Here is a 57,671-nt window from a genome sequence, read left to right as displayed (position 1 = left end):
AATAATATAAATAGACATCTATTCTAAATATTTAACATATTTTTTACCATCTACCTCTGTAAATTTATCAAATAAGTAAATTTAATTATGACAAATTGTATTAATGAGGTTTATAAATATGTTGTAAAAACAATACATTACGCGCTCTTCTTTGCGCCTCTGCGTCTCTGCGAGAAAAAATACTCTTATTCAACTCAAAGCACCAACTTTACATCCCCTCACGGTAAGGTAATAAAAGCGATATTCCAGCAAAACAAACAACCTCACGAATTATGCAAAAATGGTTATCAATTATCGGTATCGGTGAAGATGGTTTAGCAGGGTTAAGTCCCATTGCTGTTTCCTGCTTAGACAAAGCTCAGATTATCTTTGGTGGTGAACGTCATCTTTCTATGTTACCACCTGACGACAACCGGGAAAAAATTCCCTGGAAATCACCTTTTACAACTTCCATAACCGAAATTATCAGTCGTCGTGGTCAAGCAGTTTGTATTTTAGCTAGTGGCGACCCTTTATGTTATGGTGTGGGTGCAACTATTCTGAAAGATATTCCTATTTCGGAAATTACAATTATTCCTGCACCTTCCGCTTTTAGTCTGGCTTGTTCTCGATTAGGATGGTCATTAACAGAAGTCGAAACTTTAAGTTTATGTGGTCGTCCGGTTTCTTTACTGCAATCTTATATTTATCCCGGTGCAAAATTATTAATTTTAAGTGAGGGAAAAAATACTCCCGCTCATGTCGCAGAAATTTTAATAAATCGCGGTTATGGTAATAGTCAAATTACCGTTTTAGAAAAAATGGGTAATATTAATGAGAACATTATCACAGATATCGCTACTAATTGGCAAGAAAAAAATGTCGCGGCTTTAAATACTATTGCGGTGGAATGTATTGCTGATAGGGGAATTGTTGGTTTATCCAGATTTCCTGGTTTACCTGATAGTGCTTTTCATCATGATGGACAATTAACAAAACGGGAAGTCCGGGCGGTGACATTATCAAGTTTAGCACCTTTACCGGGGGAATTGCTTTGGGATGTGGGGGCTGGTTGTGGTTCTATTTCTATAGAATGGTTGCGAAGTGATAGAAGATGTCGAGCGATCGCTATTGAACAAAATTCCACTAGACTAAATTATATTGCTGATAATGCGGCTGCTTTGGGAACACCAAATTTACAAATTATGGCAGGTAAAGCCTTAGAAGTCATCCCAAATTTACCAGCACCAAACGCAATTTTTATTGGTGGTGGTGTGACAGCATCAGAAATATTAGAAAATTGTTGGAATGTCTTGCTTCCTGGAGGTAGAATGGTGGTTAATGTTGTCACTTTGGCAGGTGAACAAAGATTATATCAATGGTATGAAAAAGTGGGAGGAAACTTTACCCGGATTGCTATTCAACGAGCCGAACCTATTGGTAAATTTCTAGGTTGGAAATCCATGTCTCCTGTGACTCAATGGGTAGGAGTGAAAAATTGATAATTAGAGATTTAGACAAAAGTACAAACAAAACTAGTACCGCAGGGCGGAATTAAAAATTAACAATTAAAAATTAAAAAAGCAGATTGTATAAGCTTTTTAGGGATTTTTAATGGTTATCTTACTTACGCCGCAGTGTACTAGTAGTTTGTCAAGATAAAAATGATGGACTGTAGTGTGAGCGTCTCGCTCACGCGGGTAAGATGCTTGCACTACCAAAAACCCGTCAAAATAAATTTAACAGACTACTAGATAGAAGTAATAACGCATTTCCCCAATCAGTCTTTGTTGGTAAGTGTCTATATTCAGCTAGATAAAGATGTTGTTTGTATTTTACTCCACTTTAACCAACTTTTGTGATTTTTTCGTGCAATTATTCTTCAAGTCAGATATCATGAATTTTCTACCGCTACGTGCAAAAAGTGGATTATAAAGAATTATCTGATGTTCTCAACAACAGTGCTAGGCTTGACTGTATTCGGGACAATGGCACGATAAAATTCTATAACGATAAATTGCGATAAAGGTCTAAATGGCAGAAACACTATTTTTCAACGCCCTGCGGGAAGCTATTGACGAAGAAATGTCCCGCGATTCTAGCGTATTCATTCTGGGTGAAGACGTAGGACACTACGGCGGTTCTTATAAAGTTACTAAAGACTTACACCAAAAATATGGTGATTTGCGAGTTTTAGATACCCCCATTGCGGAAAATAGCTTTACTGGGATAGCTGTAGGGGCGGCTATGACTGGATTAAGACCGATTATTGAAGGCATGAATATGGGCTTTCTGCTCCTGGCCTTCAACCAAATTTCTAATAATGCGGGGATGTTACGTTACACTTCCGGTGGTAACTTTAAAATCCCGATGGTGATTCGTGGACCTGGGGGTGTGGGTAGACAGCTTGGTGCGGAACATTCCCAACGTCTTGAAGCTTATTTCCAAGCTGTTCCTGGTTTAAAAATTGTGGCTTGTTCCACACCTTATAACGCTAAAGGATTACTGAAAGCAGCTATCCGCGATGATAACCCTGTGTTATTTTTTGAACACGTTTTACTTTATAACTTAAAAGAAGACCTGCCAGAAACAGAATATGTGCTACCGCTAGATAAAGCTGAAGTTGTTCGTCAAGGTAAGGATGTGACAATTCTCACTTATTCGCGGATGCGGTATCATGTGCTGCAAGCTGTGAAAGTTTTGGAAAAACAAGGTTATGATCCAGAAGTTATTGACTTAATTTCCTTGAAACCTCTTGATTTTGAAACTATTGGCGCATCAATTCGCAAGACTCACCGGGTGATTGTTGTGGAAGAGTGCATGAGAACTGGGGGTATTGGTGCAGAATTAGTTGCTTCTATTAATGACCGCTTATTTGATGAATTAGATGCACCTGTGTTGCGGCTTTCTTCTCAAGATATCCCCACACCTTACAATGGTAATCTTGAGCGTCTAACTATTATCCAACCAGAGCAAATCGTCGAAGCAGTCCAGAAAATGGTGGCTTTGCGAATTTAGGAAGTTGTCAGTTGTCAGTGGTCAGTTGTTCTTTGTCCGTTGCTATGAACCACTGACTACTGACTACTGACCACATCAAACTTCTACTCACAACTGGCAAAAAGAACGTTATTTTGACACTCCCCGGTCTAAAGACACGGGGATTCTTGGTTCAACGAGACCACTTAAACTAGACTCCTTGGGTTATCTAGCTCAGAGGTGGGACTCTCCCCAAGCGTTAGCTTTCGGTCTGCCCGACCGTAGTTGCATTGCTGCAAGTCCTGTTTAACTTGAAACGAGAAAGTTTCAAAATTCTGAGTCGTCTAGTTCCTATAAATCTTTTACCTACTGCTAGGAGGAAACTAGAACAATGCAGTAAAACCGCATAGATTTAATTGTCAAGGACCAGAAAAGCCGTTAGGCAGTTAGGTTTTTAGACAGGTTGATTACCTTTCCTGTTACAAGTAGTATAACATAAATCGCTGGGGGATAAATCCCCCACACGGCTTTCAGTCCCGGCTTAAAAGACATTGACACCTAAAAACTTTTTGGATTTTTAGGTGTCAATTCCGAGGTTTTTAGCCTATTTTCTTATAATCTTTGTCAGTTGTGAGTGATGGTATGCAAAAACAGCGATCGCTATTAGCGTTAATTATAGTTTTGGTCATCACCGCTATTACGGTGATTGTGACAATTCCTGTCCCCTTGGGACTAGACTTACGAGGTGGGTCACAGCTTACAATTCAGGTGAAACCAACGGCGGAAATTCCCCAAATCACCGAAAGAGAATTGGAAGCTGTAAAAAAAGTAGTGGAAGGGCGGATTAATGGTCTTGGTGTTTCTGAGCCATTAATTCAAACTATCGGTACAGATAAGATTTCCGTACAACTACCTGGTGTCAATGATCCAGAACAAGCAGAACGGGTATTAGGCGGTACAGCGCAGTTAGAGTTCCGTGTCCAAAAACCGAATACAGAAACTCAACTTTTTGCTCTTCAGGTAACAAAAAATGACCTGAAAACCAAGCGCGAAGACTTGAAAAAGAGTAAAGATCAAGCAGCAATTGATCAAAATAAGCAAGAGTTTGATCAAAGTAATCAAGCAGTTGCGGAATTGTTTGAAAGTACCAATCCACCCCTAACAGGTAAATATCTCCAGGATGCCTACGGTCAGCCCACTCAAGGCAATAACTGGGATGTGGCTATCCGTTTTGATCAAAAGGGTGGTGAACTCTTTGCTGGACTCACAAAAGACCTCGCTGGCACTGGTCGTGGTATCGGTATTTTCCTTGATAATGAACTGATCAGTTCACCTAGTGTAGGTGTAGAATTTGCTGCTACTGGGATTACTGGCGGTTCTGCGGTAATTACAGGTCGTTTTCAAGCCCAAGAAGCCAATGATTTAGGCGTACAATTACGCGGTGGTGCATTACCTGTTCCTGTGGAAATTGCGGAGAGAAGAACGGTAGGAGCTACTTTAGGAAAAGATAGTATTCAAAGAAGTATCTACGCTGGTATTGGTGGTCTGACTTTAGTATTAATATTTATGGTGTGGTACTATAGATTACCAGGAATGATAGCGAATATATCACTATTGATTTACTCCCTACTGACTTGGGCTACCTTTTGTTTATTGAGTGTCACCCTCACTTTACCAGGAATTGCGGGTTTTATTCTCAGTATCGGTATGGCAGTTGATGCTAACGTTTTGATTTTTGAACGCACCAGGGAAGAACTACAAGCAGGTAAATCTTTGTATCGTTCTGTAGAATCCGGTTTTTACCGCGCCTTTTCTAGTATTTTGGATAGTAACGTTACTACCTGGATTGCTTGTGCTGCATTGTTTTGGTTAGGTTCAGGACTAGTCAAAGGCTTTGCTCTTACCTTAGCTTTAGGCGTAGGGGTGAGTATGTTTACCGCAATTACTTGTAGTCGCACATTGATGTTTTTAGTTATTTCCATTCCCTCTTTGCGGAAAACAGAATTTTATGCTCCTAATGTGCCAGTAACAAATAAGACAGGAGTGGCACGATGAGATTAGATATTAACAAAGCCCGGGGTACTTGGTGGACTATTTCCGCTGTGATTATCCTGGTGGGTATCATCTCTATGGTGATATCCACACTCAATCCCAGTATCAAAGCACCTCTGCGTCCCAGCTTGGACTTTATCGGCGGAACAAGGTTGCAATTTGTCCGGGACTGTGGCAAACCTGGTAACTGTGACCAGCCAATAGATATTAATCTGGTGCGAGAAGTCGCCAAATCCCAAGGACTTGGAGACAGCAGCATTCAGTTAATCTCGGAAAATGGCCAAGAAAATGGCATTACTATTCGCACGAAAAACCTGGAAACAGAACAGCGGAGTAATTTGCAAACTGCGTTAACTGAAAAAATCGGCGCTTTCGACCCGCAAAAAAACCAAATTGACTCCGTTGGTGCAACTTTAGGAAAGGAATTATTTACTTCGGGAATCTTAGCTTTAATAGTTTCCTTTGTCGGGATAACTGTTTATATGGCTTTCCGGTTTCAGTTGGACTATGCCTTATTAGCTATTGTGGCATTGTTTCACGATATTCTCGTCACAACTGGAGTTTTCTCAATTTTAGGCTTAGTTTTCGGTGTTGAGGTAGATAGTCTTTTCATTGTTGCTTTGTTAACTATCACAGGGTTTTCAGTCAATGATACTGTGGTAATTTATGACCGCATTCGGGAAACTATTAAACTTCATCCTGAACAACCAATTGCTGAGGTTGTTGATGATGCTGTTAACCAAACTTTATCTCGGTCAATCAACACGACTTTAACCACCTTACTGACATTAACTGCTATTTTCCTATTTGGTGGAGAAACGCTCCATTATTTCTCTCTAGCTTTAATTGTCGGCTTTATAATGGGAGCTTATTCTAGTATATTCATTGCCAGTACACTCCTGATTTGGTGGCGAGAACGCAGTCAAAATTACCAAGTTGAACCCCCTGTGACTTCTCCAGAAAGCTAAATTCAGTCATGGAAAATACCTCGTTCCTAGCCTCTGGCTGGGAATGCCTAATTTGAGGCTGGAGCCTCCTTGTCACTAGCGGCAGAGCCGCAATAATAAACATTCCCAGTCGGAGACTGGGAACGAGATTTTAGAGTTTTTTGTAGGCGCAAGCTATACTCTTCCTATGGATAAACCCGAAGAACCACAAATTGAGGTAGAAGAATTCGGAGTAGATTCTGCTTTTACTCAACAAATCCAAAAGCTACATCAGCTTACAGTATACGGCAGATGGTTATTTGTCGGCTGTTTGTGGCTAATAATAGCCCCTGTTTGTCTGTGGGATTTACGGGTAGAAATTTCCTTGTTACAACAATATTTTACCTGGGTAGGATTACGGTACGCACTAATTTTTCATCCTCTATCTGCCCTGGGTTTAAGTTTGTGCATAGGTGTGACAACTTCTGTTTTAGTTTGGCAAAGTCGCAATATTCTGTGGGGATTACCATTGGCAGAACAGGAAAAATTAAAAAAGCAAGTTTATCGTATTCGTCAACAAGGATCTTCTCACCCTCTATGGAAGTGGGTTTGTCAATGAACAGGGAAGAGTGATTAAAAAAGAGTGTTTTAATTTTTAATTCTTAATTTTTAATTGAACTGTTGCATATACATATACAGGTTTAGTAATTTCTAGGAAAATATGCCATAACAGAAACAAATATCTTAGGATAAGTGGGTGTTTATAGATGAAATATTCTCAGATTCAATTTAGCCACAGTCATGCGGATATTGATCTTTACCAACTCCAAGAACTGTTTAATCTGTCCGCTTTTTGGGCAAAAGGACGAAGTATTAAGGATTGGGGTATAGCTATTGCTAATAGTGAACCTGTGATTTCTGTCTGGGAGAAGGAATTATTAATTGGCTTTGCAAGAGCGACTTCTGATGGTATCTATCGCGCTACAATTTGGGATGTTGTGATTCATCCAGAATATCAAGGTAATGGACTAGGTAGCAAGTTGGTAGAAACTGTTTTAAGTCATCCGCGAATGCAAAAAGTAGAGCGTGTGTATTTGATGACAACTCACCAGCAGGAATTTTATGAGAAGATTGGTTTTCAAGCAAATAACACAACAACAATGGTGCTATACAATCAATCTAATTTTGATTTTGTTCCTGGAGAGATTCAACTTCAGGAGTCGTTAGAGGCATAGATATTTGCCATCTTGTTAACTGTGATTTTTCTTCCTGATTGGTGGGGAAAGGCAAAATTTCTAACTTTCCTCCCATCAATTCTACTAAACTTTGATGAAGTGAAAGTTTCATTCCTGGTGACAGAACTATATTTTTCTGAGTTGTCTGATTTTCAGCTATCATCAAATCTATAGATTCACTTGTAACTACAGTTTCAGTTGGTACATCTAAGCAGATATTTACATAATTATCTGTAGGTTGTAGATGACTAGAAAGATAAATATTCCCTGCTTCCATTTGAGCAATTGTTGTATCTATCAAGTTTATTAATACTTGTTTGAGCCAGCGGGAATCTGCTAAAATGTAAATTTTTGGATCTGGTGGTGATAAAGTAAAAGGATAATTACGATTGACTGCTAATAGATAAGTTAAGTTATAAATTTCTTGTAAAAATTCAGATAATTGCAAAGTTTCAATATCTAATTTATTTCTACCAGATTCAATTTTGGAAACATTGAGAATTTCATCAATTAGTTTTAATAACTTGAGAGATTTTTCGTGAGCTTGTCCGACAAATTCCCGTTCTTCTTCGGGATTGTCACATAAATCTGTCAAAATCAATTGATGTAAGCCAATTATACTCCCTAATGGCGATCGCAATTCATGGCTAATTCGGGCTAAAAAACCTGCTTGAAACTGACTCATTTCTTTGGACTGATAATAGGCTAATTGAGTTTGTTTCAATTCTTGTAAAAGTTGGTTTTCTTGCTGTTGTGGAGCATTTTGAATGGGAATGGATGCAGATTTTGTAGGCTGAAGGAATAATCTACAAATACCTATTCCTAATCCTATTCCTGCTCCTAAATATAGCCAGTTACTAAAATTCATAATTATCTAATTTAATACTACCTTGTCGTAAAATCTGCCAATTGTTCCCTGTCCATTTAGCAACGGTGGAAGGTATTCCCAAACCTTGGTATTCTGTTGATTCTAATGTTAAAACCTCTGGAAATTGAGCTTCTATGGCTGCTTTGGTTTCTAAAGCTGGTTGTCCTGATAAATTAGCGCTAGTTGTCGCCATTGGCCCAGTTTGCGCCAAAATAGTTTGAGCAACTGGATGATTTGGGACTCTAATCCCAATGGTAGTTGGTTCAACAGGGTTCATGACGGTGGGAATTTTGTCACTAGCTGGTAAAACTAAAGTTAATGCACCTGGCCAATGTTGATTAACAATTTTTTGCCAGATTTGATATTCTCTTTGGCTACCTTGAACATAATCCCATAAATCTTCAGCTTTAGCAGCCATTAAAATTAAAGGTTTATCGAAACTGCGTTGTTTCGCTGCATAAATTAATTCTGCTTGTACTGGTATGGTGGCTAATGCGGGGACGGTATCTGTGGGGAAACTAATGAGTTTTCCAGCTTTTGCAGATTCTATCAGGACTGATAATGAAAGGTTCATAAAGATGGTTTTTCTGCTGGTGTTTTGAGTTGGGGATGATTTTTTTGATATTATTATTATCATAGTAGAAATGGAGTTTAAAAACATGACTCAACTAACACCAAAACAACCAGCGAGAAGAGGAATAATTTTTCCAGAACTGACTTTATCACCGGAAGAATTAGCTAGACGTAAAGCTGAAAATGAGGCAGAGTATCAACGTTATCGGACATTTTTTGAGCGTGTACGTCCTGAATTGATCAAAGAACATTATGGCTGGTATATTGCTATTGAGTTAAATAGTGGTGATTACTTAATTGATCAAGATAAAGAAATTGCACATCAAAAAGCCCGCGATAAATACCCAAATGCTGATCATTGCGTTTTTTGTTTGAATGAATCTGGAGCAACTGGGAGAATATGATAGAGGGTACATTTGGTGAAAAGAAGCAGCTATTTCTTGAAATTGAGTTGCTTGCTAATGATGGTTTAATTTTGCCCATTCTGCTTCTGTGGCGGCGCGAATGTTACGATCTACAAGCTTAAATTCCCATTCTTGGGGCAAAATTGCCGCTACCGTTACTAAACCCAATGGTGGTAACAACACCTTTCTGTCAACCAGTGCCAGAATTTTCTCATAAGACCAAAAGGTGCTTGGAAATATTGGATAAACTAGCAAAACACGCATAGTCTCACCCCTCACGATTTATTTGTGATCTAACTGTAACTAAAATTAAGACTAATTGACTTTTTTCTCAAGCCTGTTGTATGTGAGAATGCCTGAATCAAGATAACCAGGATTTAAGGATTTGCAGGATGAAGACTGGGATTTGATCACCAATTACCCATTAGCAACCTCAATTAGATGACTAGCAACTTAAGTTAGTAACTATATATACGGTGTTTCACTGTTCTCAAGATCCTAAAAAATGGCGTAATCGCTTAAAATAATATAATAGAGAAAGAATTTTTATATTTCAGGAGTATCACCGTGCTGGCTCAATTAGATCGGATTACTGTTAATCCCAACGTTTGCCTTGGACAACCAACAATTCGAGGAATGCGGATTACTGTGGGCTTTGTGTTGAAATTACTGGCTAGTAACCTTTCGGTTCAGGAAGTTTTAGCAGCTTATCCAGAATTAGAGGATGAAGATATCCGACAGGCTCTTAACTACGCGGCTTGGACTGTTTAAAGTTATAATTGAATTTACCAAATATTTCAATTAAACGGAGTTATCATGAGAATTTCTGTATTTCTTGATGGTGCAAATTTCTTTTTCATGCAGAAAGATGCACTGTCTTGGTTCGCTGATCCTAAAAAAATTCTTGATTATATTGGGACAGAAGGTGATATTGTTGATGCCTTTTATTATATTGGACAAGACACACCACCTGAAGCAAAACAACAGTCATATTTAGACGCATTACCTTTAATGGGTTATTCACTTATTACAAAACCAATAAAAACAATTTATGACGCAAACACTGGCGTAAAAAAACAGAAAGCTAATTTAGATATTGAAATAGTTTTGGATATGTTTAACACTATAGACAGCTATGATAAAGCTGTACTAATTAGTGGAGATGGAGATTTTGAAAGGGCATTGACCTTATTAAGAGCGAAAGGAAAACAATTTACTGTAATAGCTACCGATAAATTTATCGCAAAAGAATTAAGGAATGTTGCCGGAAGACATTATACTCGTTTTGATGACATTAGAGATAAGGTTGAGAAAACTCCATCCTAATATCGTGCTAAAGCGGATAGCCTAGACATTAAAACTCCTCCCTGATTAAGATTGCTATATTCTAAGTGAAATTGCTAAACTTAAGAGGCTAAATCGTTATGTTGGTGGGATAAATGATTTCTCAAGTGGCTAAAAAATTAGAGAAGACCCAACCCATTGGGCAGCAACAGTTAAGCAAGATACAGCAGGTAAATAAACAAGAAATTGGGGAAACAAGAATGTACGCTATTGCTTTTGATATGGATATTGAATCACTAAAGCTGAACTATGGTGATCCATACAATAATGCTTATGGTGAGATTGCGAAAATCTTACAAAGGAAAGGTTTTACTCGGCAACAAGGCAGTGTTTATTTTGGGGATACAAACACTATTAATGCTGTTACGTGTGTACTTGCTGCAATTGATTTATCTCAAAATCTCCCATGGTTTGCGGCATCAGTTAAAGATATTCGTATGCTGAGAATTGAAGAATTTAATGACTTAATGCCCGCTGTTCAACAGAATAAGTAAGTTTGGTCTCTTCGTGTTTGTTTGGTAAGGTGCGTTACTTTTTTAACCCACCTTTTTTCTTTGCATGGGAGCGATCGCATGAGATACACTAGAAGAGTGCGATCGCTCTCATTGTAAAGTTAAATTATTAGAAATTATGCAAAATCTCTCTAAAACTCCCTTTCCTTCGCTTACTTCGTGTCTTCGTGGTTTATTCTTTCTTAACCTCTGCCTTTTTGATTTGCATCAGGGCGATGTTCGCATGAGATAAACTGGAGGAGAGCGATCGCTATTGATATTATTTTGGAGGTTTAGATGTATGACAAACCGTGAGCAATTAATCCCTATTTTTATCCTGTTAATCCTTTAATCCTGGACATCCTGATTCAGACAATAATTAATTAGTATCTAGCAAATAAATCATGCAGCTTCTTCTCTTTGGGCAAAATTATCCTCATTATCAATAATAATAGGATCATCTTGACAACTACCATAAGTTTGTTCAAAAAAACCAGGAGGCCAGCCTAATTCCTCCGGTGATTTTTGCTGAGATTTACCTTTTGTGTATATATCATGTTTTTGTGACTTGAACTGTAAAAACTCAATAAAATTTAAAACCTCCTCCTGTTGTTGAGGGGTTAGATTTTGGACTATTTCTAAAATAGATTTTTGCCTTTCTACTGCTTGAGTCATAATTAAAAATTCTCCTCTTCTAAATTTACAACTATTGTAGGTTGGGTAGACGCAAGGAAACTCCACACTATGATTTATTTTATCTAATTTTATCGAATATGTTCGGTTGTGAGCGATCGCCGTGAAGTATATTTACAGCACTTCCCGGTGTTATGAGGTACATATCTAGCGGGCAAGACTTGTACTGAGCAGTTCGACAAGCTCACTGTAACACTTGTCGTTCGCGTAGCGTGGCGTTAGCCATAGTATGCCCGCACTACAAGAGTTTCATGATTCAACTTTGTACCTCATAAGAGCGGAAACTGCTGTAAGTGCTAAACCTAGTGTACTGATGACTTACGCAAAATACCTCTTAAACTCTCTTCTCTTCGTATCCTTCGTGTCTTCGTGGTTTATTCTTTCTTGACTTCTACCTTTTTGATTTGCGAGCGATATCTTCAGAGAGTCAAGTGATCACATGAGATAAACTAGAGAAGTGCGATCACCCTCATAACGATGAACATTAACCTCAAACCTATTCTCACTCGCCTAAAAAAAGAACTTTATGACCTGTATGGCGATCGCTTACAACACCTCACCCTCTTTGGTTCTCAAGCCCGTGGTGATGCAGAACCTGGATCAGATATAGATGTGTTGGTAGTGCTGAAGCCTCCAGTTAACCCCGGAGAAGAAATCAAACGCACGGGGAAAGCGATCGCTGATCTTTCCCTAGATTATGATGTTGTCATTAGCTGTCTTTTCATGGATGAAACCCACTATCAAACCCGCAACGGCTCTTTGCTTCGTAATATCCGTAAAGAAGGCGTTCTTCTATGACCGACGAACAACGGGAACTCCTCCTCAAAGCCCAACAGAGTTTAGAAGCTGCAAAACTCCTACTTACCAACAACTACCCAGACTACGCCACCTCCCGCGCCTACTACGCTATGTTCTACATTGCAGAAGCATTTTTAGAGGGTAAGGGACTTTCATTTTCCAAACATTCAGCCGTTATTGCTGCTTTTGGGCGAGAATTTGCCAAACCTCAAGTAGTCCCAACTAATTTTCATCGTTTCCTAATTGAAGCACAGGAACTGCGAACAACTGGCGACTACGGACAATTGAACGCCGTCACAACAGACCAAGCCGCAGAACAAATTGACCGCGCGGAGGAATTTTTGTCCCTAGCAATTCAGTTCATTGGTGCAATATAAGATGTGCCTAATGAATTAGTATATCTCTCTGTGAAAGCTGTATTAGGCAGAGTATGACCATCTTGGCTGCACTTTATATAGATGAGGATGTGTCCGCATTAGTCGCCACCATGAATGCGTTTTCGTGTAATATTTATTTTAAGTATTGCTGAATTGAGATATGAAAATCAAAAATTCCCTTTTTGAAACTCTTAATCTTTGCGCCTTTGCGCCTTTGCGTGGGACTAATTCATACTTTCATTCACCAACGCCTTATTTTCCAGCTTTCACACCGCTAATTTTCAAAACATCACTCATCGTTGCACAGTAATTTGGTAAATTGAAACTGCTAGGATTAATGGCATTAGCATAGCTAAAATGACGATAATTCATACAGAATCGATCCCAAGCCGCCATTTGAATGCGGAATAAAACAATAATCACATTGGCTAAACCTAAAGATAGAGGAATGCGGAAATAAATCTTTTTACTTAAATAAGCACACACTTCTTCAATGGCTTGATTAGCAGTTAATGCTGATTGTCCTAAAACAAATCGGCGTGGATCTCCCTGTTGTGGGGGATAATCAATTAAATATTGGATAACTGTGGCAATATCTTTACCATGAATAAAGTGAAAACTACTATCTGCTTGTAAAAAACGAATGAGATTAATATAGTTAGTAACTTCAGGAATACCAGATGTGAGATGAGAATAAGGTTTTTTATCATCACCACCTAATACTAAGGTAGGAAAAACTGTGGTAATTTTGGGAAAAATTGCTAATTTTTCAATTTGATGTAAACAATCATATTTAGAACGGATATAATCTGTCCCAATTTCCCCGGCTTCTTTAAGTGGTTTATTATCGTTGTTCAAAACACTCGCAGTGGAAAAATAAATTACCTGTTCACATTTTTGAGGATTTAACAAACTCATTAATTCTAGAGTTTTGAAGACATTGATATCAAAAATGCCCTCACCACCCCAAGAAGTGGCTGTTAATACGGCAATATCAATAGTTTTAAGTAAATCAGAGAATTTACCAATCTCTTTCATATCACCTTGGAGAATAGTAATGCCGGTACGGGCTGTAGTATCTACTTGGAGTTTATTTGGGTTTCTAACTAGTAGATACAATTCGTGATTGGTGTTTTGAATTAAGGCTTCGCTGATATAGTGACCGATACAGCCACTTGCACCTGTAACTAAAATACGTTTTTTGGTCATTGATGTTTGATTTTGGGTTGTTTGGGGATGATAGAAGTTGGTGTACAATTATAGCATAATTTTGATTTTAGGAGCTAGATCCCCGACTTCTCTAAGAAGTCGGGGATCTGGGTGTTAGTTGATTTATCTAAGTTTTTAAATGAACTACTCCAGATATACAGGACAGAGACCATTTGTATTTTTTGCTTGATAAGAGGGTTATTTTACTAAATCCAAGCGTTTTCATAGTCAGAAAAGTTTTGGATTTTTTCAATTAAATCTAAATACCTTTTCCACGGGGAATATTCATCAGGATGATCTAATTTATAAATTTTACAATATAAGATAAACCAAGCTAGGTAAATAATATTTTTTCGTTCATTATCAGGTAATTTATTAAAATTATCAATCATCTGTAGATGAGTTGGAATATGTTCTACATTTTCAATATTTAGTTTTTGATCACTCTTTTCAATTTGCGATTTAACCTTTTCTTTATAGCCATCATTACGAATTTGACGGATAAGTTTATCATAGATATTTATGATATCATGACTGCTTGTATGATCATAATCATCCAAATGATATTTACTTAAAAAATCAACAATGTCAAACAAATTAAGATTTTTTTCTTTATCTAAGTTAGACATTAAATATGTTAAGTTGTCATTTGTGATCACTGAAATAGCTACATCTTTTCCAAAGTTCAATACCTTTGAAATTGTAATATCTCCTGCTGTTCGGTTTGAGGAGTTAACATTTTTTCCTGTAAAAGTTCCGGTTTTTCCTCTGTTTGGGGTGTTACCGTCTCCTGTGGGGTTGCTTCGATTTTCTGAGGTTGGATCTTCAACTGTTTCATATTCACCACTACCAATACGATTATTAGGATTACTATTATTCCCACTATTAATAATAACTGTAGAGGATTCTTGTGGTTTTTTCGTTCTTGTGTTTCCTGTATTTCGACTGGTTGAGTTTCCTTTTTTTTTTGCGGTTCTATTTTTGGTATTTTTATCTTTACAGGTTCTTGTACATTATTTGCAAAACCTCTCCAAACTGCTACATTATGTAAAATTGTATTATTGCTTAAATAGTCTGTTACTACAACTAAAACACCATCTTTTTTTTCACCATTATAACTATCCCATTTCTTTGGAAGATGAGATTTTCTCAACTCTGCTGATAACTCATCTAAGTATTGATCTGATTTCGCTTCTATCAGATATTTATACTTGATTTCTACATTATCTAAAAATATTTGCTGATAGTCAGTCTTCAGATTTTCAATAAATTGATTAATTAACTCCATATCAACTTTAAATTCTTCCAACTGATGAAAACTTATAGCTGTCTCTATCATGTGATTAAATCTAGCATCTTGATTTAAAAAACTTTGAATTGCACTATCAGCAATCATCCTCACAATTTGCTCATTTTCTGATGTATCATCGAATGTCCATACAATCAAATTTAATACTCTTCTTCCTAATTCTTCAGAACGTTTTGCTGATTCAATTCCGCTAACTTCTAATAAGAGTTTACCATCTTTTCTAAATATCAATAATGATGGTTTATATTCATCAATTAAATCATTCACAAAAAATCTTTGCTGACTTTCTGTTTCCCAAACTTTGACATTAATTAAATCAGGAGTATCTACCAAAGGTTGATTTTCTGGACTTTGAATATGTCTCCAATGAATACCTGTTTTACCTTTAGCTGAGGTTTTGACATAAAGATCAAAGTGAATATCGAAGTTCATAAATTAATGCTCCTTTTGATGAATAAAAAAGTATTGTGAAACTAAAAAATACTTTGAGGAAATTCTAACCATTTATGTCCTTGCAGAATCGCAAAACCATCATTATTTTTACATCCCATTGTAAATCTAAACAAAGCATTATTAAAAGCTGTAATCTGTTCTTGGGTAGCTTGAATATTTTCGGTAGTAGATTTAATATTAAATTGAATTTTCTGAACTTTATTTTGGTTCTGATCTAAATTATCTTTTGCTTGATAATAAATAGCTTCCCTATCATCAAACACATTAGCTATAGTTCTAAAAAACCACCACATACTATTGCGCTTATCTAAAATTCGTTTTTCTTCTTCATATCCTCTTTTGGCATTATTTAATTTATTATTATCTACAGACAATTGAGTTTCTAAGTTAATTAAGTTTTTCTGTTCTTGTTCTAAAAATCGTTTTTTATTCTCCAAAAAAACATTAATCAAAAATAACATAATATATCTTAATGGTTGATCACCATCTTTTGGTTCATAAGGTGCATTAATGGGAGTTTTATAATAATGAAATTTGGTAAAACCATCATTGTCAGTTCTATGATATGCAAAAACTACGTTACCAATAGTTTGCACAGGAGTTACAACGATAGATACTTTATTCAGTAAAGAATCTGATTTCACAAAATCCAACAATTCACTATATCCCATTTTTACATGAGATAAAAGATTTTCTGCATCTTTGGATGTTTGTGTATAGGTTTCACATTTCACTGGGGCTAAAATTATTAATCTGGGAGATTTTACATTACTAAAAGCATCTTTTAATAATCTCGTTATCTGTTGAGGATTATTTTTTTCTTCATGCCATGTACCAATTTCTCCATAACTTACCATACCTGTTTTTTTCTGCATTAATGCTGTAGCATCAATAGGAATAAGTATAGCATCACAGTCATTAAGTTGTTGTTTAATATATTCTTTTTGATTAGAGGTAGCTGTAGGACTAAAATATTCTCCAGAGGGATCTGTAAATCTTAGCTTCATGAATTTTTTCGCACTACTACCTATCTCAAAGGTAAAACCTTGATCATTCCAAGGATTATCTTTCGGCTGGGTAGGTGTCACTTGTTTTTTAACACGAGGATCGATATTTCTCAAAATATTTTTACATTCATCTATCGCTGCTAATACTGCGCCATTTTCTACCCAAGTTTGTAAATTCGCTCGTTCAAAAGTTTTGTGAAATTCTTCGTGCATTGCTGCTAATATACTGGTTTTGCCAATACCTCTAGGAGCAACCATAATAATTTTTAATTCTTCATTACCATTCATAATTTCCCTTCCTGATCATTGTACTAATGTAAGTTGCTGGTTAGTACGGTGCGTCATCATCTTAAATTATCAATCTTTTACTAAAATTGTTATTTCTAACGCACCCTACAGAGTATTAACTATTAAATCACTACTGAGCAAAGTAAAATAATTCTAATTTATTCACTGCTGTAACTTCATTTACTAAGTCTAACCATTCTTTTCGCAGTTGTCTATCCTCTTCTTTTTGTCCAAAAATATCTGCCCAAATTTTTCCGCGCACTCCTCTGAGGAAGTTTTTCCATTCTTTTTGAATGTCTTTTTGACGGATGACATTATCAATAAATTCTTCTACCATTGCATACAAAGCTTCATTGGGTTCAATCATTAATTCTTCTAATGTCGGTTTAATGGTATTAATGGCTTTGTCATAGTCAATTTCTAAAGCTGTGAAAATTTCGTCAGCAGTGGTATCTTTGGTTAATGCTAAAGTTTGATTTTTGGTTTGAGAAATTCCCCCAAATTCCCCAGTTATGGCACTAATATTAGTTAGTCCATCTAAATGTTGTCGAATCCGGGGTAAAATTAAACTGCGATATGATAATGTAAATTCGGCGATAATGGCAAATCCTGGTTTTAATTTTGCAAATCTTTCAGGAATTGTATTAGCTACGTCTTGGAAAAATTCTGAACCTTGTTTATTACTAATAAACCCTAAATTTCCTTTTTCTTTAAATAGGTTAACTACTTGATTTTTGGCTAATTCTACTGTTGCTTTAAGGTTGTCATCTAAGGATAAAAACCTATGAGAAATTAATACTCTCAATTCATCTTGATAGTCAGGATAAGCGCGAAATACGCTCATGGCTTTAATACTATTTTTGATTTCTTCAAGAGCGGTTTCTTTGGATAAAATGCCTTTGTCTATTTCGCATTTTTCAATCGCAGCAATGAAACCATTGTATAGTTCTTCATTAGATGCTTGTCGCTGATACCATAATTGAGTTCTCAGTTCTTGTAATGCTAAAGAAACTTCTTGCCACCACCCACTATCACTATTTCCAAATAAGTCGCTAAATAGTTCTTCTATTTCTTGATAGTCGTCTTCATAATTCTGATTAAAGATATTTTGGGCTTTATCTATTTCTGAATTAACTGCTTTGTATATTTCTAAGATTCTTTCTTGACAACTAGCAGCATATTGTTTATCTAGATTATTCATGTTATTGGTGAGATAATCTATTAAGGTATCTAAAATTTGGCTAGTTTCTAATTCTTGACTACAGTTAGCAATTAAACATTTTTGCACATTTATATGTTTTTCTTGCAATGTATCTAATAAATCTTGACAATTGTTAGTATTATCACCATTTTTAGCATCAGTCGTAGTTTTATTCAGTATCATAAATGACCATAAATTAACGGGTAACTCTACCAAAGCAGCACGAGAAACATCATATAATTTAACATCAACATCTGCCCAAAATGCTCTGAGGGATTGAGGCATTCTCACAAATAAGATAAAATCTATATCATTACCCAATGATTTAATTAATCTGCTTTCATCACCAACGCCTGTATCTCCTAGTCCCGGCATATCTACTAAGGCAATTTTACTCACATCAACGTTAGGAAATGAACAGGTAATTTTTACTTCTTTAACTGCTAAATAATTGAAATAATTTCTCTCACCATCAACGGTGTCTTGTGCAACATATTCTCTAATTTGCTGTTTTTGAATCCTGAGAGGAGAACTTTCTTGTAAGAGATGAGAATAGCGGTAAAAATGATCATGATATCGTTTTAAATGTTCATACATTGCTCCAGGTTCAGCATATCCAGGAATGTCTGTTGGTAATGGTGGTAAAGGATTTTTAGCAAATTGTTCTCCTGTTAAAGGTTGGCTTCTTAAACTGAGTTTTTCATAATATGGCGCGATAATTTCATCTAAAAATGAACGTTCACTATGAAACCAAACTTCCCCATAGGTATCAACATGGGAATTATGATGAATTATGCTTTTAACTCCTGTACAATGTTGTCTATCTCCATCGGGTATTTCGGCTGAAGTTAACCCTGTTAAACTTTGTAAAAGTCGGCTTTTCCCTTGTCCTGCTCTCCCTACGACTCCAATATTTAATGTATTGCGAGAAAATCGGTTTTTGAGTTTAGTTAAAGCGTTTAATTCTGTGGTAATTTTGTCCTGAATATTAGTTAAATTAATTTCATTTAGTTTACCAATTATTTGTACATCATTGATTTTTTCTAAGCTATCCTTGCGTTTTGCTTCTAGTATTTCTAAGGTGGTGGAGAGGGTTTTTAAGTGTTTTTCCACCTGGGTAATTGTTTCACTCCACTGGTGACGATTATTAATAATCGTGGTGATGCGTGTATTTCTATCCATAATATACTTGATTTATATTCAGTAAACCCAGTATAGTTATCACTGGGATTTAAGTAAATACATTACGCCTTAAAACAATATTAATTTTTTATAAACAAAAAACAATTACAGCTATAGATAGCAATTTTTGGCTTTGTGAGGTGCATAATTACTTTACCTGCGCTTATTAAAGGGAGGGTTAGGCACGGATGTAGGTCATTTAGCCGAAATCTGCTGTAGCAATTTTTCTGTTCTGCGTTTAATTAAAAATCAGGTGGGCATTGCCCACCCTACAGATTATACCAAAGCGGTGAGGTTTTTGGCAGTTTCAAAGAAGAAAGCCACATTTTCTTCTGGTGTTTCTGGAAGTACACCATGGCCGAGATTGAGGATATGTCCCCAGTTGCCGGCTTTGCGAACGGTGTCCAAAACACGCTCGCGGATAAATTCCTTAGAACCAAATAACACACCCGGATCAAGATTACCCTGTACTTTTACGTGCTTACCTAATCTGGCTCTAGCATCTGCCATATCTACTGTCCAATCTACAGTAATAATATCAGCACCAGAGGTAGCCATTCTTTCTAAAAGTCCCGCACTACCTGTCACCAACAAAATTAATGGTGTGTCAGGATGAGTGGCTTTAACTTTCTCAAACACCATTTTTTGATAAGGTAGCGCAAAGGTATCATAATCTTGAGGGCTTAATTGTCCTGCCCAAGAATCGAACATTTGTACTACTTGAGCGCCACAATCAATTTGATAGCGGACATAATCAGCAATAGAATCTGCTAATTTTGTGAGTAGCTGATGGAGAATTGTCGGATCTGAGAAGGCCATGTTTTTGATGATGGAATAGGTTTTAGAACCCTTACCTTCCACCGCATAAGCTGCTAAAGTCCAAGGTGCGCCAACAAAGCCTAACACCGTTGATTGATTGCCTACTTCCTGCCGTAATGCTTGCAAAATCGTTCTGATAAACGGCAGTGCTGCTTCTGGTTCTAGAGGACGCAGTTGTTCAATTTGTTCTTGGGTGCGTATGGGCGAATAAATAATCGGTCCCTTCCCTTCCGCAATATCCATGTCAATCCCCATTCCTGGTAAGGGGGTGACAATATCGGAAAACAAAATTACTCCGTCGGGTTGGAAAGCTCTCCAGGGTTGGAGGGAAACTTCGATTGCTACTTCGGGAATTTCCGAGCGATCGCGGAATGAAGGATATTTGTCCCGCAAATCCCGGTATGCTTGCATATAGCGTCCCGCTTGTCGCATCATCCATACAGGGGGACGATCTACTTGTTCACCACGAGCGGCCCTAAGGAGGAGAGGAGCCGTTAAGGAAACACCCATTTAACACTTCGTCCTAAGTCACTTTTATATTTCACCATATAGCTTACCATCCTCCGATTCCCCTTGATCTGCCTATCTATACAGGTCTTAAGGTTGCTTGACTTAACTTAACAAAACGTTACGATGTTCTTTTCATATCTGGAATCTGGAATTGTAGATTTGAAAATTTTTACAACTAGGGAACTGGATTATGATTCTAACACACAAGCGTTGGTTATTATCTTATTGGTTGGGTATCTTAGCTGCTCTTTTATTCAATTCATAAATGAGATAAACATAAAATGCACAATTTTTTAAATTTCAAAAAAGAAAAATTACTGCGTCAATAACTCCCCCACCGTTCTGATGTTATTGATGATTATTGATTTCAAACAAAGATGTAAAATTATTCTTAGCGTCTTTACGCGAAATTAAATCAGCATATATCAAGTTATTAGTAAACGAAGTGCTAAAAAATGCTAATGACTCTGCAAAAATTAGCATTGTTAACAAACACTAGTAGTTTGTCAAGATAAAAATGATGGACTGTAGTGTGAGCGTCTCGCTCACGCGGGCTTTTCGGTCCGCACTACCAAAAACCCGTCAAAATAAATTTGACAGACTACTAGCTAATGATAAGCTTAACAGTAACAACCAATAAGTATGATGAACACAGTAGCAGAGGGATAAAACCAGAAGTTAATTTTTCCTAAACTTTGGTAAATAGCCATTAAACATAGTTTAACAATGAATTATGGCTAAATTCTGACTTCTAAATTTTTGCTAAGTTGAAGTAGTTTAAATCATTAAATATTAGAGAAAACAGGGTAAATCAGTAATTAAGCTGCTCACTACAAGCATATCCTCAATATTCTTAAACTTGACTTTATCTAAACCTAGTGTAATAGTATTACTATATTTTTAGTGGGTAGCCTAATCCAAATTCATGAAAGCTGAATTTGAAGCGGAGGAACCAAGTATTTGGGGCTAATCTTATGAGAGACACCTTCCAGTCTTAGCCCGTCAGCTAACTCCGTCGGCAATGGAAGGAACCTCCAAAACTTTGGCTGTAACAGCAGTTATGATTGGGGCTTCCTTAATCAATTGCGGATTTTGGATTTAAGATAAATCTAATATCTAAAATTGTTATCCCTGCTTCTCGTTGGTTAATCGTTTCAAGGGAGAGAAGTTAAAACTGTGAAAATCAAAACAATGTTGGCACGTTTGCAAAGTGCGATAGGTCGTGATGACTTAATTGAACAAATGGTGCTATTACCAGAGACTCAAAAATCATTTGCTAAAAGAGGTTCGCAGACAAAATCAGCTAACTTAATTGTCGGCTATAATGGTTCACCTCAAAGTCATACAGCCCTAGATATTGCCTGTTGGATTGCCTACCAAACGAGTTTAGCAACTAACTCGCAAGTTACAGTTCAAGCTGTTTATGTAGTAGAAGAAAACTGCAATTATCAGTATGTTGATATATTCAATGTTGCTGATAATAAAGCTCAATTAGAATGCCAATTAAGTAATATATCAAAGCCAGTCACGTTGCGATTAAATCAACCCAAAAGAACAGCAATTTTACCGCAGTTAGAAAGAGAATCGAGAACTTATCTCCAGGAAGCAGATAGAATTCTTTGGCAAGCAAAAACTTTAGCCGAAGAATGGCAGGGTTCATTTAAATCTCATTTACGGTTTGGTAACATTGTTAAAGAACTTAATCAGGTTGTAGAATTAGAAACTGCTGATATTCTATTTTTAGGCTGCAAATCTATCAATCATCCGCTGATTGAAACACTAGGTCATAATTTTCCTTGTGCAGTTTTAGGTATTCCTAATTGTATTGATGAATAATCTCGGTTTTCAATTACAGTAATTTGAAATTCCATTCTTACAGAGGAAACAAAGAACTGGCAAGAGGGTGGGGTCTAAATCTTCACCCAAAACTTGCTACTTACAGCACTTTCCGGCGCACAAATATTTGTACTGAGTTTTTTCATAATTAAAAATACTTAAAAAGCCTGTATCGTCTCCTTTTTAATTATTAATTTTTAATTCTGCCCTGCGGTACTAGCCAATTTTTAAGCGACAATAGGAACATAAGAAAATGGAGTTAATAAATAATACCTTCACCAAATTGGAAAAAGCCTTGATTCGTAACAAAAATGCCAAAGGTATTGAGGAAAATACTCCTTGTGTTAAATAATAACTAGTTAAGCACTAGTAGGTAGAGGTGGAATATGACAACCCAAAATTTGCTGATCCCTCATGCTTATACGTATCTGCTTGTGAAAATTGGTGTTTTAGTTCTAGCATTGTTGCTGTGGTTTATATTTACAGCAGCCCCTGTTATTTAATTGCATTCACCACTTAGAGATGTTTAATCAAGCGTCTCTATTTTATCGAATTTAGCGATGAATATCTTTTTGAAAATTAACAGAATTAGTCAACCAACCCCGTCGCCAAAAAAAGTATAGTAAACTGATTGCCACTAACGCCATTACTCCTAAACATAGCGGGTAGCCCCAATACCAATTTAATTCCGGCATATTGTGGGGTGATTTTTCGGTATTGAAATTCATCCCATATACCCCAGCAATAAAAGTCAAAGGAATAAAAATAGAAGAAACCACCGTCAGCAGTTTCATGATTTCATTCATTTTATTGCTAATTGCTGATAAATAAACATCCATTAAACCAGCTACTAATTCTCGATAAGTTTCCACTATATCCATCACTTGGACTGCATGATCATAACAGTCTCTTAGATAAATTCTCACATCATCACTAATTAATTCACTACCATCTCTAATTAAAGAATTAATTGCATCTCTTTGTGGCCAAATTGCACGACGTAGTTGTAATAATTCCCGCCGAATTTGATATATTTTTTGCAATGTTTGTTGACTAGGATTAACGATTACTTCCTCCTCTAAATCATCAATTCTTTCCCCATACAGTTCTAAAACTGGGAAAAATCCATCAATAATTGCGTCTAATAAAGAATAAGCCAAGTAATCACTACCTTGTCTGCGGATAATACCTTTATTCTTATTAATTCTCATTCTCACCCCATCAAAACAATCATGTTCTGGTTCTTCTTGCACTGTCAAAACATAATATTTACCTAAAACTAAACTCACTTGTTCACTATAAAAACCGCCATTATTATGATTAGGTACAACCATGTGGGCAATAATCACTAATTGCTCTTCATAATCCTCGATTTTTGGTCGTTCTACCATGTTGACAATATCTTCTAAAATTAGAGTATGTAAATCAAAAGTTTGACCTAAACGATGCAAAATATCTTTACTACCTAAACCTTGAACATCTACCCAAGAAACGGATTCTGTATCCAAATAATTAAGACATTCTTCTGGATAACTTATTTGTTTCTGAATCAGTTGAGTTTGGTTATAGTCAATCAGAAAAATAATTGGTTGTTCAGCATTTTCATCAACAATGATTGTTCCTGGTGGAGTTCCTGCTTGGTGAAAAAATTCTTTATCGCGTGACTTGTGGATAACTTTGGAAACTCGGCGAATTTTCTTAACCATAAATTTTAAGTCTCTAGATATTACTGATTTAAATCTTAACGCATATCATATAATACTTCTAATTTATCCAGATATAAAAAGCAGAAAAATATGCTTATGCAACCAAATCAGCAAACATTTTGGTTAATTGAACCTGAAGCAAAACCATTGCAGCAGATTATAGGTGGTGGTTTTATTTTACCAGATGGACAAGTAGCGATTGCTAGAATTTTACCACATTCCAGTTATGCCACCAATGCATCTCTACCATCTTTTCAACAACTGCAAAATCAACGAGGGAGAAAATTAGTATTTGGGGAAAACTCACTCAATGATTATCATCTCCAAGATTTTAAACTAGTAAGGGATCAAGATGTAACAGGTATCAGCGGCACAAAAGCCGCAAAAATGTTTAATAACAAAGTAGAAATTGCAATTGGTGATATCTGTAAACCCAGCACATTGACAGCAGCAATGGCAAATATTACCGCCATTATTTGTTGTACAGGAACTACCGCTTTTCCCTCTGCAAGATGGGAATTTAATCAAACCCCCAATATAATCGAATTGGTAATAACTGCATTTAATCCCCAATTTCTAGAAGACAAAGCGAAAAATACCCCGACTAAAGTTGATACTCAAGGTGTAATTAATCTGATCTCCGCAGCACCAAAAAACTTAAACCGCTTCGTGTTTGTTTCTTCCTGCGGAATTCTCCGTAAACATCAATTTCCTTTTAATATTTTGAATCTTTTTGGTGTACTTGATGCTAAAGAAAAAGGAGAACAAGCCATTATTAATTCGGGAATCCCTTATACTATCATTCGTCCCGGACGTTTAACCGATGGCCCTTAGAGGATGTTTGAAAAGTATCAGAATTAATCGAGATCCCCCCAACCCCCCTTACAAAGGGGGGCTAAATTCCTCAAAGTCCCCCTTTTTAAGGGGGATTTAGGGGGATCTGCGGGTGTCAGATCCCACACGAGAAAGTTTTCAAACATCCTCTTATACATCCTATGATCTCAATACCCTACTCAAAGCCACAAGTGAAGGTAAATTAAACGTCATTTTTGGAAAAGGAGATACAATTTCCGGTGATACTAGCCGAATTGATGTAGCTGCAACTTGTGTAGAAAGTTTATTTTATCAAAATTCTATTAACAAAGTTTTTGAAATAGTCAATCAAGGAGATAGACCAACTATAATTGATTGGCAAAATCTTTTTTCACAATTATAAAAAAGAGAGCAAAAAAACATGAATTATGAAACTCTTGTAGTGCGGGCATCTTGCCCGCTGTATTCGCACTGGCAGAATCAAAGATAATTGCTAATCGGTTAGAGTCACAGGGACTAATTCGGTATGCTTGATAATCTTTGGGAGATTTAATAATGGGAATTACACAACTATTATCGTACATATTTTTAATGGGTAATTAGTGATGAAGAAATGGGTAGAAAATACCCAAAAACAGGACTTACTAACTAAAGTAAGCCCTGATAGATTTTAATCTCAAGTTATACCCATTTGAAAAATAGATGATTGCAAAACCAATTCACTATCCCAATGGGATAAAATAGAATGACTAAAGTTTTTTCTCTGTCTTCACTTCAGCTTCTACTTTGACACTTTTCACACCAGCTACTTCCTTGATTAAAGTTTCAGCTTGTGTAATTTCTTGCTGAGAAGTTGCTGTTCCTTTAAGGATAATTGCCCCATTTTTGTTGACTACTTCCAACTTATTCTCAGGTAAACTGGCTTTTAGTTTTTTGCTAATTTCTGTTTTTAAGTCGGTTGTAGATGTAGAAGTTGCAGAAGGAGTTGCAGTAGAAGTTGCAGTAGGAGTTGCAGTAGGAGTTGCAGTAGAATTATCTATAATTCGCGTCGTATCAGAAGCGGGTTTGGCTGGTACAGCAGGAGTTTCACTGGTAGTACCAGTAGTTTCTGAACCTGTTTTTGGTGCTTCTTGACAACCAACCATACCAGCTAATAAAACGCTACTAACGAGAAAAGGAATGAGCTTTTTCATGTTGATTTCCAAAATTGAATACTTGAAGTGATGGATTTTACTGTGAGTGATGCCCAGGAGCAAATCTTAAAAAAGAATTAAATTGCTACACCCAAAAGTCATAAACCAAATACCTGAATAACTGACAATATGACAACTTTCCAATAACTAAATTAAAACGCTTTTATTGAAAAGAGCCAATTTAATTGTACTCATGGCTATAGAATATTGACGGTTTGATGCTCACTGATAGCCACTATCTCTATATTCTCTATCATAGAGACTCAGCCGCATCTTTTTTGGGATTGATAATTGGGGACTGGGGATTGGGGAAGTGGAGGAAGTGGAGGAAGTGGAGGAAGTGGGGGAAGTGGAGGAAGTGGAGGAAGTGGGGGAATATTTCTTCCCAATGACAACTGACAACCGACAACTGACAACTGACAAAGAGAGGATATTGCACCTGAATTGTTCGGTTATACCACTTTCTATCTTCACACTAATGACGATAATCTCGTAGATATAGTTTGCAAATGTCTAAATATAACCACCATTAGCTGCTGAAGCAATCAAGAGGTGAAAACCTGTGTACGAATGGATTTTGCCAAGTCTCAAGGAAGTTTTATCTGAAAATCAATCTCATCTTGCTGAGTGTTCCTCGGCTAAAGCAGAACAGCAATGGCGTGTCAGTCTCGCAGCCACGGAAAACTTGCTGTTGAAAACTTTAGCTGCAACTTCACCTGATACTACTCCAGGTTTGGTATTAGCCGCACCTGCACCTTTATTTAGTCACCCCCAACTAACACAACGGTTGCAAACGGTAACTTTTACAGCCAGACCTTTTAACCCTTTGGCGTTGATGCCATTCATTATGCCATCAGAAATGGCGCGGAATATAAATAATATAGAAACAAATACTTCCGATCATACTACTTTTCAAGAATCTATCTTACCTTTATTACCGGCTGATCCTTTGGGTGCGGAACAGTTTTGTTTGGTGTTTACAGATAAATTTAGATTAGTTTTGGTTTTGGGGGAACATCAAAATGGTAAAAAAGAGTTTTTGTTTTCCTTTGAACCGGAAATAGTCAAAAAAGCTTGGCAATCTTTAGGTGCTAGGGTAGTTTTAACTAATCCAGAATTGTTTGCTGATTTAGATATTCAGGTACAAAACTATCCTTTGGTTGCACCAGATTATCACACTATAATTCAATTTAGTCAGTTATTACTTCAAGAATTAACAATTACAGAAAATAATCCAGTTACACATACTTCATCACATTTTCATTCACCAACTCCACAGCCAAAATCTCCATCTCGTTCTGACATAGAATTACTCCAAGCCTTTGCCCATGAAGTTCGTACTCCATTGACAACTATTCGGATGATGACACGGTTACTATTAAAACGGCAGGATTTGCCGGGGAATGTGATCAGTCGTTTAGAAGTTATTGATCATGAATGTACTGAACAAATTGACCGAATGGAGTTATTATTTAAAGCAGCAGAATTAGAGAATTTATCACAACCTTTAAAATTGGCTAATTCACACTTGACCCCAATGTGTTTAGAGGATATTTTACTGCAAAGTATTCCCCGTTGGCAACAAGCAGCAACTCGGCGTAATTTAACTTTAAATGTGGTTTTACCGAAGCAATTCCCCACGGTGGTTAGTAATCCGGCGATGTTAGACCGGGTACTTACTGGTTTAATAGAGAATTTTACTCGCAGTTTACCTGCTGGTAGTTGTATTCAGGTGCAAGTAATGACTGCTGGTGATCAGCTAAAATTGCAATTATCTCCTCAGTTTGATTGTCAAGATAAAGGCTATACAACAACACCACCAATTCGTAAATCTTTAGGTCAATTATTAATGTTTCAGCCGGAAACAGGGGCAATTAGTTTAAATATGGCAGCAACTAAGCATTTATTTCAAGCAATTGGTGGAAAGTTGATTGTGCGTCAACGTCCTCAAAATGGGGAAGTATTAACAATTTTCTTACCTTTGGAAGTCGGTCATCAAGTGTCAATACCTTAGTCAAATTACGAGGGTGAGATGATAATGCTTTAACCATGAACTCCCGTTCCTCGCTCTTGCTTGGCAAAAACAATCACCCCTAAAAATTCCTTAAAGGTTTCCGACAAGGATTTTTTAAATGTATTGACGGTAGGATAAGGGTTTTAGATTCTAAACTACCTTTTCATCGAAACGCTTATATATGATTATTTTTGCCGTTTTTGCCAAAAATTATCAAGGCTCTTATTTTGGCAATAGTATTGAAGTGTAAAATAGATTTTTTACAACTTGGTGCGAAACAAGGGCGGGGAAACCCCACCCCTTGAAGATGGGTTAATTAATTTTGGCTATTTATTCTTTGCTGTAAAGCTTCCCGTGCTTGTTCTCTGTCGTCAAAATGAATTTTTTCAGTACCTAGAATTTGATAGTCTTCGTGACCCTTCCCGGCTAATAATACACCGTCTCCAGGTTGAGCCTGTAAAATAGCCGTCCGAATTGCGGTAGCGCGATCGCTCACAACCATTACCATTGGTTGTACTATATCAGGAATACCTGCTAATACGTCCTGTAATATCTTTTCTGGGTTTTCTGTACGGGGGTTGTCTGATGTCACTACTGCTAAATCTGCGAGTTCAGCCGCTATTTTACCCATTTTTGGACGTTTAGTGCGATCGCGGTCTCCTCCACAACCAAACACACAAATCATTTTACCAGGAATAAACGGCCGGGCAGCTTTCAGTAAGTTCTCCAAACTATCGGGAGTATGGGCATAATCTACAATCACGCTAATATCTTGCTGTGGATGAATTTGCACCCGTTCCATGCGGCCAGGAACGCCGGGAAACCCAGGAATGGCATTTGCTACCAATTGCAAATCTAAACCCACATGGACAACCGCACCCACAGCAGCTAAAAGATTTTCTAAGTTATATTGACCAACTAAAGGACAACTAAAATCTACATTTCCTTGGGGAGTATGTAAAATTCCGCTCACACCATTTGGTTGATAATTTAAATCACTCATCCAAAAATCAGCGGTACTATCATTAACGCTATAACTCCAAACCTGTTCTGGACTCAAGGATGCAATTATCCGTTTACCATAAGCATCATCAGCGTTGATAATTGCCCGTCCGTGGAGATAATTAGGACTAAATAACAACGCTTTCGCGGCAAAATAGTCCTCCATATCCTTGTGATAGTCCAAATGGTCTTGGGTAAGGTTGGTAAATACCCCCACTTCAAAAGCACAATTCAAAACCCTACCCTGGTGCAAAGCATGAGAACTAACTTCCATTACCCCAGTTTCACAACCAGCATTCATGGCTTTAGCTAATTGTTGCTGCAAATCTACTGCAAAAGGAGTAGTATTCACAGCGGTTTCCTCAAAACCAGGCCAGCGGGTGTAAAGTGTGCCTATTAACGCCGTCGGTAAATTAGCGTGAGTTAGAAAATATTCAATCAGGTGAGTGGTGGTAGTTTTACCATTTGTCCCCGTCACACCCACCATTTTCAGTTTTTGTCCAGGATAACCATAAAAAGCTGCGGCTATTTGAGCGCAGGCTTTAGTCATATTATCGGCACTCATGACTACAGAGTTAGCTGTAGGCGGATTTTTCTGCATTGCTTCCGAAGAAATAATCGCCGCTACAGCACCAGCAGCTAAAGCACCTGTCCAAAACTCTCCACCGTCTACTCTAGTTCCTGGCATTCCGATAAACAAATCTCCCACCGTGCAAGCATGGGAATTAGTTTTAAGTCCCTGAATATCAATATCTGGTATATTTACAGAATTAATCCCATCTACAGTCGCTAATAATTCCCGTAATTTCATCTGGTGAACCTCGCCACAAGCTTGTCTTGCGCTTATTCTGCATCATTTTGTCATCTATTGGGAGACATATTGACCTAACATTTTTTCTAAACGTTCGATACTGAGACGGGGAGAAGGACGGGGTATCAGTTTTTCTGTGCCGTCCCTGGTGACTAAATGCAGTACCGGGATTTCGTATTGATATGCTGCAAACCAATCTTCACGGGTGGTAATATCTCGAATTTCTAGCTGGAAACTGAGATTTTTGATTTGTGCTAGTTTTTCCTGTAAGCCTTCACAAAGATGACAACCAGGTTTGCTGTAGAGAATTAATTGCATGGGTGGAGATTTAAACGATGAAAATGTATTTTATGATTATTTTAACTGAATATATAAAAAATGTCAGAATCAGGTGGTTATCGAGCGATAGCCTGCGTGGCGTAAGCCATAGTCGAGATAATACTCACCGATTAAAGGATTAACAGGATATTTTTTGTCAGAATCAGGATGTCCACCGATTAAAGGATTAACAGGATAATAAAATATAAAATGGACGATCGCTAATAAAATTCTATAAATCTTAACATCATCTAGAAGATAATTTTAACTATTTTTAAGTATTATGTTATGATCAATTCAGAGTTAGAAGAGTAAAAATATCATGATTTTAGCTGTTAAAAATGCTCTTTCCACAATTGCACCCAAGTTAACTTATGATGTGTTGATTGAAAATCAAGCAGATGGTACTGTGAAAGCGACATTATTAAGTTTACCAGAATGTCAAGGTTTTGGTGCGACTAAAGAGGAAGCATTAAATAATCTGATTCAACTTGTTCAAGCCCGAAAACCAGAAATAGTAACTTTAGAAATTGAACCAGCTAAAACAGAACATCCTTGGATGAGATTTGCAGGAATGTTCCAAGATGATCCGCAATTTGATGAAGTGCTGGAATATATAGAAGAATATCGTCGTGAATTAGATGCAGAAATGGAGGAATATTATCAACAAATTGAAACCCAGGAGAATAGCAAATGAGCTTATGGATACTTGATACAGATCATGTTTCTCTCTTTCAACACAGAAATCCATTGATTGTACAGTGTGTTAATAGTGTCAAATTTGAAGAAATTGCCATAACTATAATTACTGCTGAAGAACAATTGCGTGGTAGGTTTAATGTTATTAGAAATGCCTCATCATCGGATAAATTAGTATTAGCTTATGCAAATTTTCAGAATAATTTAGATTTTTTACAAAGTGTGAATTTACTGGAATTTAGCGAAGCTGCGGGTAATATTTACACTGAATTAGTTAAGCAAAAAATCCGCGTTGGTACTCAAGATTTACGCATTGCTGCAATTACATTATCAGTCAAGGGGATTTTAGTAACTCGTAATTTTAAAGATTTTGAAAAAGTGCCTAATTTGCGTTTGGAAGATTGGAGTATTAGTTAAAAATGTCTGAATCAGGATACCCAGGATTAGAGGATTAACAGGATGATAAAAAATAAAAATGTCATCTCCAAATAGTGAAAAGGTAACTTTATATAGCTTGTGCTACACTATCAGACAATTTCCCAATCTTCAATTTGTAACCCTTTAACTCGTTTAAATTCCCTGACATTGTGAGTAACTAAAATTAGATTATTCACTAAAGCAATAGAAGCAATTTGTATATCATTTGAACTAATAGGAGTTCCAGAATTTGCTAAATCAGCGCGAATTTTGCCATAATTTTCTGCACATTCATCATCAAAAGATAAAGAAACAAATTGTTCTATGAATATTTTTTGTACAGCTATAGCTTTTTGAGGATTATTACTACGCATAGAACCATAAAATAATTCAGCTTTGACTACAGAACAAACCGCAATTTTTTCAGGTTCTAAATTATCAAGATGATGATTAATGCTGAGAGATTTACCCTTGAGATACATGATACAAACATTCGTATCTAGTAAATAAATTAAAGAATCATTTTTCATTAATAACCTCAATTAAATCATCATCCGTTGCAAAATCAATATCAGCACAAGCACCATATAAATTAAGTAAACCTGCGGAATGGAGAATATTATTTTGGATTAAAAATTTTTTGAGTTCAGTGTCAGAAGGAAAGTTTAGTAAATCTTTTAGTTCATCAAAATCAATTAATCTTTCTCGAAAGGCTTCTAATACAAGATTATTCAGGATTTTTTGTGGTAAATTACCCCATTGATTTATGATTTTTGTTGTTAATTTATCTGGTAAATCAATCGTTACTTGCATAATTGGAAAATCTCCTAATGGTGCTTAGTTAATTATTCTAACATAAATTTGTTAAAAGTTTAATGTCGTAATCAGGATATCCAGGATTTAAGGATTCACAGGATGTTATTTGTCTGAATCAGGATACCCAGGATTAGAGGATTAACAGGATGTTTTTGATCACTTATGGTTTTTGTACGAGAGAGAATATATGTTTATTATTCAATAAATATCATCATTAAATATTCACAGAAAATCTATAAATAACAATCCTGTACATCCTTAAATCCTGGTTATCCTGATTCTGACAACCACAATAAACAATCTCCAAGGAAGCCAGGGAATTAATTCCCTGTCTAAAAGCTAAAGTCGGTTTAAACCGACTATTGGGAATGATGGAATATTACATTTATCTTCATCAGGTAAAAAGTCAATCAAATCCTGTACATCCTTAAATCCTGTACTTCGACTTCGCTCAGTAACCGTACATCCTGATTCTGACAACCACAACAAAAAATATTCAAATAGTGAAAATGTAATTTTACCTATTTGTTAATAACTAAAAACTTGAGAGGAATATTATTAGCTTCCCAGTATTCTTTGGCTGAATTGAAAATATCCAATGCTATTTGGTACTGTATCGGTTCAGCTTGAGCAAAGATATCAGCATGATCTTATGATATCACATATCTTTGAGCCGGACACCATCTTAAGTCGGTGATACATTCATCAAAAGCATCCCAGTTAGCGCCGAAGTATGCAGGAAATTCCATTGCTTCAGCAGCTTGTTTTAAAAATGTTTGTTTGCTATTGATTTTTTTACCATCAAGATAAAAAACTTTATGATTCATAGATTTATGGTGAGGAAATAGGTTAGCAAAATTGTCAGAATCAGGATGTCCAGGATTTAAGGATTTACAGGATGAAAAAATAGACCATTGCTAATAAAACCCTATCAATGACTACTTTAACCGCCATATCTTGATAGTGTCGTCACCACTCCCACTAGCCAGAGTTTGACCATCGGGGCTGTATGCTACTGAAATAACCGTGTCAGAATGACCAGTGAGGGTTTGTAAGAGGTTTCCCGTTTTTACATCCCACAGTTTGATAGTGTTGTCACTACTCCCACTAGCCAGAGTTTGACCATCGGGGCTGTATGCTACTGAATAAACCGAGTTAGAATAACCAGGGAGTGGGAGGGTTTGTAGGAGGTTTCCCGTTTTTACACCCCACAGTTTGATAGTCTTGTCACCACTCCCACTAGCCAGAGTTTGACCATCGGGGCTGTATGTTACTGGACAAACCGGGCTAGAATGACCAGTGAGGGTTTGTAGGAGGTTTCCCGTTTTTACACTCCACAGTTTGATAGTCTTGTCACTACTCCCACTAGCCAGAGTTTGACCATCGGGGCTGTATACTACTGACCTAACCCAGCTAGAATGACCAGGAAGGGTTTGTAGGAGGTTTCCCGTTTTTACACTCCACAGTTTGATAGTCTTGTCTATACTCCCACTAGCCAGAGTTTGACCATCGGGGCTGTATGTTACTGACCAAACCGAGTAAGAATGACCAGTGAGGGTTTGTAGGAGGTTTCCCGTTTTTACACCCCACAGTTTGATAGTGTTGTCACCACTCCCACTAGCCAGAGTTTGACCATCGGGGCTGTATGCTACTGATAAAACCGAGTTAGAATGACCAGTGAGGGTTTGTAGGAGGTTTCCTGTTTTTACATTCCACAGTTTGATAGTGTTGTCATCACTCCCACTAGCCAGAGTTTGACCATCGGGGCTGTATGCTACTGACCAAACCGAGTCAGAATGAGCAGGGAGAGTTTGTAGGAGGTTTTCTATGAATTTATTGCTAATAACTTGCGGCTGTGATGTTGATTCCTCAACAACAGATGAGTTTGCTTTAACAACACCAGGAAAAATATCAACACCAAGATTTGTAGAGCGATCGCACCAATAGCATTTACCATAAGTTCGGCTATAGTAATGATTATCTACCCTGCCGCAAATAGTTAGCCTATCATTCCCTACCTTTAACGCCTCCAACCACTTCCTAGCCGTAGGGCGGAAATTAGGATTTTTATGCCCATCATTAAAGCATCTCAGAAAACATTGCTGAACCTCTGGATGAACAATCTCCAGGGGAATTGTTCTTGCTACTGCTGCAATTAAATTAGTTGACCCATTAACCCATAAACCCTGACAGATAAGTTCATTTATATCTGGAATTTCCCCCGCACCTGTCCACTTTCCCTGAAAAGGATTATTACCACCAAATAATAATTGATAGATAATTACTCCTAACCGGAATCTATCATGTACTTCCGTTTGCTCAATACTAGCAAAATCTTTTCCAATCAGTTCCGGTGGAGTATATCCCTCAGAACCAACTAAACAATTATAAACCTTACCATTTTTCGGATTTATCACCTGAAAAGAATCTGTATCAATAATTGAAGGTAAAGCCCGATTATTAACTAAAATATTTTGTGGTTTAATATCTCCCAAAACATAACCAGCAGCGTGCAATGCTTCAATAATTGAAACAATATTCAGCGCCGTTGTGTGCAGAAACCGCCAATCAATCTCAAGTTTTAACTGCTTTCGACGCTGGGGATTATAAACATCAATAAGTTCTTTTCCATCCTTAATTTCTGGCATCAAAAAGCCGACACAATCCCCCTGAGCATTTTTCAAGGCCGACTTAGGCCAAGCAAAAGAAACATGATGAAGATGGGAATTTGGTTCTGTGGGTGGATTTGCTATCATTACCGCTAACTTCTGCACCCGTTCAGGAGTTGGAGAATGGTAAATTTTAGCTAAATAACCATTTTGATTAGTTCGCCAAATTTTGGCTTCACCACTATTAGCAATCTCTTCACCCAACAGAGTAATTGATTTTCCCGTAATGGCACAGGTAAAAACTGTCATATAATTTTAATTAGATGGGTTGAAATATATTTCTAAAATCCTAAAATCGTAGGTTGGGTTGAGGCTTTGCGTTCGCGGAGCGTGCCGAAGGCATAACCCAACAAAATCTCATAAATATTGAAAATGTTGGGTTTCATTCTTCAACCCAACCTACAATTTCTAAATCTCTTTTTCAAAGAGACACAAAAGCAAAGTTTTATCATCATCAGTACGAGAATTTAACCTTTCGGAATTGAGAAAATCAATTACATATTTTTCATCATCTTCTGGTTTATCTGTTTCTCGCAAATATTCCTCCAAAGGTTTAAAGAATGGCGGATGAGGTTTCCAGTCACTCAAGCGAATCGCTACTTTTTCTAATCCATCAGTAGAAGCACAAATAAACTCTTGCTTTCCTAAAATCACCTGTACCTGCATTTCCTCCAGCGCATTAGCTGAAGTCACAAAAGTTGTTTCGTTGAAAAATTCCCCCTTATCTGGTTCAAACAATAATTTATATTCTGCATCTTGGGAACGCACCACCATAAATCCATCCCCAATTTGCATGGCTGCAACCAATTCAGAAGTCGCTATAAAAACTAAAAGAGTACAAGCTAAATCATGAACAGAATAATCATTATTATCTGCTTTTTTGTTTAACGCAGTAATAACATCCTTGACAAACTTAGTAAAAACTTCCTTAGCTTCCATTTCCGAAAGTGGTTGAGAAAAACCTTGTTTATCAGGAAGTTCATTAATATCAGCAAAGCATTTAATTACAGTTTCTACCGCCAATTCAGAACCAAAATGAGAATATTTAGCACTCCCAGCACCATCAGCAACTGCACCCACAATCACATCATTAAAAATGCGATAAAGTCCGCAGTCTTGACAAGGTATTTTTTGCTCTTGATGACTCGTTCCCACAGCAGAACGCGCTATAGCTTTCCAACCCACAATAAATAAATCCTCAAAATCTAATTTAAGATCCCCGACTTCTTTTTTAATCATGTCAATAAATTATTAACTTATGTTAGAAGTCGGGGATCTGGTTTCTACTCAAAATCTAATTTAAGATCCCCGACTTCTTCTTTAATCATGTCAATAAATTATTAACTTATGTTAGAAGTCGGGGATCTGGTTTCTATTCAGATTATGTTGTAATTTGACCCCATCCTACCGGCGGTAATGCTACAGCTTCCCCTACTTTGCCACTAGAAACCCGTTTCATGGAAGTGGAAAGCCAAACAAACAAAGCGCGAAAATCTAAGCCATTCAGCGTCACTGGAGGACGTTCTGGAGGTGCAATTTGTTTAAGTTTGTTCATATCTGCACCCTCAACACCAACAGTAAAAAACAACATTCGGCGCTGTGCTTCTTCTTCCCTCACCCTTTGCGCTGCACCCTCCCAAGCATCTGTAGGCGCACCATCAGTAATTAAAAATACCCAAGGACGATAGTAGAGAACACCGTTATCCTTATAAGACTGTTTGCGGGTTTCCAATAAATCCAAAGCGTATTCTATGGCTTCTCCCATTGGTGTCACACCATCTGTTTCTAGCTTAGGCGGTGTAAAATGGTCTATAGTGACAAAATCTTGCGTCAGTTTCACAGGTCCAAAGGTGACAATAGCAACTTCTACACTTAAAGAAGCTTGAGCATCTTTCATTACATCTTCTTTGAAAGCCGCCAAACCTCTATTTAACTCCTGGATAGGTTGTCCTGACATTGAGCCAGAAGTATCAAGCAAGAGAATTACCGGACAACGATTTTCCGGGTTTTCCACGAATTCAGGCAAACCTACTGGCATTTTTGATACTCCTGATTAATCAAGGTGAGATGCAAAATGTATAAACTAGATGTTACTTGTTACTACATAGCTTAACATGGATGTTTGTACGGAATCAATACCCATAATGTCTAAATATTTAGTTTCATATTTATTTTTTCCCAATATCATGGATAACGTTGCTAATGGCATTTTCACAAATCATCAGTCATCTTATTTGATACGAACCACAGAGGCACAGAGGACGCAGAGGTGGAGAGAAAGGAGACTGTTAGATTTTATTTAGCAACGTTATCTTGATAATTATTTGCTTTTTACCCCTTTACTAAAAATCCGATAGTACAACCAGGTACTAAATTCTTTGAGGGGAAATAGGATATAAGTCAAAGGATTTACTGTGACAATAATATTTCTAAAATCCCGTTTTGCAAAAAATACAATCCCCTTGGCAACTTGATTTGCTGACATCACACCATAGGGGTTTAGTTGACTTTTGAATGGCCCTAAAATTAATTTGCGAATGACACAAGTTTGATCTAATCTTTTGAGGGTGACAATATCCCCTAATGCTCTTTTGCTCAGTTCATACAAGGGGCTTAAAGCTGGGGAAACTTCCGCTTCTGAAGTATTTACCCAAATTTCTTTGGTGGCTTTGTCTTGGGGTCCTGTGACAGTTGCAGAAAAGACATCTATCAGTTCCAAAGCAGAAAAGGTGTTAACTTGATAGGAATTGTGAATGGCGGCTGAAGTGCGATCGCCATAAACATTTATGCCATGATTGATAATGAGAATATCAACTTTATTTAAACTTTCTTTTAGTTGAGTTTCATTACCCAATTCCCATTTTACAATTTTGACCCGCTCTTGAATTGCGATTTTTTCAGGATTAGTTGTTAATGCCACAACTTTGGCATTATGCTTTAATAATTCCGCTGCTAATGCTTGTCCTAATGCACCGGAAGCACCTGTTAAGGCTACGGTTTTACCTTTGAGAGAAAGTCCTGTTCCTAGTATTTTATCCACTAGGGGAAAAACACCACTATAGTAAGCATTAACATCATCAAAATGATGTCGCCAATGATAGGTTCTATTTACCCACAAGACGGAGGGAATTTTGTCTAAGGGTCCGGGTAAATGATTGTAGTCTGTGTCTATTGTTCCTTGAAAATATCGCAGAGATGCACCGTATAAAAACGTGACTGCATAAGCAACTCCTAACCATAATCCCCATTGATGAGCTAGTAAGGCAATTATTGTTAAAATAACTACTAATATGCCCGATTCGACAATATCGTGATACAACTGGGAATCTACGTAGGCTTTTTGGGAAGTTAAAGTCAAATCCCGCCGATATACAGCATGATGTTTATTGTGCCATTTCGCTAACCATGTTATCTGATGACACAAAGCATGATAAGCATCTCTGACAATTTCTGCGAGTAGGAGGGAGGAAAATCCCCAGGTTGTGAACTGGATACAGTTGTTTACTAAAACCGAATCAATAGTTAAGCTTTGAGCCAAAATCATCATCTTTTTGGTGATACCTCTTTTTCTTAATTAAACCAAGTTATTACCATCTTTGTCTAATGATGTAGTGATAAAAGGTGTAGCACATTCTCAAAATTGATTTTCAACTCTACTTAACTTCGGAATTTGAGTCTTTTATAAATTTAACCAGCAAATACTTTTTGTAAATTTTCTGGCTGCATAAGTGTTAAATATTGATTGGACATTTCTGGGGTTAAGAATTCTATCATTATCCTATTTTCTACCCAAAACTCCATCACATCAAAGAAAGCACGACTACAACGAATAACTCTCCAGCCTTCTCTCTGAGCAATTGCTTCTATTTGTTCCTGTGTAGAATTAACAGAAATAGCTGCATGGGTGGCTGTAAAGTTGCTAGGTTGAGAAGTTTCTTTAAACTGACAACCCTGTTCTTCTTCACCAGGTTGCAATACAATTTTTAATGGATAAACTTCAATTCCAGTTCCGTGTTCATCGAGAGATAGCATCATGTAACTACCTGGATGTGGACGAAAGGGAAATACTTTTCCATTCATCACTTCTGCGAGAACTTCGGCCGCGTGTTGGGGATTTTGGGCAGAGATAGAAAAATGGCGAATCATAATTTCATCACTTTTAAATTGAAAATTCCGTTTTTCAGTATCTAGTATAGCAAAATCAATGGCTTTATTAATCCCTGATTTGCTCAATTAATCGCTGTTCTAGTAAATCTAATAATCCATCTATATCTTTTCCCACTTCTTGAAAACAAGTTTCTGGTGATGATTTGGGGGCAAATTGAATTAACTTAATTTCCCCTTTCCCAATTCCAATCATCACTACTTCTGTTTCGGGTTGGTTATTATCAATAATTCCTAAGATTTCTTGGAGACGATTTTCAACTCGCTCATTTAACTTCTCTATTTCGGTTTGGGGACAATAGACAAAATGGGGAGTTGGTTGTAAATCAATCCCAATAGTTCCCTGACGATTACCATTTTCTAACCACAATCCCCAAAAAAGTGCGGCTAGTTCTAACTGATTGTTTTTGACAAATCTATCTAATTGTCCGCGCCATTTGTTCTCTGCTGTTTCGGGTTGAGGAATACTAAACATGATGATTAATTTGTAATTTTATTTTTGCTATTTTAACCCAGATTGCACACGCCATAAACTGGTGTAAATGCCATTTTTCTCTAGTAGTTGTTCATGAGTTCCGGCTTCGACTAATTTGCCATGTTCCATGACATAAATACAATCAGCATTACGAATGGTGGAAAGACGGTGAGCGATCGCTATTGTGGTACGATTGACCGTAATCCGTTCTAAAGAACGTTGAATAGCAGCTTCTGTTTCATTGTCTACCGCTGAGGTAGCTTCATCTAAGATCAAAATTGGTGGATCTTTTAATACTGCGCGAGCGATCGCAATTCGTTGTCTTTGTCCCCCAGATAACTTTTGCCCCCGTTCTCCCACAATTGTCTCATAACCTTGGGGCAAACTCATAATAAAATCATGAGCTTCGGCTATTTTCGCCGCCATGATAATATCTTCATCGGTAGCGGTAAAAGTCCCATAGGCAATATTTTCTCCCACTGTACCATGAAATAAAAACACATCCTGACTAACCAAACCAATAGCCCGGCGTAGATCTCGCAAATTTAATTGTTGTAAATCAATTCCATCCAAAGTAATTTTACCACTTTGCACCTCATAAAATCGCAGTAAGAGTTTAACCAAAGTGCTTTTTCCTGAACCTGTCGAACCCACAATTGCAATTGTATTTCCTGCGGGAATTTCCAAAGATAAATTGTGAATAATTGGATTTCTATTTTGATAAGCAAAACTCACATTTTGAAATTCCAAAGCCCCCCGAATCATATCTACAGGTAAATCAATATTTCCGGTATGAATTGCCATGGGAGTATCTAACAAATCCATCACTCGATTAGTAGAAGCCATTGCCCTTTGATATAAATCAAAAGTATCACCTAATCTGGTTAATGGCCACAGCAAAAGCTGAACTAAAAACACCAAAGAACTATAAGTACCTACAGCCAATCTTCCCTCTACCGCTGCCATACCGCCAAATAATAGCAAGATGGTAAAAGCGATTAAAATGAACATCCGAATAATCGGAATATACCCCGCAGATAAAGCGATCGCTTTCGCATTACTTTGACGATAAGCATTACTTTCAGATTCTACCCGCGCCGCTTCATAAGCTTCTGCTGTAAAACTTTTAATAGTGGTAATTCCACTCAAATTATTAGATAATCTCCCATTTAATAAACCGACTTTTTCCCGAACTTCTGCATAACGAGGTGCAAGAAATTTCTGGCAAATTATCGAACCAAAGAGAATAAATGGCATGGGCAAAATTGCCATCCCAGCTACACTAGGAGCTAAAATAAAAAACGCAGCCCCAACAATAATAATAGTAGTAGTTACTTGAATAATGTCATTTGCACCCACATCCAGAAACCGCTCTAATTGGTTAACATCATCACTCAAAATAGACATTAAACCACCGGTACTGCGTTCTTCAAAATAAGCTAATTCTAATTCTTGTAAATGTTTATATGCGTCCAGTCGTAAATTATGCTGAATATTCTGTCCCAAATTGCGCCATAGTAACTTATAGACATATTCAAACAATGACTCCAACACCCAAGTAATCACCGTCAACAAGGATAAAATCAGAAATTGCCCATAAATATCTTTTACGCCTAATCGGGCGATGATAGAATCTTGTTGCTTGACTACCACATCCACCGCAATCCCAATTAATACAGGGGGTGCTAAGTCAAAAACTTTATTGAGGATAGAAGCACCAATGGCCAGTCGAATTTGTTTAGTATACTGATGTCCATATTTAAATAGCCGCTGGAGGGGACGAACAGAATGTTTACGCCTTTTGGATAATCGGATAGATTTAAATGGCATAGCCACATTAATTGATAATTACTTGCAGTTAATACTACCACATAATTGAGTTGATTTGTGATCAATATTGAAGCAATAGATACAGTTATCTTCCTTTAGGAACAGAAGAGATAATTTTGAAAAATTGGTAACTTGTAATTTGGCAAACTTCACTTTTGGGAATTATATTAGAAAATATTGTCGCTAAAATAATTATTCCCCGCAGCAAACAGCAGGGTATAATAACCGTATCAATAAACCAGATGTGCTAATTTTCAGTGAAGACTACCAAAACAGCAAATATTCCTCCTAAAACTTAGGGAATATGCCATATCAATCTTGATTTTGTGCAAAAATGCCAGTAATGTTGAGCAAATCTCCCTCCCAAAACCAGAACCAGACGTAAAAACTAGACAAATCAATATTATGTCTACTCCCAATCATCAGCAACTCTCACTCCCAGAAGCCAAGAAAATACTCAACAAATTTAACTGTCTGGATATTGCCCCCATTCTTAAACCGTCCGAAAAAGTTCCCACTCGTGAGGCATTAATTTTTCTCACCAGTCTTACCGATTATCAAATCTTAGGTATTTGTGCTGATACAGCCGCAGAGGGAATTTTAGCCATGAAAACCTATTCTCGCGCTTTGGGTTATCAAGCACCAATTGATTTACCACAACCAGAAGGCCCAGTTTACATCAAGTTAAATGGCAAAAATGGCTTGTGTTATCTCGATTCCTATGCTGGGCATCATCGGGGAGTGTTAGTATCTTGCCAGTCTTATCAAGAGGGAGGAGTTAACGAGATGTATGGACATTTACCCCTCGATTTATTTGTCTAGAATTTCGTTTACAATCATCTTTGAGGTGGGCAATGCCCACCTCATTCTTAATCACTAATTACCGCATAATATGAGCATTGTTACCTTACAATCAGTTAAGAAAGATTTTGGAATTAAAGAACTTTTAAAAGATGCTAATTTCAGCCTTGATACTAATGATAAAGTTGGTTTAATCGGCACTAATGGTTCTGGTAAATCAACTTTATTAAAAATGATTGCTAGACTAGAATCAATTGATAGTGGGCAAATCTTAGTTAATTCTGGGGCAAAAATTGTTTACTTGCCTCAACAGCCCGATATGGACGAAAATCACACTGTTTTAGAACAGGTATTCGCTGATAGTGGTGAACAAATGAACCTCGTCAAAGAGTATGAAGAATTATCTGATAAATTGGCACATTATCCCGATGATAGTCAGTTAATGTCTCGTCTTTCTACTGTGATGGAGCGCATGGATGCAACTGGTGCATGGGAAGTAGAAACTAACGCCAAAATCATTTTAACAAAGTTAGGAATTGTTGATTTTGATGTGAAAGTTGGCACATTATCAGGGGGATATCGCAAACGAATTGCTTTAGCAGCAGCCTTGATATCAGAACCTGATTTATTGTTAATGGATGAACCAACAAACCATCTTGATGCTTTGTCTGTAGAATGGTTACAAAGTTATTTAAATCGCTATCGCGGCGCACTTTTATTAATTACTCATGATCGTTATTTTTTAGATAAAGTTACTAATAGAATTATCGAAATTGATCGAGGTGATATTTACAATTATACAGGTAATTATTCCTATTATCTAGAAAAAAAGGCCTTAGCTGAAGAATCTGCTGTTAGCACTCAACGGAAACATCAAGGTCTTTTACGCCGCGAATTAGAATGGTTAAAGAAAGGCCCAAAAGCTAGAAGTACCAAACAAAAAGCCCGAATTGAACGCGCTCATGCTTTGCGAGATACTGAGTTTAAAGAAATTAATGGTAAGGTTGATATTTCTACCGTTGGTAGGCGGATTGGTAAGAAGGTTATTGAACTCAAAGATGTTAGTAAAGGCTACAATGGTAGAACTCTAATTAAAGATTTTACATATCAATTTAGTCCAGAAGATCGGATTGGCATTATTGGTGGTAATGGTGCAGGAAAATCTACTTTAATGGATATTATGACTGCCAAAATTAAACCAGATTCCGGTAGTGTGGAAATTGGGACTACAATTCATATTGGTTATTTTAACCAACATTCAGAAGAATTGTTGACGGCTGTAGATGATAATCAACGAGTGATTGATTACATTAAGGAAGAAGGGGAATTTATTCAAATATCCGACGGGACGAAAATCACTGCTTCCCAAATGTTAGAGAGATTTTTGTTTCCAGGAAATCAACAATATGCACCCATTAATAAACTTTCTGGTGGAGAAAAACGCCGTTTATTTTTATTACGTATTCTCATTAGTGCGCCCAATGTGTTGATTTTGGATGAACCGACTAATGATTTAGATGTGCAAACATTAGCGGTATTAGAAGACTATTTAGAAGATTTTAATGGTTGTGTGATTGTAGTTTCTCATGATCGTTACTTTTTAGATCGGACAGTAGACAGAATTTTTGCCTTAGAAGAAGGTGGAGGTTTACGTCAATATCCGGGTAATTATTCCATCTATTTAGATTATAAAAAAGCTGAAGAAGCAGAAAAACAAGAACCGTCAAAAACTGTAATTGTAGAATCAAAGGTTGTATCTCCAGTTGCAGAGACTAAAAAAGCCCGGAGGTTATCCAATTGGGAAAGACGGGAATTTGAGGAATTAGAACAGAAAATTGCCAAATTAGAAACAGAAAAAACAGCAGCAGAAAAGAAATTAACAACTGTGGCTGGAAATTATAGCCAAGTGCAAAAACTTTATGAACAGGTGGAAACTCTCAAGAAAAATATTGATTTGTCCACAGAACGTTGGTTAGAATTAGCGGAAATGGATTCTTAAGTTGCAATTAAATTAATCGTCTTGTTGAAATCTTCAAATATACGTAGGGTGGGTTAGCAAAAGCGTAACCCACCATCTGATTAGGTAGTTATGTAAAATAAATTGCATATCTCATATAATTTATGCTCATAAGAGCTAATACATATATCTAAATTATTAAATAATTTAGGGATCTATTTATATTTAAGTTAATAGGCAAAAGTGACATAATTGCAGCAATTATGTCCCTTTTTTTGGCTATTTTTAATCCGTAATTATCTGTTTTTTAGTGATATTTTCAACCTAAAAAGGCAATTTTACGGATATTTGTGCGGAAAATGCTGTTATCATCAAGCTATTGAAAGTGACAAAACTGAAACAATTATGTCACTTTTATTTTGTCTAAGTCTCTAGACAGAGGTTTTTATTTTTAATAGGATGTAGTCAGGAAATGAAAAAGTATAACGTTTCCGATTTTTTCTAGATTTTTTGATTTTTTAAAACCAAGGAGAATACGAAGATGGCTAATATTGTAATATCTGAACTACATCCTGCTGGTTCTGATTTTTTTATCGATTCTGAAAGCTTTTTGTATGAGCTAACTGATAACGAAATTATGGTAATCTTAGGTGGTAAAATATGGCCTCTTTATAATCTGAAGGGAAAACTAATAGGGTATGTTGATGATGGGAAGTAACTATCCATTAGCACAGTTGCGAACAGCCCAATAGGGAATGTTGCGAACGGGAAGTAAGTATTTTCTCGTTCCCAGTCTCCGACTGGGAATACTACTGAGAGGCTCTGCCTCCATTTCTCGTTCTCAGTCTCCGACTGGGAATGCTACTGAGAGGCTCTGCCTCCATAACTTAGTATCAATGAAGGCAGAGCCTTCCGTAATTCATTCCCATACAGAGTATGGGAACGAGAAACTATCATATCATTTGTTTATAGTGAATGATGAGGAATAAAATACCCCATTTTAATATTATTAAAAAAGGGGTTTTGTCTATTCTGCAATTAGTTAAATACTAATACTGTTGAGAATAAGTCTGGGTTGTAGATATTCGTAATTTACTAAACGTCCCTTATTATTCAATTCAATTTTTCTCTGTACCACATTCAATTCTTGCTGAAATTTATTCACAACTTGGTCAGCATTTGGATCTGTAAATTCTTCCTCTTCATAATATCCCAGTCTGTCATAACGATAGTCTGAAAGTATGTACACAGTTGATAATTGGGTATTTGTGGGCTTGGCAGGTGGTAGAAAATCTATGAGGGCTTGACGGTCTTCAATATCACCCTTTTGTTGAATTTCTTGATAAGCAGCTAGGGGCATATTAGGAATAAAACCCATGTATTCATATTGGGAGAAATTAACTGCCGAATGCTGCGGACCACAAATATATATGATAGTAGTAACAATCTCAACTAATTGTTCTAGGGTATCAATGCGATCGCTCATACCCTTAACCCTACCACCATCCTGAGCCACCAATTCCCGCGCCCAAGCTTGCAGTTCTCCGTCTGCTTTCAAGTCTGCTGGACTCTTGTAATAAAGTTGCAAATAGTTAAATACAAACTTATTAATCGCATTCCATAACAAAATTCCATCATCCCGATAAGGATAATGTGGCAAGTTTTTCACATCATCTACACCGCGATTTTTGAGTTCCCTAGGTAGAGCAAACTGGTCTAGACTCCAACTTTTATAGGCATCTACCACAATTTGCAATGATTCTTGCAGAGTTCCTGCTAATAATTCATCCACAAAACCGCCCCTACTAACCAGACGCTTGCGAGCTAAATCATTATTAGCCAACATAAACCGGAAATGGGGTCTGAGTAATATTCTCAGAGGATGATTTTCAGCCAGTTGACGCGGGGTGACAACAGCAAAGGGTTCCATTACCAGGTGAGTACGGCATAAATGGCTGCTCATTTCATGATGATTACCATCAGCAATTTGCACACAGGACTTAGCATAAAACCAGGTTAAAGGGTCATCAAAAGGAGTTAGCAAGGGGCTGGCTTTACCTGCTTTGGGATTGATTTGAATGGCTACAGGGACTAATTGGCCTCGATCTTGAAAGCCCGAACTGCGCCAACAGAAAAAAGCTAGAGGTGCTGGTAGGTACTTTTTTCCTTTGGCATAAGTGCCACCTTGAACGAACGCCAAGGATCTATAATCAGCGACATATAGATTTCCTGTGGCCAATCTTTCGATTAAATTAATAGAATTGCCAAACTTAGCCTGTAATTCTTCGATGGTAAAGGCAAAGTTAGCTGGCATTTGCTTAATTTGACGTAAAACCATCGGATTTACCCCACAAAGCCGTTGTTCCGCGAAGGAATCATCGGTTTCATAGGTTTTCATCACATTAGGTTTTTGCAAAACTGGGAAAAAGTCTTCATAATCTTGCAATTGATCTAAAGGATCCCACATAGCATGAGTTTTAACAGCCATCATATTTAGAGGAAGTTCTGCTGCCTCTAATGTCCGTTCAGCAATATACTTAGTAGAAAAATTCTCTGCGGGAGGTACGCTTTTGAGCATCGCCATAGGAGGCAAAAAATCATACATGAATTGATACTCTTTGCGGCCTTTCTCTAGAGAAGATTGGCGTTGTGCGGGGTTTGGGTCATTTTGAGGTAGAAATGGCTGCATAATATTTATTTATGATATGGACTAGGATATTTGGCTTAAGTAAGAGCGACGAGCTTTACCCACGGTAATAATAACATTGGTCAGCATTTCTAATGCTAAGTCTTTCCCCGGACAAATGCGGCCAGCATGACGAGAACCAACGGAATTAAAACCCATGTGAAAAGGGCAAAGATTTTCTCTGTCTGCATTAAATTCATAAGCAGTTTTTCCCCAAAAATCTTCACTTAACATCCCCAAAAGCATAGGAATTAAAATTTTAGTTCCTTTCGGAAAAGTTCGCGCTTTACCCGCCAATGTCACCCTAAATGGTTCTGTAGCCACTCTGTGAGAGGCACTTACAGGCATAAACAGACGGGCGCATTCTAACAGAAAAAGTTGAATACTAGGACGATCATTAAGATCGAGCCTGTCCCAATAATTCTTAATGTCAATTTTATCAGTTTGACGACCTTGGTAAGCAGGAAGGGATTGATAACCTAATGCTGTTTTTCCCAAGTGTAGCGGCCCTTGCAACCCGGCAATACTCATTAAAGACACCATCAGTTTTGCAAGTTCTCGCCGCGTCATTTTATGATATTTAGGGTCGTTCTCTTGAAAATTAGCTAAGGCTGGAGAATTTTCGTAAATCGTCGCTACTTGCTCTACCAGTTCAGGAACTTGACGAAATCCCCATATATTTAACTTTTCTAAACTACTGCTGCCAGCAAAATAATATAATGTTCCCCTTTTTGTATAGTGGAAGGTTGTAATAATTCTTATTGTTGCTTGATCATCAGGATTAATGCCAAAAATAACATAGTGAAGATACCGGACTAAAAAGCCCATCCAATCCCGTTGATCATTATTGAAAAATTCTTCTAAAGTATTATTGGTAATTCTATCTACATAATCAGCCGCTAACTTATTGAACAACCGTTGTGCTACTTGATCATTTTGACGCATTACCATGCCTTCATTAAAGAAGTAATTATCAACACACTTACGGAAAGCATGATGATTTTCCCCTCCGGGGGCTGCGTCTGAGAGAGTAATTAAAAGAACATTGCGACCTCCTTGATCAACTCCCGGACCATGACTAGAACTAAGCATGGAAGTTCCTAGTCTCCAGTCACGGGCTTGGGGTGAGGTTAAGGCGGTTTCTAGGGTTTTAAAGTCTCCTAAGACTACTTCCCCTGCACAACAAAAGGCATCCCCCAGCACTTGCCTTTTCCTGTCTAGGTAAGGTGGATTATTGGCAATTGTTCCCTCTACAAAACTGATTATAGGCAGAAAGGTACGGCTGACTGGGTTTTGAGGGTTCTCTATTGCCCAAGCCTGAAAGTGATTGAGGGCTTTGTCTAATAATGTTGGTTGCATAAAGGTTATTTTTCTTTTGAAGGATAGTTAAATTTAGTCGAAAATCCAGTTTTGATCAATATTTTTTAATTTTTGATATTTATAGCGTTTCCCATTTTAGATGGTTTTACGGAATATGGTACAAATTTATTATAGCAATATTCAAGATGTTCAGATCCCCGACTTCTTTAAGAAGTCGGGGATCTATGTTCTATGATATTTAAACAACCTCTTTAAAAAACTTCCCATGAGCCAAACTGCCATAAATCTCGTTGCTATATTCGTCTTTCTCATGACTTTTTCCAGCCTGTTAGGACCATTAATACATCTTTCCCCAACGATACCAGCTTTAGCTACTGTGACATTTTTAGGAATTGCAACTTTAGATAATTTCAGCTTTCAAGGAAAGGGAGGAACGATAGTATTAGATTTAATGGCGCGATTTTCTCCAGAATATAAAGAACGCATTTTACATCATGAAGCAGGTCATTTTCTCGTGGCTTACCTGTTAGGAATTCCGGTGACTAGCTACACTCTCAGCGCGTGGGAAGCTTGGAAAAAAGGACAACCAGGACAAGGGGGAATAACTTTAGAAGATAGCGAGTTAACAGCGCAAATAGAAACAGGTCAAATTACTGCTCAAATGCTAGACCGTTATTGTACTATTTGGATGGCGGGAATTGCGGCGGAAACTTTGGTTTTTAAGTCGGCTGAAGGTGGCAATGATGATAAAATTAAGTTAAATGAATTTCTGCAAGTTATCGGGTTTTCGGCAGCAGGTTATCAGCAAAAACAACGGTTTCATCTTCTTCAATCTAAAAATCTGATTCAGGAAAATTGGGATAGTTATCAAGCTTTGGTGACAGCAATGAGAAAAAGAGCTTCGATTGTCGAGTGTTTAGAAATAATTACCTCACACAAAGGCACTCCAGACGGGGAGAAAATGAGCGGTTATCACTAGAAATCTTTGACACTGAATCGGACGCACCTTCAAGGGTTTTCGGCATTCTCCTTATAATTGTTGCGTCCTGAAAATCCTCAAATCCTATAAATTCTGGTATGTTCACGCCCGAATATCAGGCTGTTAACCGTTTCCAAGACAGTTCTTTGCCAATTTGATCCCAGTTCCAGCGTAATAAATGACCGGGCTGATTAGCGGCAAATGTTGGTAAATTAATAGCTTGTCTAGGTGCGTCCGTAGCGAGGCTAATGGCGGTTTCTACGTCACAAATTCCCCATTTGACCAGATTTTGCACTCCCACTAATAATGGTAGGGTTGTTCCCGTTAATGTCCCATCTTGTAATCTGGCTGTACCGTTGATAATTTCTATTTGTCGGGTATCCCAAGGATAGATGCCGTCAGGTAATCCTAATGGTGCAAGGGCATCACTGACAATGAATAACCTTTCACTGGCACGCAGAAGAATTTTTAAGATCATCGGGGCAACGTGCTGACCATCGGCAATAAAAGCACAAAACACATCCGGATTGTTCATTGCTGCGCCTAATAGTCCTGGTTCGCGGTGGTGTAGGGGTGGCATGGCGTTGAAGGCATGAGTTATCATTGTAGCACCTTGAGTAAAGGCTTGTTGGGCTTCCGCTGCGGTGGCTTGAGAATGTCCTAAGCTGACGGTGATTCCCAAAGAACGCAAATATGGGATGACTTTCCCGGTGGTGTCTAATTCTGGTGCCAGGGTGATGAGTTTGACGATATGGGCATAATCTCCCAATACACGTTTAATTTGATCTATGGTGAGGGGAAGAAGATACTCGGCTGGATGTGCGCCGCGTTTGTAGTAGTTTAAAAATGGTCCTTCGAGGTGGACTCCGAGAATTTCTGCGGAGGTTGGAGAATTGGGGGTATAATTGGCGAGAATGGCGAGCGATCGCTGAATATTTTCGATAGAGGTGGTCACTAAGGTTGGTAAATAACCGTCAACTCCTGCTTCCCAAAGAAATGAAGAGATTTTTGGCAGCATAGAGGAATTTTTTACTGTTAATTCTGGAAAGGCCAAACCCAGTCCACCATTAATTTGTAAATCCACACCACCTAAAGAAATCCAGTCTCCAGACACATCTAAAACTTGTAAGTCTTGTCGTACGACTTTTTCCCATGCTGTATTCATAGACATAATTTGCTCAATTATGCCTGCTTGGTTAACTAAGATTCTTTGTAAATCTTGATAACCGGGGACTTTTGCGTTGATAATATCTACATTTGCCAGCATGGTATTTTTGTCAGTTGTTCGTTGTCAGTTGTTCGTTGTCAGTTGTCATTGGGAAGAAATATTCCCCTACTTCCCCTACTTCCCCTACTTCCCCTACTTCCCCTACTTCCCCTACTTCCCCCACTTCCCCTACTTCCCCCACTTCCCCAGTCCCCAATCCCCAATCCCTAAATTATATGAGTCTCGAAGTTGGTATTATCATGGGTAGTGATTCCGATTTGCCTACAATGAAGGATGCGATCGCTATTTGCGAAGAATTCGGTATTGTAGTTGAAGTTGCCATTGTCTCTGCCCATCGTACCCCAGAACGAATGTTTGAATATGCTAAAACTGCACATCAACGCGGTATCAAGGTAATTATTGCTGGTGCAGGTGGGGCGGCACATCTTCCTGGTATGGTAGCATCTTTAACTCCTTTACCTGTTATTGGTGTTCCCGTCGCTACTCGAAATTTACAAGGTGTGGATTCTTTATATTCTATAGTGCAAATGCCAGCAGGAATACCTGTTGCCACTGTCGCTATTGGGAATTCTAAAAATGCTGGACTTTTAGCTGTACAAATTCTTGCTACTCACCAACCAGAATTACTCGAAAAGGTGCAAGTTTATCGCCAAAGTCTTTGTAATATGGTCATGGAAAAGCAAGCTAAACTAGATCAGTTTGGATATGAAAAATATTTGAAGAGTCAGGAGTCAGGAGTCAGGAGTCAGGAGTCAGAAGCAGAAAGAAGGCAAAAGGAGAATATCAACGCTTGAGTATATACACAAACTTTTACTCCCCGTGTTTGAAGCGGCAGGGCTTAATGCAAAATATAAATATTCACATAACTCCATATTAAGCCGTGAACCCTCCTATTAACACCTCAGCCCAAACCCAAAATCGCAAAGCAGATCATATCCGCATCTGTTTAGAAGATAATGTCCAATCTCCAGTAATTACCACTGGGTTAGAAAAATATCGCTTTACCCATACTTGTTTACCAGAAATTGATGGTAAAGATATTGATGTGAGTACGACATTTTTGGGAAAACATCTCCATGCACCTTTGTTAATTTCCTCCATGACGGGAGGTACAGAACCAGCGGGAATTATTAACCGTCGTCTGGCCGAAGTTGCCCAAGAATACAAATTAGCAATGGGTGTAGGATCTGTAAGAGTGGCAGTGGAAAAACCCCAAGTTGCAAATACCTTTGCTGTTCGTAAATATGCGCCGGATATTCTCCTCTTTGCTAATTTAGGCGCGGTACAGCTTAATTATGATTATGGTATTGATGAATGTTTGCGAATTATTGATCTGGTGGAAGCCGATGCTTTGATTTTACATATTAACCCTTTGCAGGAATTCATTCAACCCAGGGGTGATACTAACTTTCATGGATTACTTGACAAAATATCTAACTTGTGCAACAACTTACCAGTTCCCGTAATTGCCAAAGAAGTAGGTAATGGAATTTCTGCAACTATGGCAGAAAAACTGATAGCTGTGGGAGTGCAAGCTATTGATGTGGCTGGTGCTGGTGGTACGTCTTGGGCAATGGTTGAAAGTGAACGGGCAGAAACTGTCTTACAGCGGCGTTTGGGGCAAACATTTGGGGACTGGGGGATACCCACAGCCGATTGTATTGCCAGTATTCGGGAGCATGATCCCGATGTTCCCTTAATTGCATCTGGGGGCTTACGCAATGGTTTAGATGTGGCTAAAGCGATCGCTTTAGGGGCTGATATTGCTGGTTTAGCAATGCCCTTTCTCAAAGCAGCAGCAGTATCGGAAGCGGCTGTAGTAGAATTGACAGAGGTATTAATTGCCGAAATCACCACTGTCTTATTTTGCACTGCTAACACCAATCTGTATAAATTAAAGCAATCTCAAAATTTACAGTTAATAATTGACAAATAACAACGAACAACTGTACGGGCGAAGCATTTGGAGAACTATTTTTGGCAATGATCGATAATTTATCTTCCAAATGCTTCGCCCCTACCGACAACTGACAACTGTACGGGCGAAGGATTTGGAGAACTATTTTTTGGCAATGACCGATAATTTATCTTCCAAATGCTTCGCCCCTACTGACAACTGTACGGGCGAAGCATTTGGAGAACTATTTTTGGCAATGAGCGATAATTTATCTTCCAAATGCTTCGCCCCTACTAACAACGAACAACTGACTTATAAATAACCAATGAATAATTTTCTTAAACAAACCTTAGCAAGTTTAATTGGCAGTTTACTAGGACTGACAATTTTCTCTGGAGTCAGCACAGTGGGATTCTTATTAATATTAATTGCGGTTGCTAGTTCTCAAAGTTCAACCCCAACAGTGAAAGATAAGTCAGTTTTAGTTTTCGACTTGTCTATGAATATCACCGATAGTGAACCTAATTCCAGTCAATTATTGCAAAAAACTTTTAGCGGTGTTGAAGAAAATAACATCACATTGCGGAAAGTTGTGGAAACATTAGATAAAGCCGGACGTGATCAAAATATTGTGGGTATTTATATAGATGGAACTAATGCTAATAGTGCAGTTGGTTATGCTTCCTTGAAAGAAATCCGTCAAGCATTAGAAAAATTCCGTAAAACTGGTAAAAAAATAATTGCTTATAGTACAGATTGGAGTGAAAAAGAATATTATCTAAGTTCTGCAGCCAATCAAGTTATAGTTAATCCTATGGGAGCAATGGAAATCAACGGTTTAAGTTCACAACCAATGTTCTTAGCGGGGGCATTTGAAAAATACGGTGTTGGTGTGCAAATTGTGCGGGTGGGTAAATTTAAGGGTGCAGTAGAACCGTTAATCCTCAATAAACTCAGCCCAGAGAACCGGGAACAAACGCAGAAATTGTTAGATGATGTGTGGGGAGAGTGGCGGAAATCTGTGGGTACAAGTAGAAACATTCTACCCCAAAAATTGCAAGCGATCGCTAATAGTCAACCAATTTTAGAAGCCACAGCAGCTAAATCTAATGGTTTAGTAGATACAATTGCTTATGAAGATCAAGTATTCACTGGCTTAAAAAAATTAACTGGTAACAGTGAAAAAGATAAAACATTCACAAAAATCAGCTTGAGTAATTATGCAGAAGTTCCTGGAAAATCCTTAGATTCAGATCATAAAATTGCCATTGTTTATGCAGAAGGAGAAATAGTCAACGGTAGCGGTGACGAAGGACAAATTGGCGGTGATAACTTTGCAAAAGTATTCTCAAAAATTAGGCAAAATAATCAAATAAAAGCAGTAGTTTTAAGAATTAATAGCCCTGGTGGTAGTGCTACCGCAGCCGAAATCATGCAGCGAGAAATCAAATTAACTCGTCAAATTAAACCCGTCATCGTTTCCATGGGAGATGTGGCTGCTTCCGGTGGTTATTGGATTGCTAGTGATTCCAACCGCATTTTTGCCCAAGCTAACACAATTACAGGTTCTATTGGTGTTTTTGGCGTATTATTTAATGGTCAAAAATTGGGCAATAATAATGGCATAACTTGGGATACAGTTAAAACGGCTCAATATGCAGATCAACAAACCATTTCCCGTCCTAAATCACCTCAAGAATTAGCAGTTTATCAACGCAGTGTTAACCGCATTTATAACCTATTCTTGGAGAAAGTTTCCCAAGGACGGAAAATCCCAACTGCAAAAGTAGCAGAAATCGCCCAAGGAAGAGTTTGGTCAGGAACAGCAGCCAAACAAATCGGTCTAGTTGATGAAATTGGTGGTTTAAATGTAGCCATTGAATATGCAGCTAAACAAGCAAAATTAGGAACTGATTGGGAAATACAAGAATATCCCAGAGTTAGTACATTTCCAGAACGCTTATTTGGTAAAAAATTAGATGAAACAAAAGCCAAACTAGGAATAGAAAAAACCCAAACTAAAAATTCCAACCCACTCATAAATGAATTGGGAAAATTACAACAGGAAATAAAAACTTTACAAACAATGAATGATCCTCAAGGGATTTATACTCGTTTACCCGTTAACTTCAAAATTGAATAGGGAATAATTATTAATCCAACTCCTCCTAGTAGTCTATCAATCCAAAAATGACGAATGAAGGCAAGCAGGGTGAGCAGGGGAGGAATAGAACCATTAACCGTTAAAATGTCTTTGACAGACTAAGTAGGTGAACACAATAAAACCAAACTGTGTAAAGAAACGTAAAATCGCTGAAAACTTCTTTACTCTTTACTCTTTACTCTTGCCTCTTGCCTCTTGCCTCTTGCCTTGCTATAACGACAATTTTCAACGCCAACCTACTTACTTGTTAATTAACTAATAGCTTTTTGTTGCTGATATAACTGCTTAAATAAAGCTTGCTGTTGTTTATGATCAACAATTGGTTGCGGATAATTTGTTCCATAATAATCTAACGGGGGAATTTTCCCAGTTACCAAATATTCTGGATCTACATAACGCAATTCTGGTATCCATTGCCGAATATACTCTGCTTCTGCATCAAATTTTTGGGTTTGACTAGCTGGATTAAAAATGCGTAATGGTTGGGGGTCCATACCACTAGAAGCACTCCATTGCCAACCTCCATTATTAGCAGATAAATCACCATCAATGAGTTTCTGCATAAAATATTTTTCTCCCCATTGGGGATTAATAATTAAATCTTTAGTCAAAAAACTGGCAACAATCATTCTACATCTATTGTGCATCCAGCCTGTTTCATTTAATTGCCGCATAGCCGCGTCAACTATAGGATAACCTGTTTTGCCCTCACACCAAGCCTGAAAATATGTTTCATTATTTTGCCAAGGGAAGGTTTTAAAAGTATCCCTATATGCACCGTTAGCTAAGGCTGGAAAATGGTACATAGCGTGTTGAAAAAATTCCCGCCATGCTAATTCTTTTTGCCATGTTTGGATACTGGCATTTACTTCTTCACTATTACTATTTGCTAAGGCTTCTATAGTAGTTTGCCAAATAGTTCTAATACCAATAACACCAAACTTCAAAGCTGCACTTAATTGAGATGTACCATGAATTGCGGGAAAATTCCGCTGTTCTTGATATCCATTAATAGCAGATTTTGCAAAATTATCTAATTTTTCTTGTGCTGCCAATTCTCCGGGAGAAATTATTAATTCTGCATCCCAAATAAAACCTAAATCTTCAGCAGCAGGTAAATTAATTGTTCCCTCTTGTTGAGCAATTTCTTCTTCTTTAGCTGTTAAATTCTCTAGATCTGCTAAAGTTTTAACAGGTTTAGCTTTAGATTTAGTAATCCAATTTTTCCAGAAAGGAGTATAAACAGTATAGGGAGTTTTTGTACCGCTAAAAATTTCCGTTGGAGAGTGCAATAATTGATCCCAATTATAGTTAAGAAATTCAATTCCTTCAACTTTCAAAGCCTCACTTACTGCTAAATCTCTTATTTGGGAATAAGGTTCAACATCCCAATTCCAAAATACAGCTTTAGCTGTTAATGCTGCTGCTAATTTGGGAATTGCAATAACAGGATCATTTTGTAAAATTAATAATTGACTACCCGCTTGCTGATATCTTTCCTGAAGAGATTGCAAACAGCCAATCATATATTTTACCCTAACGGGGGCAATATCATCACCTTCGAGAATTTGGGGATCTAGACAAAATACACCCACAATCTTCGCACTTCTTGCTCTAGCCGCAGCTAGTCCCGTATGATCAGAAATGCGTAAATCTCGACGATGCCAAAACAAAATTAGATCAGACATGGAATATTAATATAGTTCTGATATACTAAATAAGATTATACCAACTTTATGTAAAGCTGCACAGAATAATCATCATTCATATTTATCTGTGTTTATCCGCGTTCATCTGCGTTCAAATAATCTTAAAATCTTACAATTTAGTATTACACCAAACTTGCACAACCCGACCTGTAAGTTCTTGACCAAACCAAGGAGTATTATAAGCAAGTGTCTGAAGATTTGCCTTATTTACATTCCAAATTTGCAGAGGATTAAATAAAGTTAACTCGGCTTTTTCACCAGGTTGAATAGCTTTAACTTCTTGTTGTAAACAAGCCGCAGGTTGATGACTCAAAACGCGCCATAATTCCAAAGCTGTAAATTCCCCAGTCGCTACGAGATTTTGCCAAAGTAGGGGTAATGCTAATTCTAAACCAATTGCCCCCGGCGGTGATTCGGCAAAGGCTTGAACCTTTTCCTCATAAGTATAAGGTGCGTGATCAATAGCGATCGCATCTATTACCCCTGTTCTTACCGCTTCCCGCAAGCATAGCATATCTTGATGATTTCCCAAGGGCGGATCTAAATGCAAGGATGTGTGATAACTTCTAATAGCTGTTGTATCTAGTAAAACGTGCATCCATGTGGTACTAGCGGTAACAGGCACACCTTGAGCTTTAGCTTGAGCAATTAATTCGACACTGCGAGCAGTGGAAACACGCATAATGTGGACTGGTGTACCAATATCCGCAACTAATTCTAATAATGCGGCAATAGCCGTTGTTTCCGCACTGGCTGGAATCGGGGGTAAACCTATTCGCAAGGCTTCCGCACCTTCTCGCATCCTACCATTAGCCGCTAAATGGCGATCGCATGGACAAAAAGCCACCGGTTTGCCAAAGGGTTGCAGATACTCCAAAACCCGTCTAACTATCCCCAAATTGTCCCAAGGTTTAGCATCAGTAAAACCCACAACCCCTGCTGCGGCTAAATCTGCTACCTCTGTTAATTGTTTACCTGCTAAATCTAAGGTAATTGCTCCCCAGATGTGCAAATGAGGACAAGGTTTTTCCCTATCTCTCTGTTGCTGTAAATGTGCCACTAAAGCGGGTTTATCAATAGATGGTGATGTATCTGGTAAAACACCCACTCTAGTAAAACCACCAGCAGCGGCAGCTTGTAATAAAGAACTTAAAGTTTCTCGTTCTTCAAATCCCGGTTCGCCTGAATGACTATATAAATCAACTAATCCAGCCCCAAGAATTAAGCCTTGACAATCACGAATAGAAGTATCAGCACTAAAATCTGTAATTTGTGGGGCTATCTCTTGAATATAACCATCAATAATTAATACATCTGTTACTGTGTCAGTTTTCTGCACAGGATCAATTACTCTTACTTGTTTTAATAGTTCTTTAGTCATTGGTCAGTTGTCATTGGTCATTGGTCATTGGTCAGTTGTCAGTTGTCATTGGTCAGTTGTCATTGGTCATTGGTCATTGGTCATTGGTCATT

At 37.5% G+C, this 57,671-nt stretch carries 54 protein-coding genes, 4 pseudogenes and 1 riboswitch; of the genes and pseudogenes, 25 read left to right on the top strand and 33 right to left on the bottom strand.

Going from position 1 to position 57,671, the window contains the following annotated elements; translation table 11 throughout:
- Positions 1 to 272: 272 nt before the first annotated feature.
- The 6 genes from cbiE (at position 273) to FJR06_RS09965 (ending at position 7,168) form a co-directional block, all read left to right on the top strand.
- Positions 273 to 1,481, top strand: a complete 1,209-nt coding sequence (cbiE, locus tag FJR06_RS09990) for a precorrin-6y C5,15-methyltransferase (decarboxylating) subunit CbiE (RefSeq protein WP_168651348.1) — start codon at positions 273 to 275, stop codon at positions 1,479 to 1,481.
- Between the two features lie 532 nt (positions 1,482 to 2,013).
- Complete coding sequence (locus tag FJR06_RS09985) at positions 2,014 to 2,997, top strand: alpha-ketoacid dehydrogenase subunit beta (RefSeq protein WP_015083539.1); 984 nt, start codon at positions 2,014 to 2,016, stop codon at positions 2,995 to 2,997.
- A 600-nt stretch (positions 2,998 to 3,597) separates the two neighbouring features.
- Positions 3,598 to 5,010, top strand: coding sequence for a protein translocase subunit SecD (gene secD / locus FJR06_RS09980; RefSeq protein ID WP_015083540.1), 1,413 nt, complete (start codon positions 3,598 to 3,600; stop codon positions 5,008 to 5,010).
- Complete coding sequence (gene secF / locus FJR06_RS09975; RefSeq protein ID WP_168651347.1) at positions 5,007 to 5,975, top strand: protein translocase subunit SecF; 969 nt, start codon at positions 5,007 to 5,009, stop codon at positions 5,973 to 5,975. The genes secD and secF overlap by 4 nt, the downstream gene beginning before the upstream one ends.
- Positions 5,976 to 6,141: 166 nt before the next feature.
- Positions 6,142 to 6,552, top strand: a complete 411-nt coding sequence (locus tag FJR06_RS09970; RefSeq protein WP_015083542.1) for a hypothetical protein — start codon at positions 6,142 to 6,144, stop codon at positions 6,550 to 6,552.
- Between the two features lie 148 nt (positions 6,553 to 6,700).
- On the top strand, positions 6,701 to 7,168 hold the full coding sequence (locus FJR06_RS09965; protein ID WP_015083543.1) for a GNAT family N-acetyltransferase: 468 nt from the start codon (positions 6,701 to 6,703) through the stop codon (positions 7,166 to 7,168).
- Here the strand turns inward: FJR06_RS09965 and FJR06_RS09960 are convergent.
- Together FJR06_RS09960 and FJR06_RS09955 are read right to left on the bottom strand one after the other, a co-directional pair.
- Positions 7,113 to 8,036: a sensor histidine kinase KdpD gene (locus FJR06_RS09960; RefSeq protein ID WP_015083544.1), complete on the bottom strand. Its 924-nt coding sequence runs from the start codon at positions 8,034 to 8,036 to the stop codon at positions 7,113 to 7,115. The genes FJR06_RS09965 and FJR06_RS09960 overlap by 56 nt on opposite strands.
- Positions 8,026 to 8,610 carry an L-threonylcarbamoyladenylate synthase gene (locus tag FJR06_RS09955; protein WP_015083545.1) on the bottom strand — a complete coding sequence of 195 codons (585 nt, stop codon included), beginning with the start codon at positions 8,608 to 8,610 and terminating at the stop codon, positions 8,026 to 8,028. Before FJR06_RS09955 ends, FJR06_RS09960 begins: the two co-directional genes overlap by 11 nt.
- 85 nt (positions 8,611 to 8,695) lie before the next feature.
- On the opposite strand from FJR06_RS09955, the gene FJR06_RS09950 reads away from it, so the two are divergent.
- Positions 8,696 to 9,013, top strand: a complete 318-nt coding sequence (locus tag FJR06_RS09950; RefSeq protein ID WP_168651346.1) for a hypothetical protein — start codon at positions 8,696 to 8,698, stop codon at positions 9,011 to 9,013.
- A 72-nt stretch (positions 9,014 to 9,085) separates the two neighbouring features.
- Here FJR06_RS09950 and FJR06_RS09945 read toward each other — a convergent pair.
- Positions 9,086 to 9,277, bottom strand: a pseudogene (locus FJR06_RS09945) (B12-binding domain-containing radical SAM protein); the annotation flags it as partial.
- Between the two features lie 303 nt (positions 9,278 to 9,580).
- Here FJR06_RS09945 and FJR06_RS09940 point away from each other — a divergent pair.
- From FJR06_RS09940 to FJR06_RS09930, 3 genes are all read left to right on the top strand, one after another.
- Positions 9,581 to 9,784, top strand: a complete 204-nt coding sequence (locus tag FJR06_RS09940) for a DUF433 domain-containing protein (protein ID WP_168651345.1) — start codon at positions 9,581 to 9,583, stop codon at positions 9,782 to 9,784.
- Between the two features lie 45 nt (positions 9,785 to 9,829).
- A complete protein-coding gene (locus tag FJR06_RS09935) occupies positions 9,830 to 10,339 on the top strand; it encodes an NYN domain-containing protein (protein ID WP_168651344.1) in 510 nt (169 codons plus the stop codon).
- A gap of 113 nt (positions 10,340 to 10,452) precedes the next feature.
- Positions 10,453 to 10,851, top strand: a complete 399-nt coding sequence (locus FJR06_RS09930) for a hypothetical protein (RefSeq protein ID WP_217359774.1) — start codon at positions 10,453 to 10,455, stop codon at positions 10,849 to 10,851.
- A gap of 399 nt (positions 10,852 to 11,250) precedes the next feature.
- Here the strand turns inward: FJR06_RS09930 and FJR06_RS09925 are convergent, their stop codons facing one another.
- Positions 11,251 to 11,523: a DUF2281 domain-containing protein gene (locus tag FJR06_RS09925; RefSeq protein ID WP_168651343.1), complete on the bottom strand. Its 273-nt coding sequence runs from the start codon at positions 11,521 to 11,523 to the stop codon at positions 11,251 to 11,253.
- Positions 11,524 to 12,018: 495 nt separating this feature from the next.
- On the opposite strand from FJR06_RS09925, the gene FJR06_RS09920 reads away from it, so the two are divergent.
- Together FJR06_RS09920 and FJR06_RS09915 are read left to right on the top strand one after the other, a co-directional pair.
- Positions 12,019 to 12,339 carry a nucleotidyltransferase domain-containing protein gene (locus FJR06_RS09920; protein WP_174783450.1) on the top strand — a complete coding sequence of 107 codons (321 nt, stop codon included), beginning with the start codon at positions 12,019 to 12,021 and terminating at the stop codon, positions 12,337 to 12,339.
- On the top strand, positions 12,336 to 12,716 hold the full coding sequence (locus FJR06_RS09915) for a HEPN domain-containing protein (protein ID WP_015083549.1): 381 nt from the start codon (positions 12,336 to 12,338) through the stop codon (positions 12,714 to 12,716). The genes FJR06_RS09920 and FJR06_RS09915 overlap by 4 nt, the downstream gene beginning before the upstream one ends.
- A gap of 252 nt (positions 12,717 to 12,968) precedes the next feature.
- On the opposite strand, the gene FJR06_RS09910 is transcribed toward FJR06_RS09915, so the two are convergent.
- From FJR06_RS09910 to hemE, 6 genes are all read right to left on the bottom strand, one after another.
- Complete coding sequence (locus tag FJR06_RS09910) at positions 12,969 to 13,925, bottom strand: NAD(P)-dependent oxidoreductase (RefSeq protein ID WP_168651342.1); 957 nt, start codon at positions 13,923 to 13,925, stop codon at positions 12,969 to 12,971.
- Positions 13,926 to 14,131: 206 nt separating this feature from the next.
- Positions 14,132 to 14,554 carry a hypothetical protein gene (locus FJR06_RS09905; RefSeq protein WP_168651341.1) on the bottom strand — a complete coding sequence of 141 codons (423 nt, stop codon included), beginning with the start codon at positions 14,552 to 14,554 and terminating at the stop codon, positions 14,132 to 14,134.
- Between the two features lie 56 nt (positions 14,555 to 14,610).
- Positions 14,611 to 15,666 carry a hypothetical protein gene (locus FJR06_RS09900; protein WP_168651340.1) on the bottom strand — a complete coding sequence of 352 codons (1,056 nt, stop codon included), beginning with the start codon at positions 15,664 to 15,666 and terminating at the stop codon, positions 14,611 to 14,613.
- 41 nt (positions 15,667 to 15,707) lie between these two features.
- On the bottom strand, positions 15,708 to 16,982 hold the full coding sequence (locus FJR06_RS09895; protein WP_168651339.1) for a hypothetical protein: 1,275 nt from the start codon (positions 16,980 to 16,982) through the stop codon (positions 15,708 to 15,710).
- 130 nt (positions 16,983 to 17,112) lie between these two features.
- Positions 17,113 to 19,365 (bottom strand): hypothetical protein, encoded by a 2,253-nt coding sequence (locus tag FJR06_RS09890; protein WP_168651338.1) that lies wholly within the window; start codon positions 19,363 to 19,365, stop codon positions 17,113 to 17,115.
- A gap of 276 nt (positions 19,366 to 19,641) precedes the next feature.
- Complete coding sequence (gene hemE, locus FJR06_RS09885; protein WP_168651337.1) at positions 19,642 to 20,694, bottom strand: uroporphyrinogen decarboxylase; 1,053 nt, start codon at positions 20,692 to 20,694, stop codon at positions 19,642 to 19,644.
- A 920-nt stretch (positions 20,695 to 21,614) separates the two neighbouring features.
- Positions 21,615 to 21,728: riboswitch (cyclic di-AMP (ydaO/yuaA leader) on the top strand.
- A gap of 157 nt (positions 21,729 to 21,885) precedes the next feature.
- On the opposite strand from hemE, the gene FJR06_RS09880 reads away from it, so the two are divergent.
- Complete coding sequence (locus tag FJR06_RS09880) at positions 21,886 to 22,530, top strand: universal stress protein (RefSeq protein ID WP_015083553.1); 645 nt, start codon at positions 21,886 to 21,888, stop codon at positions 22,528 to 22,530.
- A gap of 554 nt (positions 22,531 to 23,084) precedes the next feature.
- On the opposite strand, the gene corA is transcribed toward FJR06_RS09880, so the two are convergent.
- Complete coding sequence (gene corA / locus FJR06_RS09875; protein ID WP_015083555.1) at positions 23,085 to 24,236, bottom strand: magnesium/cobalt transporter CorA; 1,152 nt, start codon at positions 24,234 to 24,236, stop codon at positions 23,085 to 23,087.
- Between the two features lie 375 nt (positions 24,237 to 24,611).
- Between corA and FJR06_RS09870 the strand changes: the two are divergent.
- Both FJR06_RS09870 and FJR06_RS09865 read left to right on the top strand, forming a co-directional pair.
- Positions 24,612 to 25,067 (top strand): annotated as a pseudogene (locus tag FJR06_RS09870) (NAD(P)H-binding protein); the annotation flags it as partial.
- 154 nt (positions 25,068 to 25,221) lie between these two features.
- A pseudogene (locus FJR06_RS09865) lies at positions 25,222 to 25,452 on the top strand (SDR family NAD(P)-dependent oxidoreductase); the annotation flags it as partial.
- Positions 25,453 to 25,507: 55 nt separating this feature from the next.
- Here FJR06_RS09865 and FJR06_RS24330 read toward each other — a convergent pair.
- From FJR06_RS24330 to FJR06_RS09850, 3 genes and pseudogenes are all read right to left on the bottom strand, one after another.
- Positions 25,508 to 25,633: pseudogene (locus FJR06_RS24330) on the bottom strand (cupin domain-containing protein); the annotation flags it as partial.
- Between the two features lie 165 nt (positions 25,634 to 25,798).
- Positions 25,799 to 26,242 (bottom strand): BON domain-containing protein, encoded by a 444-nt coding sequence (locus FJR06_RS09855; protein ID WP_015083556.1) that lies wholly within the window; start codon positions 26,240 to 26,242, stop codon positions 25,799 to 25,801.
- Positions 26,243 to 26,495: 253 nt separating this feature from the next.
- Positions 26,496 to 26,681: a hypothetical protein gene (locus tag FJR06_RS09850; protein WP_168651336.1), complete on the bottom strand. Its 186-nt coding sequence runs from the start codon at positions 26,679 to 26,681 to the stop codon at positions 26,496 to 26,498.
- Positions 26,682 to 26,804: 123 nt separating this feature from the next.
- Here FJR06_RS09850 and FJR06_RS09845 point away from each other — a divergent pair, with 123 nt between their 5' ends.
- Positions 26,805 to 28,256, top strand: a complete 1,452-nt coding sequence (locus FJR06_RS09845) for a HAMP domain-containing sensor histidine kinase (protein ID WP_168651335.1) — start codon at positions 26,805 to 26,807, stop codon at positions 28,254 to 28,256.
- Positions 28,257 to 28,572: 316 nt separating this feature from the next.
- Here the strand turns inward: FJR06_RS09845 and FJR06_RS09840 are convergent, their stop codons facing one another.
- A complete protein-coding gene (locus FJR06_RS09840) occupies positions 28,573 to 30,069 on the bottom strand; it encodes a UDP-N-acetylmuramoyl-L-alanyl-D-glutamate--2,6-diaminopimelate ligase (RefSeq protein WP_168651334.1) in 1,497 nt (498 codons plus the stop codon).
- Between the two features lie 54 nt (positions 30,070 to 30,123).
- Entirely contained in the window at positions 30,124 to 30,387 is a 264-nt protein-coding gene (locus FJR06_RS09835; protein WP_015083559.1) for a glutaredoxin family protein, read from the bottom strand.
- A 322-nt stretch (positions 30,388 to 30,709) separates the two neighbouring features.
- Here FJR06_RS09835 and FJR06_RS09830 point away from each other — a divergent pair, with 322 nt between their 5' ends.
- A complete protein-coding gene (locus FJR06_RS09830) occupies positions 30,710 to 31,084 on the top strand; it encodes a type II toxin-antitoxin system HicB family antitoxin (protein ID WP_168651333.1) in 375 nt (124 codons plus the stop codon).
- Positions 31,081 to 31,503 (top strand): type II toxin-antitoxin system VapC family toxin, encoded by a 423-nt coding sequence (locus FJR06_RS09825; RefSeq protein ID WP_168651332.1) that lies wholly within the window; start codon positions 31,081 to 31,083, stop codon positions 31,501 to 31,503. Before FJR06_RS09830 ends, FJR06_RS09825 begins: the two co-directional genes overlap by 4 nt.
- 110 nt (positions 31,504 to 31,613) lie before the next feature.
- On the opposite strand, the gene FJR06_RS09820 is transcribed toward FJR06_RS09825, so the two are convergent.
- The 10 genes from FJR06_RS09820 to FJR06_RS09775 form a co-directional block, all read right to left on the bottom strand.
- Positions 31,614 to 32,033 (bottom strand): type II toxin-antitoxin system VapC family toxin, encoded by a 420-nt coding sequence (locus tag FJR06_RS09820; RefSeq protein ID WP_168651331.1) that lies wholly within the window; start codon positions 32,031 to 32,033, stop codon positions 31,614 to 31,616.
- The gene (locus tag FJR06_RS09815; RefSeq protein WP_148762326.1) at positions 32,023 to 32,316 is read right to left on the bottom strand and encodes a hypothetical protein; all 294 of its coding nucleotides are present in this window, start codon (positions 32,314 to 32,316) and stop codon (positions 32,023 to 32,025) included. Before FJR06_RS09815 ends, FJR06_RS09820 begins: the two co-directional genes overlap by 11 nt.
- Positions 32,317 to 32,969: 653 nt before the next feature.
- Complete coding sequence (locus tag FJR06_RS09810; protein ID WP_168651330.1) at positions 32,970 to 33,146, bottom strand: barstar family protein; 177 nt, start codon at positions 33,144 to 33,146, stop codon at positions 32,970 to 32,972.
- A gap of 111 nt (positions 33,147 to 33,257) precedes the next feature.
- Positions 33,258 to 35,237, bottom strand: a complete 1,980-nt coding sequence (locus FJR06_RS09805; protein WP_168651329.1) for a hypothetical protein — start codon at positions 35,235 to 35,237, stop codon at positions 33,258 to 33,260.
- Between the two features lie 159 nt (positions 35,238 to 35,396).
- On the bottom strand, positions 35,397 to 36,173 hold the full coding sequence (locus FJR06_RS09800; protein ID WP_168651351.1) for a PP2C family serine/threonine-protein phosphatase: 777 nt from the start codon (positions 36,171 to 36,173) through the stop codon (positions 35,397 to 35,399).
- A gap of 196 nt (positions 36,174 to 36,369) precedes the next feature.
- Positions 36,370 to 37,026, bottom strand: a complete 657-nt coding sequence (locus tag FJR06_RS09795; protein ID WP_168651328.1) for a VWA domain-containing protein — start codon at positions 37,024 to 37,026, stop codon at positions 36,370 to 36,372.
- 282 nt (positions 37,027 to 37,308) lie between these two features.
- Positions 37,309 to 38,532 carry a bifunctional sterol desaturase/short chain dehydrogenase gene (locus FJR06_RS09790; RefSeq protein ID WP_168651350.1) on the bottom strand — a complete coding sequence of 408 codons (1,224 nt, stop codon included), beginning with the start codon at positions 38,530 to 38,532 and terminating at the stop codon, positions 37,309 to 37,311.
- Between the two features lie 143 nt (positions 38,533 to 38,675).
- Complete coding sequence (locus tag FJR06_RS09785) at positions 38,676 to 39,134, bottom strand: hypothetical protein (RefSeq protein WP_168651349.1); 459 nt, start codon at positions 39,132 to 39,134, stop codon at positions 38,676 to 38,678.
- 67 nt (positions 39,135 to 39,201) lie between these two features.
- Positions 39,202 to 39,627, bottom strand: coding sequence for a hypothetical protein (locus FJR06_RS09780; protein ID WP_168651327.1), 426 nt, complete (start codon positions 39,625 to 39,627; stop codon positions 39,202 to 39,204).
- Positions 39,628 to 39,654: 27 nt separating this feature from the next.
- Positions 39,655 to 41,457: an ABC transporter ATP-binding protein gene (locus tag FJR06_RS09775; protein ID WP_174782885.1), complete on the bottom strand. Its 1,803-nt coding sequence runs from the start codon at positions 41,455 to 41,457 to the stop codon at positions 39,655 to 39,657.
- 405 nt (positions 41,458 to 41,862) lie between these two features.
- Between FJR06_RS09775 and FJR06_RS09770 the strand changes: the two genes are divergently transcribed.
- From FJR06_RS09770 to FJR06_RS09760, 3 genes are all read left to right on the top strand, one after another.
- Complete coding sequence (locus tag FJR06_RS09770; RefSeq protein ID WP_168651326.1) at positions 41,863 to 42,279, top strand: DUF1824 family protein; 417 nt, start codon at positions 41,863 to 41,865, stop codon at positions 42,277 to 42,279.
- 70 nt (positions 42,280 to 42,349) lie between these two features.
- A complete protein-coding gene (locus FJR06_RS09765; protein WP_168651325.1) occupies positions 42,350 to 44,257 on the top strand; it encodes an ABC-F family ATP-binding cassette domain-containing protein in 1,908 nt (635 codons plus the stop codon).
- Positions 44,258 to 44,756: 499 nt separating this feature from the next.
- A complete protein-coding gene (locus FJR06_RS09760; protein WP_168651324.1) occupies positions 44,757 to 44,933 on the top strand; it encodes a hypothetical protein in 177 nt (58 codons plus the stop codon).
- A 324-nt stretch (positions 44,934 to 45,257) separates the two neighbouring features.
- Here the strand turns inward: FJR06_RS09760 and FJR06_RS09755 are convergent, their stop codons facing one another.
- Together FJR06_RS09755 and FJR06_RS09750 are read right to left on the bottom strand one after the other, a co-directional pair.
- Entirely contained in the window at positions 45,258 to 46,904 is a 1,647-nt protein-coding gene (locus FJR06_RS09755; RefSeq protein ID WP_168651323.1) for a lipoxygenase family protein, read from the bottom strand.
- A gap of 21 nt (positions 46,905 to 46,925) precedes the next feature.
- Positions 46,926 to 48,260: a cytochrome 450 gene (locus FJR06_RS09750; protein ID WP_168651322.1), complete on the bottom strand. Its 1,335-nt coding sequence runs from the start codon at positions 48,258 to 48,260 to the stop codon at positions 46,926 to 46,928.
- A gap of 226 nt (positions 48,261 to 48,486) precedes the next feature.
- Between FJR06_RS09750 and FJR06_RS09745 the strand changes: the two genes are divergently transcribed.
- Positions 48,487 to 49,200: an ATP-dependent Zn protease gene (locus FJR06_RS09745; RefSeq protein ID WP_148762348.1), complete on the top strand. Its 714-nt coding sequence runs from the start codon at positions 48,487 to 48,489 to the stop codon at positions 49,198 to 49,200.
- A gap of 115 nt (positions 49,201 to 49,315) precedes the next feature.
- Here the strand turns inward: FJR06_RS09745 and nagA are convergent, their stop codons facing one another.
- Complete coding sequence (nagA, locus tag FJR06_RS09740) at positions 49,316 to 50,467, bottom strand: N-acetylglucosamine-6-phosphate deacetylase (RefSeq protein ID WP_168651321.1); 1,152 nt, start codon at positions 50,465 to 50,467, stop codon at positions 49,316 to 49,318.
- A 10-nt stretch (positions 50,468 to 50,477) separates the two neighbouring features.
- Positions 50,478 to 50,624: a hypothetical protein gene (locus FJR06_RS09735; RefSeq protein ID WP_168651320.1), complete on the bottom strand. Its 147-nt coding sequence runs from the start codon at positions 50,622 to 50,624 to the stop codon at positions 50,478 to 50,480.
- Between the two features lie 19 nt (positions 50,625 to 50,643).
- Here FJR06_RS09735 and purE point away from each other — a divergent pair, with 19 nt between their 5' ends.
- Together purE and fni are read left to right on the top strand one after the other, a co-directional pair.
- A complete protein-coding gene (purE, locus tag FJR06_RS09730; RefSeq protein ID WP_168651319.1) occupies positions 50,644 to 51,222 on the top strand; it encodes a 5-(carboxyamino)imidazole ribonucleotide mutase in 579 nt (192 codons plus the stop codon).
- A gap of 86 nt (positions 51,223 to 51,308) precedes the next feature.
- Positions 51,309 to 52,364, top strand: a complete 1,056-nt coding sequence (gene fni, locus FJR06_RS09725; RefSeq protein WP_168651318.1) for a type 2 isopentenyl-diphosphate Delta-isomerase — start codon at positions 51,309 to 51,311, stop codon at positions 52,362 to 52,364.
- 123 nt (positions 52,365 to 52,487) lie between these two features.
- On the opposite strand, the gene FJR06_RS24325 is transcribed toward fni, so the two are convergent.
- Positions 52,488 to 52,625: a hypothetical protein gene (locus FJR06_RS24325; protein WP_254434410.1), complete on the bottom strand. Its 138-nt coding sequence runs from the start codon at positions 52,623 to 52,625 to the stop codon at positions 52,488 to 52,490.
- A gap of 25 nt (positions 52,626 to 52,650) precedes the next feature.
- Between FJR06_RS24325 and sppA the strand changes: the two genes are divergently transcribed.
- The gene (gene sppA, locus FJR06_RS09715) at positions 52,651 to 54,468 is read left to right on the top strand and encodes a signal peptide peptidase SppA (protein ID WP_015083581.1); all 1,818 of its coding nucleotides are present in this window, start codon (positions 52,651 to 52,653) and stop codon (positions 54,466 to 54,468) included.
- Positions 54,469 to 54,740: 272 nt separating this feature from the next.
- Here sppA and FJR06_RS09710 read toward each other — a convergent pair whose 3' ends face one another.
- A complete protein-coding gene (locus FJR06_RS09710) occupies positions 54,741 to 56,177 on the bottom strand; it encodes an FAD-binding domain-containing protein (protein ID WP_168651317.1) in 1,437 nt (478 codons plus the stop codon).
- Between the two features lie 130 nt (positions 56,178 to 56,307).
- On the bottom strand, positions 56,308 to 57,579 hold the full coding sequence (locus FJR06_RS09705) for a dihydroorotase (protein ID WP_168651316.1): 1,272 nt from the start codon (positions 57,577 to 57,579) through the stop codon (positions 56,308 to 56,310).
- Positions 57,580 to 57,671: the final 92 nt, after the last annotated feature.

It is taken from the genome of Dolichospermum sp. UHCC 0352 (assembly GCF_009711925.1).
In the GTDB taxonomy this organism is placed as follows: Bacteria; Cyanobacteriota; Cyanobacteriia; order Cyanobacteriales; family Nostocaceae; genus Dolichospermum; species Dolichospermum lemmermannii.
This window is presented reverse-complemented; position numbering and strand designations above follow the sequence as displayed.

Coding starts and splice junctions, on each gene's coding strand:
- FJR06_RS09815 (WP_148762326.1), bottom strand. CDS start 32,316: ATGCAAGTAACGATTGATTTACCAGATAAATTAACAACAAAAATCATA.
- FJR06_RS09835 (WP_015083559.1), bottom strand. CDS start 30,387: ATGCAATTAATTCTCTACAGCAAACCTGGTTGTCATCTTTGTGAAGGC.
- FJR06_RS09960 (WP_015083544.1), bottom strand. CDS start 8,036: ATGAATTTTAGTAACTGGCTATATTTAGGAGCAGGAATAGGATTAGGA.
- FJR06_RS09745 (WP_148762348.1), top strand. CDS start 48,487: ATGAGCCAAACTGCCATAAATCTCGTTGCTATATTCGTCTTTCTCATG.
- FJR06_RS09705 (WP_168651316.1), bottom strand. CDS start 57,579: ATGACTAAAGAACTATTAAAACAAGTAAGAGTAATTGATCCTGTGCAG.
- FJR06_RS09805 (WP_168651329.1), bottom strand. CDS start 35,237: ATGACAGTTTTTACCTGTGCCATTACGGGAAAATCAATTACTCTGTTG.
- FJR06_RS09750 (WP_168651322.1), bottom strand. CDS start 48,260: ATGCAACCAACATTATTAGACAAAGCCCTCAATCACTTTCAGGCTTGG.
- FJR06_RS09765 (WP_168651325.1), top strand. CDS start 42,350: ATGAGCATTGTTACCTTACAATCAGTTAAGAAAGATTTTGGAATTAAA.
- FJR06_RS09825 (WP_168651332.1), top strand. CDS start 31,081: ATGAGCTTATGGATACTTGATACAGATCATGTTTCTCTCTTTCAACAC.
- corA (WP_015083555.1), bottom strand. CDS start 24,236: ATGGTTAAGAAAATTCGCCGAGTTTCCAAAGTTATCCACAAGTCACGC.
- FJR06_RS09890 (WP_168651338.1), bottom strand. CDS start 19,365: ATGGATAGAAATACACGCATCACCACGATTATTAATAATCGTCACCAG.
- FJR06_RS09795 (WP_168651328.1), bottom strand. CDS start 37,026: ATGCCAGTAGGTTTGCCTGAATTCGTGGAAAACCCGGAAAATCGTTGT.
- hemE (WP_168651337.1), bottom strand. CDS start 20,694: ATGGGTGTTTCCTTAACGGCTCCTCTCCTCCTTAGGGCCGCTCGTGGT.
- FJR06_RS09935 (WP_168651344.1), top strand. CDS start 9,830: ATGAGAATTTCTGTATTTCTTGATGGTGCAAATTTCTTTTTCATGCAG.
- FJR06_RS09895 (WP_168651339.1), bottom strand. CDS start 16,982: ATGAATGGTAATGAAGAATTAAAAATTATTATGGTTGCTCCTAGAGGT.
- FJR06_RS09810 (WP_168651330.1), bottom strand. CDS start 33,146: ATGAATCATAAAGTTTTTTATCTTGATGGTAAAAAAATCAATAGCAAA.
- FJR06_RS09840 (WP_168651334.1), bottom strand. CDS start 30,069: ATGAAATTACGGGAATTATTAGCGACTGTAGATGGGATTAATTCTGTA.
- FJR06_RS09930 (WP_217359774.1), top strand. CDS start 10,453: ATGATTTCTCAAGTGGCTAAAAAATTAGAGAAGACCCAACCCATTGGG.
- FJR06_RS09965 (WP_015083543.1), top strand. CDS start 6,701: ATGAAATATTCTCAGATTCAATTTAGCCACAGTCATGCGGATATTGAT.
- FJR06_RS09905 (WP_168651341.1), bottom strand. CDS start 14,554: ATGTCTAACTTAGATAAAGAAAAAAATCTTAATTTGTTTGACATTGTT.
- FJR06_RS09880 (WP_015083553.1), top strand. CDS start 21,886: ATGTTGGCACGTTTGCAAAGTGCGATAGGTCGTGATGACTTAATTGAA.
- FJR06_RS09915 (WP_015083549.1), top strand. CDS start 12,336: ATGACCGACGAACAACGGGAACTCCTCCTCAAAGCCCAACAGAGTTTA.
- secF (WP_168651347.1), top strand. CDS start 5,007: ATGAGATTAGATATTAACAAAGCCCGGGGTACTTGGTGGACTATTTCC.
- FJR06_RS09910 (WP_168651342.1), bottom strand. CDS start 13,925: ATGACCAAAAAACGTATTTTAGTTACAGGTGCAAGTGGCTGTATCGGT.
- FJR06_RS09920 (WP_174783450.1), top strand. CDS start 12,019: ATGAACATTAACCTCAAACCTATTCTCACTCGCCTAAAAAAAGAACTT.
- FJR06_RS09900 (WP_168651340.1), bottom strand. CDS start 15,666: ATGAACTTCGATATTCACTTTGATCTTTATGTCAAAACCTCAGCTAAA.
- FJR06_RS09855 (WP_015083556.1), bottom strand. CDS start 26,242: ATGAAAAAGCTCATTCCTTTTCTCGTTAGTAGCGTTTTATTAGCTGGT.
- FJR06_RS09760 (WP_168651324.1), top strand. CDS start 44,757: ATGGCTAATATTGTAATATCTGAACTACATCCTGCTGGTTCTGATTTT.
- cbiE (WP_168651348.1), top strand. CDS start 273: ATGCAAAAATGGTTATCAATTATCGGTATCGGTGAAGATGGTTTAGCA.
- FJR06_RS09780 (WP_168651327.1), bottom strand. CDS start 39,627: ATGTTTAGTATTCCTCAACCCGAAACAGCAGAGAACAAATGGCGCGGA.
- sppA (WP_015083581.1), top strand. CDS start 52,651: ATGAATAATTTTCTTAAACAAACCTTAGCAAGTTTAATTGGCAGTTTA.
- FJR06_RS09925 (WP_168651343.1), bottom strand. CDS start 11,523: ATGACTCAAGCAGTAGAAAGGCAAAAATCTATTTTAGAAATAGTCCAA.
- FJR06_RS09710 (WP_168651317.1), bottom strand. CDS start 56,177: ATGTCTGATCTAATTTTGTTTTGGCATCGTCGAGATTTACGCATTTCT.
- FJR06_RS09820 (WP_168651331.1), bottom strand. CDS start 32,033: ATGAAAAATGATTCTTTAATTTATTTACTAGATACGAATGTTTGTATC.
- FJR06_RS09955 (WP_015083545.1), bottom strand. CDS start 8,610: ATGAACCTTTCATTATCAGTCCTGATAGAATCTGCAAAAGCTGGAAAA.
- FJR06_RS09950 (WP_168651346.1), top strand. CDS start 8,696: ATGACTCAACTAACACCAAAACAACCAGCGAGAAGAGGAATAATTTTT.
- FJR06_RS09790 (WP_168651350.1), bottom strand. CDS start 38,532: ATGATTTTGGCTCAAAGCTTAACTATTGATTCGGTTTTAGTAAACAAC.
- FJR06_RS09985 (WP_015083539.1), top strand. CDS start 2,014: ATGGCAGAAACACTATTTTTCAACGCCCTGCGGGAAGCTATTGACGAA.
- secD (WP_015083540.1), top strand. CDS start 3,598: ATGCAAAAACAGCGATCGCTATTAGCGTTAATTATAGTTTTGGTCATC.
- FJR06_RS09775 (WP_174782885.1), bottom strand. CDS start 41,457: ATGCCATTTAAATCTATCCGATTATCCAAAAGGCGTAAACATTCTGTT.
- FJR06_RS09785 (WP_168651349.1), bottom strand. CDS start 39,134: ATGATTCGCCATTTTTCTATCTCTGCCCAAAATCCCCAACACGCGGCC.
- nagA (WP_168651321.1), bottom strand. CDS start 50,467: ATGCTGGCAAATGTAGATATTATCAACGCAAAAGTCCCCGGTTATCAA.
- purE (WP_168651319.1), top strand. CDS start 50,644: ATGAGTCTCGAAGTTGGTATTATCATGGGTAGTGATTCCGATTTGCCT.
- FJR06_RS09830 (WP_168651333.1), top strand. CDS start 30,710: ATGATTTTAGCTGTTAAAAATGCTCTTTCCACAATTGCACCCAAGTTA.
- FJR06_RS09770 (WP_168651326.1), top strand. CDS start 41,863: ATGTCTACTCCCAATCATCAGCAACTCTCACTCCCAGAAGCCAAGAAA.
- FJR06_RS09970 (WP_015083542.1), top strand. CDS start 6,142: ATGGATAAACCCGAAGAACCACAAATTGAGGTAGAAGAATTCGGAGTA.
- FJR06_RS09755 (WP_168651323.1), bottom strand. CDS start 46,904: ATGCAGCCATTTCTACCTCAAAATGACCCAAACCCCGCACAACGCCAA.